The 54491-nt window shown below is 63.9% G+C and carries 56 protein-coding genes and 1 tRNA gene (2 of these 57 running past the window's edge); 11 read left to right on the top strand and 46 right to left on the bottom strand.

Going from position 1 to position 54491, the window contains the following annotated elements:
* Positions 1–902, top strand: partial view of an NAD(+) diphosphatase gene (gene nudC, locus ACZ48C_RS01975; RefSeq protein WP_119257616.1) — the 3' portion only. The gene continues 73 nt to the left of window position 1, outside the view; only the last 902 of its 975 coding nucleotides appear in the window; its start codon lies off the left edge, out of view; the stop codon is at positions 900–902.
* On the opposite strand, the gene ACZ48C_RS01970 is transcribed toward nudC, so the two are convergent.
* From ACZ48C_RS01970 to ACZ48C_RS01960, 3 genes are all read right to left on the bottom strand, one after another.
* The gene (locus ACZ48C_RS01970; RefSeq protein WP_318910874.1) at positions 903–1139 is read right to left on the bottom strand and encodes a hypothetical protein; all 237 of its coding nucleotides are present in this window, start codon (positions 1137–1139) and stop codon (positions 903–905) included.
* Between the two features lie 83 nt (positions 1140–1222).
* Positions 1223–2074, bottom strand: a complete 852-nt coding sequence (locus ACZ48C_RS01965; protein ID WP_119257615.1) for a prephenate dehydratase — start codon at positions 2072–2074, stop codon at positions 1223–1225.
* A gap of 14 nt (positions 2075–2088) precedes the next feature.
* The gene (locus tag ACZ48C_RS01960; RefSeq protein WP_464782043.1) at positions 2089–2844 is read right to left on the bottom strand and encodes a 3-deoxy-manno-octulosonate cytidylyltransferase; all 756 of its coding nucleotides are present in this window, start codon (positions 2842–2844) and stop codon (positions 2089–2091) included.
* Between the two features lie 152 nt (positions 2845–2996).
* Here ACZ48C_RS01960 and ACZ48C_RS01955 point away from each other — a divergent pair, with 152 nt between their 5' ends.
* Entirely contained in the window at positions 2997–3725 is a 729-nt protein-coding gene (locus ACZ48C_RS01955; protein ID WP_464782042.1) for a c-type cytochrome, read from the top strand.
* A gap of 72 nt (positions 3726–3797) precedes the next feature.
* On the opposite strand, the gene ACZ48C_RS01950 is transcribed toward ACZ48C_RS01955, so the two are convergent.
* Positions 3798–4742, bottom strand: a complete 945-nt coding sequence (locus tag ACZ48C_RS01950; protein WP_464782041.1) for an AEC family transporter — start codon at positions 4740–4742, stop codon at positions 3798–3800.
* Between the two features lie 552 nt (positions 4743–5294).
* Between ACZ48C_RS01950 and ACZ48C_RS01945 the strand changes: the two genes are divergently transcribed.
* Both ACZ48C_RS01945 and pbpC read left to right on the top strand, forming a co-directional pair.
* Positions 5295–10745, top strand: coding sequence for an alpha-2-macroglobulin family protein (locus ACZ48C_RS01945; protein WP_464782759.1), 5451 nt, complete (start codon positions 5295–5297; stop codon positions 10743–10745).
* Between the two features lie 11 nt (positions 10746–10756).
* Positions 10757–12841 (top strand): penicillin-binding protein 1C, encoded by a 2085-nt coding sequence (pbpC, locus tag ACZ48C_RS01940; protein ID WP_464782040.1) that lies wholly within the window; start codon positions 10757–10759, stop codon positions 12839–12841.
* A gap of 426 nt (positions 12842–13267) precedes the next feature.
* On the opposite strand, the gene ACZ48C_RS01935 is transcribed toward pbpC, so the two are convergent.
* The 9 genes from ACZ48C_RS01935 to ACZ48C_RS01895 form a co-directional block, all read right to left on the bottom strand.
* Complete coding sequence (locus ACZ48C_RS01935) at positions 13268–14068, bottom strand: crotonase/enoyl-CoA hydratase family protein (protein ID WP_464782039.1); 801 nt, start codon at positions 14066–14068, stop codon at positions 13268–13270.
* On the bottom strand, positions 14065–14940 hold the full coding sequence (locus ACZ48C_RS01930) for a hydroxymethylglutaryl-CoA lyase (RefSeq protein WP_464782038.1): 876 nt from the start codon (positions 14938–14940) through the stop codon (positions 14065–14067). The genes ACZ48C_RS01935 and ACZ48C_RS01930 overlap by 4 nt, the downstream gene beginning before the upstream one ends.
* Complete coding sequence (locus ACZ48C_RS01925; protein WP_464782037.1) at positions 14937–16922, bottom strand: acetyl/propionyl/methylcrotonyl-CoA carboxylase subunit alpha; 1986 nt, start codon at positions 16920–16922, stop codon at positions 14937–14939. Before ACZ48C_RS01925 ends, ACZ48C_RS01930 begins: the two co-directional genes overlap by 4 nt.
* A gap of 14 nt (positions 16923–16936) precedes the next feature.
* Positions 16937–17320, bottom strand: a complete 384-nt coding sequence (locus ACZ48C_RS01920; protein ID WP_318910858.1) for a RidA family protein — start codon at positions 17318–17320, stop codon at positions 16937–16939.
* A gap of 12 nt (positions 17321–17332) precedes the next feature.
* Complete coding sequence (locus ACZ48C_RS01915; protein ID WP_464782036.1) at positions 17333–18940, bottom strand: carboxyl transferase domain-containing protein; 1608 nt, start codon at positions 18938–18940, stop codon at positions 17333–17335.
* Positions 18940–20088 carry an isovaleryl-CoA dehydrogenase gene (locus ACZ48C_RS01910; RefSeq protein WP_464782758.1) on the bottom strand — a complete coding sequence of 383 codons (1149 nt, stop codon included), beginning with the start codon at positions 20086–20088 and terminating at the stop codon, positions 18940–18942. The genes ACZ48C_RS01915 and ACZ48C_RS01910 overlap by 1 nt, the downstream gene beginning before the upstream one ends.
* 151 nt (positions 20089–20239) lie before the next feature.
* Positions 20240–21394 (bottom strand): fumarylacetoacetate hydrolase family protein, encoded by a 1155-nt coding sequence (locus ACZ48C_RS01905; RefSeq protein ID WP_464782035.1) that lies wholly within the window; start codon positions 21392–21394, stop codon positions 20240–20242.
* A gap of 72 nt (positions 21395–21466) precedes the next feature.
* Positions 21467–22147 carry a hypothetical protein gene (locus ACZ48C_RS01900; RefSeq protein ID WP_119257602.1) on the bottom strand — a complete coding sequence of 227 codons (681 nt, stop codon included), beginning with the start codon at positions 22145–22147 and terminating at the stop codon, positions 21467–21469.
* A gap of 90 nt (positions 22148–22237) precedes the next feature.
* Complete coding sequence (locus ACZ48C_RS01895; RefSeq protein ID WP_424549216.1) at positions 22238–23428, bottom strand: MFS transporter; 1191 nt, start codon at positions 23426–23428, stop codon at positions 22238–22240.
* A 78-nt stretch (positions 23429–23506) separates the two neighbouring features.
* Between ACZ48C_RS01895 and ACZ48C_RS01890 the strand changes: the two genes are divergently transcribed.
* A complete protein-coding gene (locus tag ACZ48C_RS01890) occupies positions 23507–24529 on the top strand; it encodes an AraC family transcriptional regulator (protein ID WP_464782034.1) in 1023 nt (340 codons plus the stop codon).
* Here the strand turns inward: ACZ48C_RS01890 and ACZ48C_RS01885 are convergent.
* A tRNA-Leu gene (locus ACZ48C_RS01885) sits at positions 24508–24615 on the bottom strand. The genes ACZ48C_RS01890 and ACZ48C_RS01885 overlap by 22 nt on opposite strands.
* 258 nt (positions 24616–24873) lie before the next feature.
* Between ACZ48C_RS01885 and ACZ48C_RS01880 the strand changes: the two genes are divergently transcribed.
* From ACZ48C_RS01880 to ACZ48C_RS01870, 3 genes are all read left to right on the top strand, one after another.
* Positions 24874–25791, top strand: a complete 918-nt coding sequence (locus tag ACZ48C_RS01880; protein ID WP_464782033.1) for a hypothetical protein — start codon at positions 24874–24876, stop codon at positions 25789–25791.
* A gap of 501 nt (positions 25792–26292) precedes the next feature.
* Positions 26293–26568 carry a hypothetical protein gene (locus ACZ48C_RS01875; protein WP_464782032.1) on the top strand — a complete coding sequence of 92 codons (276 nt, stop codon included), beginning with the start codon at positions 26293–26295 and terminating at the stop codon, positions 26566–26568.
* Positions 26565–27041, top strand: coding sequence for a hypothetical protein (locus ACZ48C_RS01870; RefSeq protein ID WP_464782031.1), 477 nt, complete (start codon positions 26565–26567; stop codon positions 27039–27041). Before ACZ48C_RS01875 ends, ACZ48C_RS01870 begins: the two co-directional genes overlap by 4 nt.
* Here ACZ48C_RS01870 and ACZ48C_RS01865 read toward each other — a convergent pair.
* From ACZ48C_RS01865 to ACZ48C_RS01850, 4 genes are read right to left on the bottom strand one after another with little or no spacing between them, the layout of a single operon-like run.
* A complete protein-coding gene (locus ACZ48C_RS01865; RefSeq protein ID WP_464782030.1) occupies positions 27024–27389 on the bottom strand; it encodes a DUF1515 family protein in 366 nt (121 codons plus the stop codon). The two genes, ACZ48C_RS01870 and ACZ48C_RS01865, sit on opposite strands and share 18 nt — an antisense overlap.
* Positions 27386–27610 (bottom strand): hypothetical protein, encoded by a 225-nt coding sequence (locus tag ACZ48C_RS01860; RefSeq protein ID WP_464782757.1) that lies wholly within the window; start codon positions 27608–27610, stop codon positions 27386–27388. The genes ACZ48C_RS01865 and ACZ48C_RS01860 overlap by 4 nt, the downstream gene beginning before the upstream one ends.
* A complete protein-coding gene (locus ACZ48C_RS01855; RefSeq protein ID WP_464782029.1) occupies positions 27510–27752 on the bottom strand; it encodes a hypothetical protein in 243 nt (80 codons plus the stop codon). The genes ACZ48C_RS01860 and ACZ48C_RS01855 overlap by 101 nt, the downstream gene beginning before the upstream one ends.
* Positions 27749–28570: a hypothetical protein gene (locus ACZ48C_RS01850; RefSeq protein ID WP_464782028.1), complete on the bottom strand. Its 822-nt coding sequence runs from the start codon at positions 28568–28570 to the stop codon at positions 27749–27751. The genes ACZ48C_RS01855 and ACZ48C_RS01850 overlap by 4 nt, the downstream gene beginning before the upstream one ends.
* A 251-nt stretch (positions 28571–28821) precedes the next feature.
* Between ACZ48C_RS01850 and ACZ48C_RS01845 the strand changes: the two genes are divergently transcribed.
* From ACZ48C_RS01845 to ACZ48C_RS01835, 3 genes are all read left to right on the top strand, one after another.
* Positions 28822–29742, top strand: coding sequence for a glycosyltransferase family 2 protein (locus ACZ48C_RS01845; RefSeq protein WP_464782027.1), 921 nt, complete (start codon positions 28822–28824; stop codon positions 29740–29742).
* Complete coding sequence (locus ACZ48C_RS01840) at positions 29732–30445, top strand: hypothetical protein (protein ID WP_464782026.1); 714 nt, start codon at positions 29732–29734, stop codon at positions 30443–30445. The genes ACZ48C_RS01845 and ACZ48C_RS01840 overlap by 11 nt, the downstream gene beginning before the upstream one ends.
* Before the next feature lie 103 nt (positions 30446–30548).
* Positions 30549–31064 (top strand): GtrA family protein, encoded by a 516-nt coding sequence (locus ACZ48C_RS01835; protein WP_464782025.1) that lies wholly within the window; start codon positions 30549–30551, stop codon positions 31062–31064.
* A 155-nt stretch (positions 31065–31219) separates the two neighbouring features.
* Here the strand turns inward: ACZ48C_RS01835 and ACZ48C_RS01830 are convergent, their stop codons facing one another.
* From ACZ48C_RS01830 to ACZ48C_RS01695, 28 genes are all read right to left on the bottom strand, one after another.
* The gene (locus tag ACZ48C_RS01830; protein ID WP_464782024.1) at positions 31220–31687 is read right to left on the bottom strand and encodes a hypothetical protein; all 468 of its coding nucleotides are present in this window, start codon (positions 31685–31687) and stop codon (positions 31220–31222) included.
* Entirely contained in the window at positions 31687–32406 is a 720-nt protein-coding gene (locus ACZ48C_RS01825; RefSeq protein WP_464782023.1) for a hypothetical protein, read from the bottom strand. The genes ACZ48C_RS01830 and ACZ48C_RS01825 overlap by 1 nt, the downstream gene beginning before the upstream one ends.
* A 12-nt stretch (positions 32407–32418) precedes the next feature.
* Positions 32419–33348, bottom strand: a complete 930-nt coding sequence (locus tag ACZ48C_RS01820; protein ID WP_464782022.1) for a hypothetical protein — start codon at positions 33346–33348, stop codon at positions 32419–32421.
* A gap of 21 nt (positions 33349–33369) precedes the next feature.
* A complete protein-coding gene (locus ACZ48C_RS01815) occupies positions 33370–34155 on the bottom strand; it encodes a hypothetical protein (RefSeq protein WP_464782021.1) in 786 nt (261 codons plus the stop codon).
* 21 nt (positions 34156–34176) lie between these two features.
* The gene (locus tag ACZ48C_RS01810) at positions 34177–35256 is read right to left on the bottom strand and encodes a baseplate J/gp47 family protein (protein ID WP_464782020.1); all 1080 of its coding nucleotides are present in this window, start codon (positions 35254–35256) and stop codon (positions 34177–34179) included.
* Positions 35228–35764, bottom strand: a complete 537-nt coding sequence (locus ACZ48C_RS01805) for a phage GP46 family protein (RefSeq protein ID WP_464782019.1) — start codon at positions 35762–35764, stop codon at positions 35228–35230. Before ACZ48C_RS01805 ends, ACZ48C_RS01810 begins: the two co-directional genes overlap by 29 nt.
* A gap of 9 nt (positions 35765–35773) precedes the next feature.
* Positions 35774–36256 (bottom strand): phage baseplate assembly protein domain-containing protein, encoded by a 483-nt coding sequence (locus tag ACZ48C_RS01800; RefSeq protein WP_464782018.1) that lies wholly within the window; start codon positions 36254–36256, stop codon positions 35774–35776.
* Complete coding sequence (locus ACZ48C_RS01795; protein WP_464782017.1) at positions 36253–37323, bottom strand: phage baseplate assembly protein; 1071 nt, start codon at positions 37321–37323, stop codon at positions 36253–36255. Before ACZ48C_RS01795 ends, ACZ48C_RS01800 begins: the two co-directional genes overlap by 4 nt.
* A gap of 1 nt (position 37324) precedes the next feature.
* Positions 37325–37948, bottom strand: coding sequence for a hypothetical protein (locus ACZ48C_RS01790; protein WP_464782016.1), 624 nt, complete (start codon positions 37946–37948; stop codon positions 37325–37327).
* A complete protein-coding gene (locus ACZ48C_RS01785; protein ID WP_464782015.1) occupies positions 37948–38406 on the bottom strand; it encodes a DNA circularization N-terminal domain-containing protein in 459 nt (152 codons plus the stop codon). The genes ACZ48C_RS01790 and ACZ48C_RS01785 overlap by 1 nt, the downstream gene beginning before the upstream one ends.
* Positions 38407–38418: 12 nt before the next feature.
* Entirely contained in the window at positions 38419–40305 is a 1887-nt protein-coding gene (locus ACZ48C_RS01780) for a phage tail tape measure protein (RefSeq protein ID WP_464782014.1), read from the bottom strand.
* Between the two features lie 58 nt (positions 40306–40363).
* Positions 40364–40729: a hypothetical protein gene (locus ACZ48C_RS01775; RefSeq protein WP_464782013.1), complete on the bottom strand. Its 366-nt coding sequence runs from the start codon at positions 40727–40729 to the stop codon at positions 40364–40366.
* A gap of 3 nt (positions 40730–40732) precedes the next feature.
* Positions 40733–41107, bottom strand: a complete 375-nt coding sequence (locus tag ACZ48C_RS01770) for a phage tail tube protein (protein ID WP_464782012.1) — start codon at positions 41105–41107, stop codon at positions 40733–40735.
* Positions 41108–41133: 26 nt separating this feature from the next.
* Positions 41134–42639: a phage tail sheath subtilisin-like domain-containing protein gene (locus tag ACZ48C_RS01765; RefSeq protein ID WP_464782011.1), complete on the bottom strand. Its 1506-nt coding sequence runs from the start codon at positions 42637–42639 to the stop codon at positions 41134–41136.
* Complete coding sequence (locus tag ACZ48C_RS01760) at positions 42636–42830, bottom strand: DUF2635 domain-containing protein (protein WP_464782010.1); 195 nt, start codon at positions 42828–42830, stop codon at positions 42636–42638. The genes ACZ48C_RS01765 and ACZ48C_RS01760 overlap by 4 nt, the downstream gene beginning before the upstream one ends.
* A gap of 15 nt (positions 42831–42845) precedes the next feature.
* Entirely contained in the window at positions 42846–43472 is a 627-nt protein-coding gene (locus tag ACZ48C_RS01755; RefSeq protein WP_464782009.1) for a hypothetical protein, read from the bottom strand.
* An 86-nt stretch (positions 43473–43558) separates the two neighbouring features.
* On the bottom strand, positions 43559–43954 hold the full coding sequence (locus tag ACZ48C_RS01750; protein ID WP_464782008.1) for a hypothetical protein: 396 nt from the start codon (positions 43952–43954) through the stop codon (positions 43559–43561).
* Between the two features lie 2 nt (positions 43955–43956).
* On the bottom strand, positions 43957–44289 hold the full coding sequence (locus ACZ48C_RS01745) for a DUF2190 family protein (RefSeq protein WP_464782007.1): 333 nt from the start codon (positions 44287–44289) through the stop codon (positions 43957–43959).
* Positions 44290–44368: 79 nt separating this feature from the next.
* Entirely contained in the window at positions 44369–45856 is a 1488-nt protein-coding gene (locus ACZ48C_RS01740) for a phage major capsid protein (protein WP_464782006.1), read from the bottom strand.
* Between the two features lie 67 nt (positions 45857–45923).
* Positions 45924–46553, bottom strand: coding sequence for an HK97 family phage prohead protease (locus tag ACZ48C_RS01735; RefSeq protein WP_464782005.1), 630 nt, complete (start codon positions 46551–46553; stop codon positions 45924–45926).
* A 7-nt stretch (positions 46554–46560) separates the two neighbouring features.
* On the bottom strand, positions 46561–48033 hold the full coding sequence (locus ACZ48C_RS01730) for a phage portal protein (protein WP_464782004.1): 1473 nt from the start codon (positions 48031–48033) through the stop codon (positions 46561–46563).
* Positions 48033–48239 (bottom strand): phage head-tail joining protein, encoded by a 207-nt coding sequence (locus ACZ48C_RS01725; RefSeq protein WP_464782003.1) that lies wholly within the window; start codon positions 48237–48239, stop codon positions 48033–48035. The genes ACZ48C_RS01730 and ACZ48C_RS01725 overlap by 1 nt, the downstream gene beginning before the upstream one ends.
* Before the next feature lie 2 nt (positions 48240–48241).
* The gene (locus ACZ48C_RS01720) at positions 48242–50242 is read right to left on the bottom strand and encodes a phage terminase large subunit family protein (protein ID WP_464782002.1); all 2001 of its coding nucleotides are present in this window, start codon (positions 50240–50242) and stop codon (positions 48242–48244) included.
* Positions 50239–50853 (bottom strand): winged helix-turn-helix domain-containing protein, encoded by a 615-nt coding sequence (locus ACZ48C_RS01715; RefSeq protein ID WP_464782756.1) that lies wholly within the window; start codon positions 50851–50853, stop codon positions 50239–50241. The genes ACZ48C_RS01720 and ACZ48C_RS01715 overlap by 4 nt, the downstream gene beginning before the upstream one ends.
* A gap of 130 nt (positions 50854–50983) precedes the next feature.
* The gene (locus tag ACZ48C_RS01710; protein ID WP_464782001.1) at positions 50984–51514 is read right to left on the bottom strand and encodes a hypothetical protein; all 531 of its coding nucleotides are present in this window, start codon (positions 51512–51514) and stop codon (positions 50984–50986) included.
* Between the two features lie 212 nt (positions 51515–51726).
* Positions 51727–52359 carry a transcription termination/antitermination protein NusG gene (nusG, locus tag ACZ48C_RS01705; protein WP_464782000.1) on the bottom strand — a complete coding sequence of 211 codons (633 nt, stop codon included), beginning with the start codon at positions 52357–52359 and terminating at the stop codon, positions 51727–51729.
* Positions 52343–53638 carry a helix-turn-helix domain-containing protein gene (locus ACZ48C_RS01700; protein ID WP_464781999.1) on the bottom strand — a complete coding sequence of 432 codons (1296 nt, stop codon included), beginning with the start codon at positions 53636–53638 and terminating at the stop codon, positions 52343–52345. The genes nusG and ACZ48C_RS01700 overlap by 17 nt, the downstream gene beginning before the upstream one ends.
* Positions 53635–54491, bottom strand: the 3' portion of a protein-coding gene (locus tag ACZ48C_RS01695; RefSeq protein WP_464781998.1) for an MT-A70 family methyltransferase. The gene runs 544 nt beyond the window's last position; only the last 857 of its 1401 coding nucleotides appear in the window; its start codon lies beyond the right edge, outside the window; the stop codon is at positions 53635–53637. Before ACZ48C_RS01695 ends, ACZ48C_RS01700 begins: the two co-directional genes overlap by 4 nt.

Genomic DNA, 54491 nt, shown 5'->3' with positions numbered 1-54491 from the left:
GCCTCGACCGCCAGTCGGAGCACCGTGCGCCGGACTGCCTGGAGCAGGCTTTCAGGGCGCAGAACGTGCATGCCTTCGCGCTGGCCGGCGGCAAGCTGGTCGTCAAGCACGACGAGAAGATCATCGATCCGCTCTTCGCCCCCTACGAGCTCGCCGAGCTTGGCCCGATGCCGGAGGACGCCATCCTGCTCGGCTACCTGAAGAACGGCGAGCCGCGGCTGGCGATCCCCGTCAAGGCCGATCCCGATACGCTGCAGGAGCCGCTGAAGGCAGCCGACGGGCGCACGCTCTACCGCCAGCAGATGCTCGACGACGACCTGCTCGGCCAGTTCGCCCAGGCCTCCAGCCTGATGACCTGGAACGGCAACAACCGCTTCTGCGGCAAGTGCGGCTCACCGACCCGCTCGGAGATCGGCGGCTACCGCCGCGTCTGCGAGGCCTGCGGCCACACGATCTTTCCGCGCACCGACCCGGTCGCGATCATGCTGGTCATCGATCTCGAGCGGGACCTGTGCCTGCTCGGCCGCTCGCCGCATTTCCCGGAGGGCATGTATTCCTGCCTCGCCGGCTTCCTGGAGCCGGGCGAGACGATCGAGCATACCGTGCGCCGCGAAACCTTCGAGGAATCCGGCATCCGGGTCGGCCGCGTGCGCTACCACGCCTCGCAGCCCTGGCCGATGCCGCATTCGCTGATGATCGGCTGCTATGGCGAGGCGATCTCCTTCGACATCCGCCGCGACGAAACGGAACTGGAGGACTGCCGCTGGTTCACCCGCGAGGAGACCGCGGCGATGGTGGCGCGCGGCGCGCTGTCGGGCGTCGCGCCCGGCATGACGACGCCGCCGCCGAAGGGCGCCATCGCGCACCGGCTGATGCGCGACTGGCTCGACTGGGACGGCTGATCAGCGCAGGCCGAGATGCGGCTGGTCGCCGGGATGCTCGCGCAGCCTGAGGCTCGGCGCCATGAAGCGCGCGATGACCGGGCTGACGAGGAAGGTGACGACGATCCAGGCCGGCAGCAGGTATTTCGCGTGCTCGTTGAGGACCGGGACGGTGAGGATGGCGATGGCGCCGGCACCGAAGACGACGGCGTTCACCATCATCGATACGAGAATGGTAATATAGGTGATCGTGCGCATGGGCATCTCCTTTCCATGGAAAATGCCCGCGCGGCGGCGCGGTTCCGCGCCGCCTGACGATCGTCAAGTTCCCGGCGAATCGCTCAGAACGCGCTGCGCATCGGATGCGCGCGATAGGTGCCGAGGATGCGGACCTTTTCCGAGAAGAAGCGCAACTCCTCCAGCGCGCGCCGCACCGGCAGGTCGTCCGGATGGCCCTCGATATCGGCATAGAACTGCGTGGCGTAGAACTTGCCGCCGATCTGATAGCTTTCCAGCTTCGTCATGTTGATGCCGTTGGTGGCGAAGCCGCCCATCGCCTTGTAGAGCGCGGCTGGGATGTTGCGCACGTTGAAGACGAAGGTGGTGACGATGGTCTCGTCGCCGTCGCGCACGACCGGCACCGGATCGCGCGAGAGCACGACGAAGCGGGTGACGTTGCTTTCCGTGTCCTCGACATTCTCGGCAATGATCGACAGGCCGTAGAGGTCGGCGGCAAGGCGCGGGGCGAGCGCCGCCATGGTGCGGTCGCCGGTCTCCGAGACGAGCTTGGCTGCGCCCGCCGTGTCGCCGGCGATCACCGGCTTCCAGCCGTTGAGGCGGACGATCTTGCGGCACTGGCCGAGCGCGTGGATATGGCTGTGGACCGTGCGCACCTCGTCCTTCGTCACGCCCGGCAGGACCATGAGCTGGAAGCGGATCGGCATGAAATATTCGCCGACGATGTGCAGGCGCGATTCCGGCAGGAGATGATGGATGTCGGCGACGCGGCCGGCAATCGTGTTTTCGATCGGGATCATGCCGAGATCGGCATCGCCGTTCTCGACGGCAAGGAACGCATCCTCGAAGGTCTGGCAGGGCAGCGGCTCCATGTTCGGGAACATGTCGCGGCTCGCCATGTCGGAATTCGCGCCGAACTCGCCCTGGAAGGCGATCTTGTTGGTCTTCGTGATCATGGCAGGTATCCGTGTCAGATGGGATGGGCGGCGAGCATCGCGCGGGCCTTTTCGAGGTCGGCGGGAGTATCGACACCGAGCGGAACGGTGTCAACGATCTCCGCATCGATGCGCATGCCGGCCTCCAGCGCCCGAAGCTGCTCCAGCGATTCCCGCCTTTCCAGCGTCGAGGGCGGCAGCGTCACGAAGGTCTCCAGCGCCTTGCGGCGATAGGCATAAAGGCCGATGTGGTGGTAGAGCGGGCCATTGCCGTAGGGCGCGGTCGCGCGCGTGAAATAGAGCGCGCGCAGGCGGCTTTCGCCGATGGGCGAGCCGACGATCTTGACCACGTTGGGATTGGTCTTCTCGTGCTCGTCGCGGATCTCGGTCGTCAGCGTCGCGATATCGGTCGCGGCGTTCTCCAGCGGGCGCAGGGCGGCGCGGATGGTTTCCGGGTCGATGGTCGGCAGGTCGCCCTGGACGTTGATGACGAACTCGGCGCGGCCTTCCGGGTCGCTCTTGGTCAGCGCCTCGTGGATGCGGTCGGAGCCGGACTGGTGGTCGACCCGGGTCATCACCGCGGCAAAGCCCGCCGCGACGACGGCGTCGAAGATGTCCTGGTGATCGACGGCGACGACGACACGGCCGACATCGGCCGCGGCGGCCCGGCGCGCAACCTGCACGATCATCGGCAGGCCCGCAATGTCGGCGAGCGGCTTGCCGGGAAGCCGGGTCGAGGCCATGCGCGCAGGAATGAGGACGAGGCTCTTGTCAAAATTGGCGCGATTCATCTCAGGCCCTTCAAAACCCCCTGGAAAAGTGTCAATAAGTCTCAGTGCGGGGGCTACAATCACTGTTGCAACGAAGCAGCAAAAGACATAGGTTCCGCGCGATTTCAAGACTGGCCGGTGTCAGGTCCGCCGGTTGCTAGGGGAGCGTTTGGATGAACTCTTATGTGAACATGGGCGTGGGTGCCCTTCTGGGCACCGTCTTCGTACTGATGTCCGTGTCGATCGCTTCTGAAGGCATTTTCCATTCGGGCGCTCCCGAGAAGGAAGGCTTCGCGATCGTGGCCGAGGAAACGGGCGGCGAGGCAGCGGGCGGCGAAGAAGCCGCGAAGGCCGTTCCGATCGCGACCCTGCTCGCCAGCGCCGACGCGGGCGCAGGCGAAACCGTCTTCAAGAAGTGTGCGAGCTGTCACACCGGGGAGAAGGGCGGACCGAACAAGGTCGGCCCCAACCTCTGGGAGGTCGTCAACCGCCCGATCGCCTCGCATGAGGGCTTCAGCTATTCCGCAGGCATGACCACCTTCTCCGAAGGCCACAAGGTCGTCTGGGACTTCGACCACCTGAACTTCTTCCTCGAAGCGCCGAAGAAGCACGTTCCGGGCACCGCCATGGGCTTCGCCGGCCTCAAGAAGGACGACGAGCGCGCCAACCTGATCGCCTATCTGCGCACGCTCTCCGACAATCCGGCGCCGCTGCCGACCGCTTCGAGCGAAGGCGCGGCCGCGACGGAAGGTGCAGCCCCCGCTGAGGGCGGCGCTGCGGCAACGCAGGACGGCGCGGCGACCCCGGCCGAAGGCGGCGCGGCAACCGCGACCGAGGGCGCAGCTCCGGCCGAGGGCGGCGCGACGCAGGGCACCACGACGGAACAGCCGGCTGCTCAGTAAAAAGAGCGCCAGCCACGGATTTGGAAAACCCGGCCTTCGCGCCGGGTTTTTTGTTGCCGGCGAAGGGGGATCTCAGCCGAGCAGCCAGGCCCAGAAGGAAACGGTGAAGACGCCGAACGCCGTCGTCATGGTGATGGTCGAGGAGGCGAGCGCGTGGCCGACGCCGAAATGGTTGGCGAGCAGCCAGGCGTTGACGCCCGTCGGCACGGAAGAGGTCAGCACCATCGCCGCCGTCCATTCCGGCGAAAGGCCGAGCAGCCGGCAGGCGACATAGACGGAGCCCGGCAGGACGATGAGCTTGAGGCCGGTCATGGCGAGCGCGATGCCGGCATTTCCGCCGACCTTGTACTTGTTGAGCGCCATGCCGATGGAGACGAGCGCGGCCGGCGCGGCAAGGGCCGCGAGCTGGTCGATCACCACCTTCACCGGGCCGGAGAGCGGAACGCCGCCGGTATGGAACAGCGCGCCGGCGACGAGGCCGATCACCAGCGGATTGCCCACGAGGCTCCGGCCGATGCCGAGCAGCAGCGCCGCAAAACTCTGCGGTTCGCGCGTGTGCTCCTTGCGCTCGGCCCGCTCCATCAGCACCGTGCCGGCGATCATCATGACCGGCAGATGCACGGAGATGAGGACGGAGAGCGCCACGACACCGTCGTTGCCGACGATGCGCGAGACGAGCGGCAGGCCGATGAAGATGGTGTTGGCGAAGGCGGAGGAGACCCCGGCGAGCACGCCGATGCGCCGGTCGCGCCCGAAACCCAGCGTCGCCGCGAGATGGGCGACGGTCCAGGTGAAGGCGACGCCGGCGAAATAGGCGACCCAGATGCGCAGCGGCGATTCGCCGGAGAAATTCGCCTCCGCGATGGTGCGGAAGAGCAGCACCGGCACGGCGACGCGGAAGACGAACTCGCCGAGCCCCTCGCCCAGCTCCTCCCTGAGATAGCCGGTGCGGACCAGCAGCCAGCCGATCAGGATCAGCGCGAAGATGGGCAGGACATTGAAGGCGACGTCCGACATGAAACCGTCCGGGAGAGGCAGGAGCCGCAAGGCGGCCGCCCTGCGGCCTCATGGGTAGGGCAATCGGCGGGCCGGAGCAATTCCTGCCCGGCGCGGAAACACGCCTTCACCCGAACCTGCGCAACAAAGGGGAGCCGAACCCGGCCGCACAAATGAAAAAAGCGAGGGTTGAACCCCCGCTTCCTCATCCCGGCCTGACCGGGGAAGTGTTTCGCGCAGGTGCCAGTACATCCGTGGTCACCGCGTTTGCGAAACACGACTTTCGTGTCTGACGAGGTTCTAGCTGCCCGCTGTTACAGCGGTATGACAGAAGAGCGCCCGTCGATGTTTTGCAGTCTGCGTCCATATGGTTAACAAAAGGTTAACGCGGCAGGGATCGAAAAAATTCGCATTTCCGCCGATTGAACGGCGGATCTCAAACGTCTTCCCCCTGATTTCCTGCGTCACCTCTTCCATGCCCCGTCGAAACGCCCGGTCTTTCGATTGACAAGCCGGGACGGGGTCTGAAGAGTGGCGGCAACGAGACGGCAGCGGTAGGAGGACTTGATGTCTATGCGCGCATTCTTCGGTTTCACGGCTCTTGTTCTTTCGGCCGTCGCCTCGCCACCGCTGGCCGCCCATGCGGAAGAAACCCGCACCATCGTCACCACCGAGAACAGCGACTATTTCGGCTTCGACCTGCGCACCGTGCAGGACGTGACGCTCGACCAGTGCAAGACCGACTGCATCGACGACATGTCATGCCGCGCCTTCACCTATAATCCCAAGGTGAAGTGGTGCTTCCTGAAGAGCGACTTCAACCAGATCAACCATTTCCAGGGCGCCATCGCCGGCAAGATCGTCAAGGCCGACAATGCCGCCGATATCGGCGCCGCGCCCGCGCTCTCCTTCATCAGCGAATACATGCTGAACGATGCCCGCGCCTTCCGCGACAATCTCGCCCTGCCGGCGGACCAGGTCGGCCAGGGGGCGGAAAGCCTCGCCTCGCTGGGCCGCATCGAGACGGCCTCCGACCGCTTCGACCAGGCGCTCGCCGCCTTCCGCGGCGCGCTGTCGCTGGCGCCGGACGACTATTATCTCTGGATCGAGACGGCCGAATCCATGGGCCGGGCGACCAACAACAGCTATCTCGCCGGCCAGGGGGCGCTTGCGGCGATCAACGCCTACCAGCTTTCGCGCACGACCGAGACGCGCGCCCGGGCGCTTGCCGTGCTCGGCGACACGCTCGACGTTTCCGGCAGCTACCGCGCCGGCATCAATGCCTACAAGGCGAGCCTCGAGCAGCAGGAAGACGTCGCCGTCCGCTCGGCCTATCTGAACCTGCGGACCCGGCAGGGCTTCCGCATGGTGAGCCACACGATCGATTCCGACAGCGCCAGCCCGCGGGCCTGCGTGGAATTCTCCGAGCCGCTGGTGAAGTCCGGCGCCGACTACGCCTCCTTCGTCACGCTCGACGGCGCTGCGCCCAAGGCCGTGGAAGCCAAGGACCGGCAGATCTGCGTGGAGGGCCTGAAGCACGGCCAGCGCTACAAGATCGCCTTCCGTCCCGGCCTGCCCTCCTCCGTCGACGAGCCGCTCGCGGCCGCGGTCGACCTCGACATCTACGTGCAGGACCGCACCGCCATGGTGCGCTTCACCGGCGACGGCTTCGTACTGCCCGGCAGCGTCCGCCGCGGCATTCCCATCGTCTCGGTCAACACCGACAGCGCCGACCTGAAGCTCTACCGCGTCGGCGACCGCGCCATCGCCGGGCTACTGGCCGACAGCCGCTTCCTCACCCAGCTCGACGGCTATTCGGCGAGCCGCATCGAGAACGACAACGGCGAACTCGTCTGGCAGGGCAAGATCGACATCTCGCCGGAACTCAACAAGGACGTCGTCACCAGCTTCCCGGTCGACGAGGCGCTGCCCGAGCGCAAGCCCGGCGTCTACGTGCTGACCGCCGCGGCGACGAACGGCCGCAGCAACGAATGGGACTCGAAGGCGACGCAATGGTTCGTCGTCTCGGATGTCGGCCTCACCACCTATGCCGGCACGGACGGCCTCAACGTCTTCGCCCGCTCGCTCGACAGCGCCGGCCCGCTGGAAGGCGTCGAGCTTCAGCTGATCGCCAAGAACAACGAGGTGCTCGGCACCGCGACGACCGATGCCGACGGCCGCGCCAGCTTCACCGCCGGCCTCATCCGCGGCACCGCCGCCAACACGCCCGCCGTGATCCTCGCCAAGAAGGGCGAAGGCGACTTCGTCTTCCTCGACATGACGCGCGCCGGCTTCGACCTTTCCGACCGCGGCGTCACCGGCCGCCCGGCGCCGGGCGCCATCGACGTGCTCACCTGGACGGAACGCGGCATCTACCGCGCCGGCGAGACGGTGCATGTCGCAGCGCTCGCCCGCGACATCGAATCGAACGCCGTCGAGAAGCTGCCGCTCACCTTCGTCTTCAGCCGCCCGGACGGCGTCGAGGACCGCCGCATGGTGGCCGACGGCGCGACGCTCGGCGGCTATGCCGTCGACCTGCCGCTCATGGAAAACAGCATGCGCGGCACCTGGACCATGCAGGTCTATACCGACCCGAAGGGCATGGCGATCGCCGAGAAGCAGTTCCTCGTCGACGACTTCGTGCCGGACCGCATCGAATTCGACATGAAGACCGACGCCAAGTTCGTCGATGCCGAGACGCCGGCCCCCATCACGGTCGAGGGCCGCTATCTCTACGGCGCGCCGGGCGCCGGGCTCGAGATCGAGGGCGACGTCGCCCTGAAGCCGACGCGCCAGGATGCCGCCTATCCGAACTATGTCTTCGGCCTTGCCGACGAGGAGGCGCTTGAGGAAAACCGCGTCCCGCTCGACGGCCTCGACGTGCTCGACGACGAGGGCAAAACGACCTTCGACCTCACCGTTTCCGACCTTCCCTCCACCACGCAGCGTCTCGAAGCGCGCGTGACGCTGCGCATGAAGGAAGCGGGCGGCCGCGCCGTCGAACGCAACCTGACGCTGCCCGTCAAGGCATCCGGCCCGATGATCGGCGTGAAGCCGGAATTTGCCGGCGAGCTTTCGGAGAACAGCGTCGCCAACTTCCACGTCGTCGCCGTCGATCCGGACGGCGCGAAGGCGGCGATGCAGGGCCTGCCCTGGAAGCTGCTTTCCGTCGAGCGGAACTATCAATGGTATCGCGACGGCAGCTCCTGGCGCTACGAGCCGGTGCTCTCGACGACGCAGATCGCCAACGGCACGCTGGACGTGACCGCCGACGGCGGCCGCATCTCGGTTCCCGTCACCTGGGGCCGCTACCGCCTCGAAGTGGAGAGCCCCGAGCCGGAAGGCCCCGCGACCAGCATCGAGTTCGATGCCGGCTGGTATGTCGCGGCAAGCTCGACGGAAACGCCCGACGCGCTGGAAATCTCGCTCGACAAGGAAAGCTACGCCGTCGGCGAGACGGCGAAGCTCAAGGTCTCGCCGCGCCATGCCGGCCAGCTCCTCGTCACCATCGGCGCGGAAAGCCTGATCGCCACCCAGACCGCCACCATCGGCGCCGAAGGCGGCGAGGTGGAAATCCCGATCACCGAGGAATGGGGCTCGGGCTCCTACGTCACCGCGACGCTCTTCCGCCCCGGCTCCGACCAGGAAAGCCGCATGCCGATGCGCGCCATCGGCATCACCTGGCTGAAGGTCGATCCCGCCGAGCGCAAGCTCGACATCGCGCTCGACATGCCGGAAAAGACCCTGCCGCGCCAGCCGCTCGACATTTCGCTGAAGGTCGCGGGCGCCGGCGCCAATGAGGAGGCCTATATCACGGTCGCCGCCGTCGATGTCGGCATCCTCAACCTCACCCGCTACGAGGCGCCCGATCCGGCCGGCTGGTATTTCGGCCAGCGCCGCCTCGGCATGGAGATCCGCGACATCTACGGCCGCCTGATCGATGGCTCGCTCGGCACGACGGGGCGCCTGCGCACCGGCGGCGACGGCGGCGAAGGGGCGCTCCAGGGCAACCCGCCGAAGGAAAAGCTCGTCGCCTTCTTCGCCGGCCCGGTGAAGCTGGATGCGGAGGGCAACGCCAAGGTCAGCTTCGACATTCCGCAGTTCAACGGCACCGCCCGCGTCATGGCCGTCGCCTGGACGAAGACGGGCGTCGGCAGCGCGTCGAAGGACGTCATCATCCGCGATCCGGTCGTGGTGACGGCAAGCCTGCCGAAGTTCCTCGCCCCCGGGGACCGCGCGGACCTGAGGCTCGACATCGCCAATACCGATGCGCCGGCCGGCGACTATACGGTCGAGGTCACGCACAATGCCTCGGTCATGGTCGACCAGACAGGCGCCGGCCAGATACTGAAGCTCGAACCCGGCGGCAAGACCGCGCTCACCCTGCCGCTGATCGGCGGGGAAGCCGGCGACGGCCTTGTCACCGTCAAGCTGACGAACGGGGCCGACATGTCGCTGGAGCAGGTGCTCAACGTGCCGGTGCGTCCGGCCGCCATGCCCATCACCACGCGCCGGCCCATCGAGATCGCCGCGAACGGGAGCCTGACCATCGACGACCAGTTGCTCGCCGACAGCCAGCTTGCCGGCGCCTCGGTGAGCCTCAACGTCTCGCGCGCCGCCGCCTTCGACATTCCGGCCCTGCTGATGGCGCTCGACCGCTATCCCTATGGCTGCACGGAGCAGACGACGAGCCGCGCCCTGCCGCTCCTCTATCTGAGCGAGCTTTCCAGGCAGTCCGGCCTGCCGGAGGACACGGAAACGCAGAAGCGGGTGCAGGACGCCATCTACCGCGTCCTCGCCAACCAGTCCTCCTCCGGCAGCTTCGGCCTCTGGTCTCCCGGCTACGGCGACCTCTGGCTCGACGCCTTCGTCACCGACTTTCTGACCCGCGCCCGCGAGCAAAAGTTCGAGGTGCCGGAAAAGGCGATGGTGCAGGCGCTCTCCAACCTGCAGAACGCCCTTTCCTACGACGTCAACGTCTCGACCCAGGGCAACGAGATCGCCTATGCGCTCTATGTGCTCGCCCGCAACCGCAAGGCCGCGATCAGCGACCTGCGCTACTATGCGGATACGAAGCTCCCCGAGTTCTCCTCGCCGCTCGCCCGCGCCCAGATCGCCGGCGCGCTCGGCCTCTACGGCGATGCCCAGCGCTCGATGACGATCTTCTCCAACGCGCTCGGCCTGTCGCGCGAGACCGCCATGAATGCCAGCCTCTCGCGCACCGACTACGGCTCGTCGCTGCGCGACGGCGCGGCGATCCTGGCGCTCGCCGCGGAAAGCCGGCCGGTTCCCGACGTCATCCCGGACCTGACCAAGCTCGTCGCCAGGGAGTGGGATAACAAGCGCTGGACCAGCACGCAGGAACAGACCTGGATGCTGCTCGCCGCGCGCTCCGTGCGCGATGCCGACAAGGGCCTGAAGCTGGAGATCAACGGCGCGGCGCGCGACGGCGGCTATGCCGCGCAGATGACCGGCAAGTCCCTGCTGGAACATCCGCTGACCATCGCCAACCGCACCGGCGAGCCGGTCGCGGCCATGCTGACCACCGTCGCGGCTCCGGCCGATCCGCTGCCGGCCGGCGGCGACGGCTTCGCCATCGAGCGCACCTACTACACGCTCGACGGCGAGGAGGCGAACATCACGGAGGCGACGCAGAACGAGCGCTACGTCGTGGTGCTGAAGGTGACGGAGCACAACAGCTGGCCGTCGCGCATCATCATCACCGACCTCCTGCCCGCCGGCTTCGAGATCGACAATCCGAGCCTCGTCGATAGCGCGAAGCTTTCCAACTTCGACTGGCTCGGCCAGACCGAGGCGGCGCATACGGAGTTCCGCTACGACCGCTTCGTCGCCGCCTTCAACCGCAGCGAGGGCGACAACCGCGAGGTGACGCTCGCCTATGTCGTGCGCGCCGTGACCCCCGGCACCTACGACCTGCCGGCCGCGCAGGTGGAGGACATGTACCGTCCGCAATACTCCGCCCGCACGGCGACCGGCCGCATGCAGGTCGTCAAGGCCGAGTAGGAGGGGACGCCATGGCGCTCTGGCGCAAGCTCCTCGTCGGTTCCCTGAGCGGGGCGGCGGCTATTGCCGCCCTCGCCTTCGGGCTCGACCGTGCGGACCGCGCCTATCCGCCGCCCGTCGGGGTGGCGGATACCGTCTCGAAGGAAGTGCTCGACCGTGACGGCCGGCTGCTGCGTGCGTTCGCGACGCCGCAGGGGCACTGGCGGCTGAAGACCACAGCCGCCGATGTCGATCCGCAGTTCATCCGCATGCTGCTTGCCTACGAGGACCGGCGCTTCAACGCGCATTCCGGCATCGATCCGCTGGCGCTGCTGCGCGCCGCCGGCCAGTTCGTCACCAGCGGCCATATCGTTTCGGGCGGCTCGACGCTCTCCATGCAGGTCGCCCGCCTGATCGAGCCGCGCGAGAGCCGGTCGATGCTCGCCAAGCTGCGCCAGATGGCGCGCGCCGTCCAACTCGAACGGCGGCTCTCCAAGGCCGAGATCCTCGACCTCTACCTGACGCTCGCCCCCTATGGCGGCAATCTGGAAGGCGTGCGGGCGGCAAGCCTCGCCTGGTTCGGCAAGGAGCCGAAGCGGCTTTCCGTCGCCGAAGCCGCCCTCCTCGTCGCCCTGCCGCAGCTTCCCGAAAAGCGCCGGCCCGACCGGCACCGGGACGTCGCGGAAAAGGCGCGCGAGCGCGTGCTGAACCGCATGGCCGTCTCGGAGATCATCGGCGAGGGCGAGGCCGAACGCGCGAGCGCCGAGGCCATCCCTACCCGCCGCAAGCAGCTTCCGTCCTACGCCGCCCATCTCTCGGAACTTGCGCTGCGCAAGGACCCGAAGGCGGTCACGCGCAGCACCACGCTCGACCGCACGGTGCAGGACGGGCTGGAGACCGTCGCCCGCGAGGCCGCCGAGCGGCTCGGGCCGAAGGTCTCCATCGCCATGGTGATGGCCGATGCCCGCACCGGCGAGATTCTCGGCGAGGTCGGCTCGGCGGATTATTTCGACGGCAGCCGCGCCGGCTGGATCGACATGACGCGCATCCGCCGCTCGCCCGGCTCGGCGCTGAAACCGTTCATCTACGGCCTCGCATTCGAGGAAGGCCTCGTCGCGCAGGAGACCATCGTCGAGGACCGTCCCGCCGATTTCTCCGGCTATCGGCCGCGCAATTTCGACATGACCTACCAGGGCGACATCAGCGTGCGCAAGGCCCTGCAGCTGTCCCTCAACGTACCGGCCGTGCGCCTGCTCGACGCCGTCGGCCCGACGCGGATGATGGTGCGCTTCCGCCGCGCCGAGGTGCGGCCGGAACTGCCGCCGGGCGAGACGCCCGGCCTTGCCATCGGCCTCGGCGGCCTCGGCATCACGCTGCGCGACCTCACCCAGCTCTATGCCGCGCTCGCTAATCGCGGCATGCCGGTCCGGCTCGGCGATGGCATCACGGGCGATGCCGCCGTCATCGACGGCGATCCGCTGCTCGATCCCGTCGCCGTCTGGCAGGTCTCGGACGTGCTGTCCGCCGTCATCCCGCCGACCGGCAGCCGCCGGCTCGGCATCGCCTACAAGACCGGCACGAGCTACGGCTACCGCGACGCCTGGTCGGTCGGCTATGACGGCCGGCATGTGCTCGGCGTCTGGGTCGGCCGCGCCGACAACGGCGCCGTGCCGGGCCTGACGGGCTATGGCGCCGCCGCGCCCATTCTCTTCGAAGCCTTCTCGCGCTCCGGCGTCGCCATCACCGCGATGCCGCGCGCACCGGCCGGGGCGGTACGCATCGCGCAATCGGAACTGCCGGCGAGCATGCGCCGCTTCTCCACCACCGCGAACGGCCTCGTCGCCACCGCCGGGCGCGAGCCCGCGCCGCAAATCGTCTATCCGCCGGAGGGCGCCCATGTGGAACTCGGCGCGACGGCGGCGGGCGCGATCTCGCCGCTCGTCCTGAAGCTCCAGGGCGGCCGCGCGCCCTTCCGCTGGCTCGCCAACGGCAAGGTCCTGCCCGACGCCGCACGCCGGCGCACGACGCAGTGGACGCCCGAGGGCGCAGGCTTCTCGACGCTGACGGTGATCGACGCCGCCGGGCGGGCGGCAAGCGTGCGGGTGTTTATCGAGTAGAGGCGACGCCCTTTTTTAGCCGGGGTCTGCCCATCATCCAGCCTGCCGGCCACCTTCTCCTTGGCTGCGGGGCGAAGGAGATATGCTGCCCCGGTTTCCTCAACCAATGGCCGCAGGTGGAGTACGCCCCTGCTCCCCGTAGGCGGCAGGGGCATCGCATATGGAACTCGACGTCGCCGTCCTTCCCTTCTCCCCTCAGGGAGAAGGTGGCCCGAAGGGTCGGATGAGGGGGCGCGGCACAAGAAGGCATTTCCTTCCTGTCTTCGGCATGCCCCTCATCCGCCTGTCGGCACCTTCTCCCCGCAAGCGGGGCGAAGGGGATATGACGCACCGGTTTCCCCAAACAATAACGGTTCGTGGGGCACGTCCCCTCTCCCCGCTTGCGGGGAGAGGGCCAGGGTGAGGGGCAAAGCCAAACCCGCAACGTCACGCTTTCGTATCGGCCAATACCCAACCCGGCTTGCGCTTCTCCAGAAAGGCCGAAATCCCCTCCCCCGCCTCGGGCGTCTCCCACGTATCGGCAAGCCGGGTCAGCGTCATCTCGATGACCTTGTCGTCGATGGGCGGGGCGAGCGCATGGGCGAGCGCCTTCGCCGCCGCCACTGCATTTGGCGAGGCTGCGAAATAGGGCACGACCTCTGCCTCCACGGCCTCGTCCAGCGCCTCCGGCGCCACGATGCGGCTCACGAGGCCGATATCGCGCGCGACCGCCGTATCGAACAGGCGGGCGGAGGTGGCGAAGCGCAGGAAGGCCGCGGGGCCGATGCGCGCGGCGACATAGGGGCTGATCGTCGCCGGGATGAGGCCGAGGCGGGTTTCGGTGAGGCCGAAGCGGGCGCCCTCCACGGCGATCGCCGCATCGCAGACGCTGATGAGCCCGACGCCGCCGCCATAGGCCTGCCCGTTGACGCGGGCGACGAGCGGCTTCGACAGGTCGCGCAGGGCCTTCAGCATCAGCGCGAGGCGGCGCGCCTCGGCTATGCGCTCCTCGCGCGTCGCGGCGATCTGCTCCTTCATCCAGTTGAGGTCGCCGCCGGCGCAGAAGCTCTCGCCCTCCCCGGTGAGGACGACGGCGCGCACCGCCCGGTCCTCGGAAAGCAGGCCCGCGACGGCCGTCAGTTCGCGGATCATCAGGCCGGACAGCGCATTGTGCTGGGCGTGGCGGCGCAGCGTCAGGGCGGCGACGCCGCGCCGGTCGACGGATACGGAAATCGTCTCGAAGTTCATGGCTGCACCTCCTCATGATGCATGCCGGTGATGCGGCGGGCGAAGGCCGCGGCAGCGGCGAGCTTTTCCGGGTCGAGCCCCGTCTCGTAATCCGTCTCGGCCAGCATGTCGGCGACGGCGAGCGTATCCACATTGCCGCGCGCACCCGGCGCGAAGGGGCAGCCGCCGAGCCCGCCGACCGAGGCGTCGAAGACGGACAGCCCATGATCGAGCGCGACGCGGATATTGTCGAGCGCCATTCCGCTCGTATCGTGAAAATGGCCGGCGAGGTTTTCCGGCGCGGCTATGTCCAGCACCGCCTCCAGCATGGCCGCAACCTCACTCGGCCAGGCGCGCCCGATCGTGTCGCCGAGGCTCACCTCATGGCAGCCGAGGTCGAGGAGCTGGCGGGCAACCTCGGCCACGGCCTGCGGCGCGACCGGCCCGTCATAGGGGCAGCGCACGACGCAGCTGACATAGCCGCGCAGCGGAATACCGTCCCGCCGCGCCGCCTCCGCCACCGGGCGGGCACGTTCGATGCTCTCGGCGATCGAGCAGTTGAGATTGGCGCGCGAAAAGCCCTCGGAGGCCGAGAGGAAGACAGCGATCTCGTCGGCGCGGGCCGCCCGCGCGGCCTCGTAGCCCTTCATGTTGGGCACCAGCGCCGAATAGGAAACGCCCGGTCGGCGGCGAATGCCGGCCATCACCTCGGCGCCGTCGGCAAGCTGCGGCACCCATTTCAAACTGACGAAACTAGTCGCCTCGATGCGTCGGAAACCGCAGCCGGACAGGAGGTCGATCAGCGCGATCTTGTCAGCGGCCGGAATGATCGCCTTTTCGTTCTGCAGGCCGTCGCGGGCCGCCATTTCAACGATTTCGATGCGCCGCTTCATGTCGCCTCCTCGGGCTCCAGCGCGAGAAGCAGCGCGCCTTCCGCCACCTGGTCGCCCACCGCCACCGGCACTGCCGCCACCACGCCGTCGCGCGGAGCGGCCAGCACCAGTTCCATCTTCATCGCCTCCATGGTGACCAGCGGTTCGCCTTTTGCGACGCGCGCGCCCGGCTCCACCGCAACGATCCGTACCAGCCCCGGCATCGGCGCCGAAAGCCGGTCGCCGCCCGCCGCCGCCTCGCCATGATGACCGGCCTCTTCGGCGGTCGCGAAGGCATGGCCGTGGCCGCCGAAGAAGACGGCGATGGCCGATCGGTCGCGGTGAACCGTCGCCGGGAGGATATGGCCGTCGACATCCACCTGGAGGGACGCTCCGTCGACGGAGTGCAGGCGCAGGTCCGTCGCAAGGCCGTTGTGCTCGACCCGGAAATTCTCCTTGCCGCGGACCGTCACGCGCAGCGCATGTTCCACGCCGCCATGATCGAGGAAGACCGTCCGCGCCGCCTCGCCCCAGAGCCGGAAGCCGCGAAGCCGCTCCCAGGGGTCGACTTCAGTGGCGGCTTCAAGGAAGCCGAGCGCCAAGAGGGCGGCGAGCGCGAAGGCCTCCTCGGAGGCATCGGGCTCCGCCAGCAGGCTTTCGCCCGCGCGGCCGATGAGGCCCGTATCGACGTCCCCCGCCGCAAAGGCCGGCAGGCGGCAGAGGCGGGCGAGGAAGCCGGCATTGGTGACCAGCCCGCCGACGCGGCATTGCCGGAGCGCGCCTTCGAGCCTTGCCAGTGCCTCGGCGCGGTCGCGGCCATGGGCGATCACCTTGGCGATCATCGGATCGTAATAGGGGGTGATGACATCGCCGGCGCGCACGCCGGAATCCACGCGCACGCCCTCCGGCACATCGAAGACGGAGAGACGGCCGGTCGCCGGCAGGAAGTCGCGGGCGGGATTTTCCGCATAGAGCCGCGCCTCGCAAGCCCAGCCGTCGATGGCCAGTTCCTCCTGCCGCTTCGGCAGGGGCTCGCCGGCAGCGACGCGGAGCTGCCATTCGACGAGATCGAGGCCGGTGATCGCCTCCGTCACCGGATGCTCCACCTGCAGGCGCGTGTTCATTTCCATGAAATAGAACCGGTCCTGCCGGAGCCCCTCGGAAACGTCGGCGATGAACTCCACCGTGCCCGCGCCGCTATAGCCGATCGCCGCCGCGGCGCGCACCGCCGCCGCGCCCATTGCCGCGCGCATCTCCACCGTCATGCCGGGTGCCGGCGCTTCCTCGATCACCTTCTGGTGCCGGCGCTGGAGCGAGCAGTCGCGCTCGAAGAGATGCACGACATCGCCATGCCCGTCGCCGAAGACCTGCACCTCGATATGGCGGGGCTTGGCCATGTATTTCTCGACCAGCACGCGGCCGTCTCCGAAGGCGCTTTCGGCCTCGCGGCGGGCGCTTTCCAGCGCGGCGGAGAAATCGGCCGGGTCATCCACCCGCCGCATGCCCTTGCCGCCGCCGCCGGCGCGCGCCTTGATCAGCACGGGGTAGCCGATGGTCGCCGCCTCGCCGGCGAGGAAGGCCGCTTCCTGCCTGTGACCGTGATAGCCGGGCACGACGGGCACTCCGGCCTTTTCCATCAGCGCCTTGGCGGCGTCCTTGAGGCCCATGGCGCGGATGGCATTGGCCGAGGGGCCGATGAAGACGAGGCGGGCGGCCTCCACCGCCTCGACGAAATCGGGATTTTCCGAGAGGAAGCCGTAGCCGGGATGCACCGCCTCGGCGCCGCTCGCCCGCGCCGCCTCGATGATCGCCGGGCCGTTCAGGTAGCTCTTCGCCGCCTCCGCCGGGCCGATGCGGATCGCCTTGTCGGCCATCCCGACATGCAGCGCCGCCCGGTCGGCATCCGAATAGACGGCGACCGTCGCGACACCCATGCGCCTTGCGGTGCGGATGATGCGGCAGGCTATTTCGCCGCGATTGGCGATGAGGATCTTCCTGAACATCCCGGCTCCGCTTCTCACTGGGCTGCAACGGCTTCGACTTCCAGCAGCCATTTTCCGTCGAAGATCGAGGTGATGACGACGCTCATCGCCGGCGCGACGGCGCCGAGATATTCGCTGCGAATCTCGCGGTTGGCGGTGGCGTGGTGCCGATCGGAAAGGAAGGTCGTGACCTTGACGAGGTCTGCCTTCGTCATGCCCGCCGCCTTCAGTTGCGCGTCGACATTGCGCCAGACGAGCCGGGCCTGGTCCTCGAAACTCTCCGGCACCTTGTCGTCGTCGGAAACGGGGATCTGGCCGCTGACGAAGACTAGCGTCTTGAAATCCTCGATCTTCACGGCCTGCGAATAGCCGCCGCGCGGGGCGGGTGCATTTTTGGCATTGATCGATTCGCGTTTCATGACTTGCCTCCTCTACATCCTGAAGACGCCGAAACGGGTGGGCTCGAAGGGCGCGTTGAGCGCCGCCGAGAGCGAGAGCGCCAGGACGTCGCGCGTCCTGCGCGGATCGACGATGCCGTCGTCCCAGAGCCTTGCCGAGGCATAGAGCGGGTGGCTCTGGCGGGCGAACATGTCGACGGTCGGCTGCCTGAAGGCGGCTTCCTCCTCCGTACTCCAGCTTCCACCTGCCCGCTCGATGCCCTCGCGCTTGACGGTCGCCAGCACGCCGGCCGCCTGCTCGCCGCCCATGACGGCGATGCGGCTGTTCGGCCAGGTCCAGAGGAAACGCGGCGAGTAGGCCCGGCCGCACATGCCGTAATTGCCCGCGCCATAGGAGCCGCCGATCAGCACCGTGATCTTCGGCACGCCTGCGGTGGCGACGGCGGTGACGAGCTTCGCCCCATGCTTGGCGATGCCCTCCGCCTCGTATTTGCGGCCGACCATGAAGCCGGTGATGTTCTGCAGGAAGAGGAGCGGAATGGCGCGCTGGGCGCAGAGCTCGATGAAATGCGCCCCCTTCAGCGCCGCCTCGGAGAAGAGCACGCCGTTGCTGGCGATAATACCGACGGGCAGGCCATGCAGGGCGGCGAAGCCGCAGACGAGCGTGGTGCCGAAGCGGGCCTTGAACTCGTCGAAACGCGAGCCGTCGACCACGCGGGCGATCACCTCGCGCACGTCATAGGGCGTGCGCGTGTCGGCCGGCACGATGCCGAGAAGTTCTCCCGGGTCGTAGAGCGGGGCATCGCCCGCGCCGGACCTCACGACCGGCGGCTTGTGCGTGTTGAGATTGGCGGCGATCCCCCGGGCGATGACCAGCGCATGGCGATCATCGCGCGCCAGATGATCGGCGACGCCGGAAAGGCGGGTGTGCACATCGCCGCCGCCGAGGTCCTCGGCCGTCACCACCTCACCCGTCGCGGCCTTTACCAGAGGCGGGCCGGCGAGGAAGATCGTGCCCTGGTTCTCGACGATGACGGTCTCGTCGCTCATCGCCGGCACATAGGCCCCACCCGCCGTGCAGCTTCCCATGACGACGGCGACCTGCGGGATGCCGGCGGCGGACATCTGCGCCTGGTTGTAGAAGATGCGGCCGAAGTGGTCGCGGTCGGGGAAGACCTCGTCCTGGTTGGGCAGGTTCGCCCCGCCGGAATCGACGAGGTAGATGCAGGGCAGCCGGTTCTCCGCGGCGATCTCCTGCGCGCGCAGATGCTTCTTCACGGTGATGGGGTAATAGGTGCCGCCCTTCACCGTTGCGTCGTTGCAGACGATCATGCATTCACGGCCGGAGACGCGGCCGATGCCGGCGATCATGCCGCCGGAGGGCGAGGCGCCGTCATAAAGGCCGTGGCCGGCGGTGAGGCCGATTTCGAGGAAGGGCGAGCCGGGGTCGAGGAGCTGCGCCACCCGCTCGCGCGGCAGCAGCTTGCCGCGGGAAAGGTGGCGCTCGCGCGCCTTCGCCCCGCCGCCGTCCATGGCAAGGCTCGCCGCCTCTTCCACCAAGGCCAGCGCATCGAGCATCGCCTTGCGGTTTGCCGCGAAGGTTTCGCTTCGCGTGTTCACGGCCGAAGGGAGAACCGGCATCACAGCGTCTCCTGGAAGATTTCGCGGCCGATCAGCATGCGGCGGATTTCCGAGGTGCCGGCACCAATTTCGTAGAGTTTCGCATCGCGCAGCAGGCGGCCGGTCGGATAATCGTTGATATAGCCGTTGCCGCCGAGCGACTGGATGGCCTCCAGCGCCAGCCTGGTCGCCATCTCGGCGGAATAAAGGATGCAGCCGGCGGCGTCCTTGCGCGTCGTCTCGCCACGATCGCAGGCGCTCGCCACGGCATAGACATAGGCGCGGCAGGCATTGAGCGCGACATACATGTCGGCCACCTTGCCCTGCATGAGCTGGAACTCGCCGATGGGCCGGTCGAACTGCTTGCGCTCGTGAAGATAGGGCACCACGACATCGAGGCAGGCGGCCATGATGCCGAGCGGGCCGCCGGACAGCACGACGCGCTCATAGTCGAGGCCGGACATCAGCACGTTGACGCCGCGCCCCACGGTGCCCATCACGTTCTCTTCCGGCACCTCGCAATCGGTAAAGACGAGTTCGCAGGTGTTGGAGCCGCGCATGCCGAGCTTGTCGAGCTTCTGCGCCGTCGAAAACCCCTTGAACCCCTTTTCGATGAAGAAGGCGGTGATGCCGCGCGAGCCGGCGTCGGGATCGGTCTTGGCATAGACCACCAGCACATCCGCATCCGGCCCGTTAGTGATCCACATCTTGTTGCCGTTCAGCACATAGCGGTCGCCACGCTTTTCCGCACGCAGCTTCATCGACACGACATCGGATCCCGCCCCCGGCTCGGACATGGCGAGCGCGCCGACATGTTCGCCGGAGATCAGCTTCGGCAGATACCGTTCCCGCTGCGCCGGCGAGGCATTGCGGACGATCTGGTTGACGCAGAGATTGGAATGGGCGCCGTAGCTGAGACCGACGGAGGCCGAGGCGCGGCTGATCTCCTCCATCGCCACGCAATGGGCGAGATAGCCCATGCCGGCGCCGCCGAAACTTTCCGGCGCGGTGATGCCGAGAAGGCCGAGATCGCCCAGCTCCCGCCAGAGCGGCATCGGAAAATCGTTGCTGCGGTCGATCGCGGCGGCCTGCGGGGCGATCCTGTCGGCCGCAAAGCGCCGCACGCTCTCGCGCAGCGCCTCGATATCCTCGCCAAGCCCGAAGCTCATGCCGGCGTCATACATGTCGATCCTCCCTCGCGGCCGCGCGGCCTGCGGCCCTCCTCCACGAAAGCCACTCTCCTAATGTAGTCGCTTTGGCGGGGATTGGGAGGAGCGGCCCCTTAATTTCGGGGCCGCCGATCGTGGATTTGCGATTGCCTCAGAGAAGGCCGCGCGAAGAGAGGTTGCGCATCAGCGCGGAGACACCGAAGGTCCATGGCGGGCATTCGGTGGAAAGGCGCACGGTGTTGACCAGCGCGCCGAGTTCCGCATTGGAGATCGTCACCCGGTCGCCCATCTTGTGGGTGAAGCCCTGCCCCGGCGCGTCGCGGTCCTCGACGGGCGCGAACAGCGTGCCCATGAACAGCATGAAGCCGTCCGGATACTGGTGATGCCGGCCGATGGTCTGGGAAACGAGGTCGAGCGGGTCGCGGCTGATCTCGCGCATGGTGCTGCGGCCCTTCAGCACGAAGCCGTCCTCGCCTTTGATCAGGAGATCGAGATCGGCCTTGCGCACGTCCTCGATGGAATAGGTCTCGTCGAAGAGGCGAATGAAGGGGCCGATGGCGGCGGAGGCATTGTTGTCCTTCGCCTTGCCGAGCAGCAGCGCCGAACGGCCCTCGACGTCGCGCAGATTGACGTCGTTGCCGAGCGTCGCGCCCTTGACGCGGCCGGCGCTGTCGACGGCGAGCACGACCTCCGGCTCCGGATTGTTCCATCTGGAGACCGGATGCAGGCCGACGGACGCGCCCCAGCCGACGGCGGCAAGCACCGGGGCCTTGGTGAAGACCTCCGCATCCGGCCCGATGCCGACTTCGAGATATTGCGACCAGACGCCTTCCTCGATCAGCGCGGCCTTGACCTTCGCGGCGGCTTCCGAGCCCGCCTTCAGGTCGCGCAGGCTGTCGCCGATGATGGCCGTGACGCGCGTGCGCATCTTTTCCGCCAGTGCCGGATCGCCCGCCGCCTTCTCCTCGATCACGCGCTCGATCATCGAACGGGCGAAGGTGACGCCGCAGGCCTTCACCGCCTGGAGATCGCAGGGCGCGAGCAGATGGAGCCGGGAGACATCGCCGGCGCCTTCGACCGAGGCTTCCAGCACCGCGTCGAGCGCGCCGAGGTCTTCACCTCCGGCCGCGCGGACAATCGCTGCCGGATCGTCGGCCTCCAGCAGGTCCCGCATGGTGGGCGCGGCCCCGGAGGTGATGTCATAGAGCTTGCCGTCCCGCAGCGCCACGACCGCCGGCCCCTGCACATCCGGCCGCCAGACGCGCCCGACAAACGTTCCCCGCGAAAAATCTCCAGCCTTCGTCATCGTGCAGCAACGCTCCTTCCAATTTCGTCGACCGGTGTTCTAGACCGAAACGGATGGAAGATGACAGCCCAATCAGTGCGGGCCGCTTCCCAGTCCATAGGAGAGAGCCAAACTGGCCAGAACGACCAGCGCGAAAGCCGCCAGCACCGTCCGCACGACGAGCCAGAGCGCCAGGAAGCGCCCGATCCCGAGGTCGTGCCGGAACCAGCGGACCTCCACGACGAAATACCAGAGCAGCGAAAGCAGCGCGATCGCGCCGCCCGCGACGATCATCTCGTGACGGCCGGCCCGCATGATGTTCATGCCGGCGCTGAAGCCGAAGGCGAAGGGTGCCGCGACGTAGCACTGGCTGTAGAACGGGGCCTTCAGCGTCTCGCGATCGAGCGCAAGGCCGGCCCGCCTCAGAAGCTGCACCGCCATCAGCAGCGGGAAGATGCTGAAGAGGAAGGCGCGGAAGATCAGCAGGTTCGCATCATCCCGCAGCAGGGCGGGCAGCATGCCGTCATCCCGATGGGCGATCAGCGCCAGTTCCAGTCCGTGGGCGAAGAGGAGGGTCAGGAGCAGGAAGAGCGGCGGGCTTAGCGTATCCGTATAGCGTTTTTCGAGCGTATCACCCAGCTCGCTGTCGGCATAGCGCATCATGTCGCGCGGACGGGTGAGCGTGCGCCAGAGCGTCACCGGATAGAAGACGAGCCAGGATGCCAGCTCGTAGAGCAGTTCCTCCAGCGACTGCAGCAGGCGCATGAAATCCATGAAATGTCCCCGGTGAAGCGATCCCTCCGCAATATCGGGTTTTCACGCCACCGAATAGTGGCGGCGGCTCGCCGGAGCCGCCGCCTGTGGTCATGCCGGGCGAGTGCGGACGGCCGAGACGATGGTCAGCGCGGCAAGGATCAGCACGACGCCGCTTGCGACGAAGACGCTCGCAACGCCGCTCGCGTCGAACAGCGCCCCGCCGGCCGCCGCCCCCGTCGCGATGGCGAAGTTGATCGCCGCGACGAAGAGGCCGCCGGCGCTTTCCGCTTCGTCCGGTACAGCCCGGGTGATCCAGGTCGACCAGGCGACCGGCACCGCGCCGAAGGCAAGGCCCCAGAGCGCGACCATGGCCGCATCGCCCGCAAGATTGCCGCCGAAGGCCGAGAGCGACAGCGCCAGCACGGCCATCACGACCGGCATGATCGCAAGCGTGAAGCGCATGGAGCGTTCGAGCAGCACCGCGCCGAGATAATTGCCGAAGAAGGTGGCGACGCCGAAGCCGAGCAGCACGGCCGCGACACCCTCGACGCCGACGCCCGTCACCGTTTCGAGGAAGGGCCTTATATAGGTGAAGAAGGCGAAATGGCCGGTGAAGACGAGCAGGATCGCGAACATCGCGAAACCCACGCCCGGCCGCGCCAGCACCTCCACGAGCGTGCCGAAGCGCGAGTGTCCGCGCGGCGGCAGCGAGGGCAGCGTTGCAAGCTGCACAACGAGCGCGATCGCGCCGAGCACAGCGGCGCCGAGGAAGACGTTCCGCCAGCCGACGATGTCGCCGACATAGCTGCCGACGGGCGCGGCGAAGACCGTCGCCGCCGAAACGCCGAGGAACATCACCGACAGGGCTTTGGCCACATAGGGTTCCGGCACCAGCCGCATCATGGTCGCCGCCGATAGCGTCCAGAAGCCGCCGAGCGCCATGCCGAGCAGCACACGGCCGACGAGCAGCATGGGAAGGTTCGACGCCATCGCAACCAGAAGGTTCGAGAAGATCAGCAGGACCGAAAGCCCGACGAGCACGAGCCGCCGGTCGAGCCTGCGCGTCACCACGGTGATGAGAAGGCTCGTCACCAGCGCGACGGCGGCCGTCGCCGTCACCGCCTGCCCGGCCATGCCCTCGGAGATGCGCAGGTCCGCCGCCATCGGCGTCAGCAGGCTCGCCGGCAGGAACTCCGCCCCGACCAGCCCGAACACGCCGAGCGTCATCGCGAGGACCGCGCCCCAGGCGGGGGGCGCATCCGCCTCGCTCTGCGCCGCCACGATTGTTGCATCCGTCATCTGCCATCCCTTTCCTGTTGCAGTGCGTGCTCCAGAAGTGGGTTGAAACACAAGACGCACAATGCCATTTTATCCGCAATGTTTGATCGATCGTCCGACCCATCGAAAAATGCGCATGACCCCGTCAGCGAACTCCTGATGGGCATGCGCCTGCGCGGCGCCAGCTACGGCCGGCTCCAACTCAGCCCGCCCTTCGGCATCCGCTTTCCCGTGCGGGCGGAAGCCCGTTTCCACTTCATCGCTCGCGGCAACGTTTTCCTGCGCGCGCCCGGGCAGGTGCAGCGAGAGCTCTGCTGCGGCGATGCCGTGCTCCTGCCGCGCGGCGAGATGCACGAGATCGTCACCGCCGCGAACGTCACGATCCGCGATTACGAGAGCTATACGCGAAAGCCGCTGTGCTCGGACGTCGCGGCTGTGGAGGCCTGCGTCAAGGAGACCAACCGGGAAAACGACGTCCTCATCTTCACCGGCCGCATGGAATTCGAACTCGACACACTGCATCCGCTGGTCGGCCTGATGCCGCAGGTCATGTCCGTCGGCGCGCTGATCGGCCGCCAGCCGGAGCTGATGCCGCTGCTCGCCGCCATGGAGCGGGAAATGGCCGAGGAACGCGTCGGCTCCGCCGGCATCCTCGCGCGCCTTGCCGACGTCATCGCCGCCTCCATCGTGCGCGGCTGGGTGGAATGCGGCTGCGGCGACGCCACGGGCTGGATCGAGGCCCTGCGCGATCCGCGGCTCGGCCGCGTCATCGCCGCCCTCCACCGCGAACCCGGCCGCAACTGGACACTCGCCGACATGGCCCGGGAAATGGGCAGCTCCCGCTCCGTCTTCGCCAAGCGCTTCGTCGAGGTGACCGGCGTCACCCCGCAACGCTACGTCCTGGCGCTGCGCATGCGTCTGGCCGAACAATGGTTCCGCCGCGACAAGCTCGCCATAGACACCGCCGCCCGCCGCCTCGGCTTCAGCTCCCAAGCCGCCTTCGCTAGAGCCTTCAAACGCATCGTCGGAGAACCGCCGGGCATGACGCGCAAGAAGGTGGCTACGGGGAGCGCGGAGACTGGAAACATGGGGAGAAAGAATGGTGCTGCTAGAGAGATTTGAACTCTCGGCCTCTCCCTTACCAAGGGAGAGATAGAACTCGGAATGCCTGATAATCAGGCATTGCATTCACCAACGATGACAGAAACTTCACGATCTGTTCTCACGTATCTGTCAGGTTTCTGTCAGCACCTCGGGCCGCTCGCCCGCAGTGAGCCGCGACGGAATTCCACTAACGGCGATGACCTTTAGAGAAATTTGACGCCATATTGGGGTGAGGCCCACCCCACTGGTCCAACTATCTCCAACGAAACGCTCCGGCCGTGATGCATGTCCAAGTAGGGAAGTGTCGGCGCCAGCTAAAATAGTATAAACACTCAATCCAACGGTGAATATCGAAGGATCACATGATGGCAGAGTTCTGGAGAGGGTTGGCGCTGGAAGGATGGGAGTGGGTCAAAGCTGCCGTTGGATCTGCCGTCATTCTTGCAGCCGCTGGCCTATTCTTAAAGGATAGCATCGCGAAGTTTCTTGCGAAATCAGTAGATCACCGTTTTGAGAAGCAGATCGAGGCGTTCCGCGCGGAGATACGCGAAGGCGAAAAGGAGCTCGATCAGATAAGGTCATTCATCTCGTCGGCCCGCGGAGAGCGGCATTCAATCTTGCTGGCCAAGAAGATAGAGGCGGCAGAGACCTTATTGCGCACTCGAAATTTTCTCAGCCGGTTCTCCGTTCTTGTCGAGTACACGAAAATTCTCGACAAAGATTTCCTATTAAAGAACGGAGATGACCCAAAGGTCATTGAATTTATTACCACTATTACAACCCCTTTTGAAGTAGACAAAAATCTCAAGATATACGGTGAAATAGATAGGACACTTCCCAGATTATACATAAGCGAGAAAACCATCAAAATTTTCGATGCGTATGAAGCAATAATATTCCGCGCTATAGTGTCGATGAAATTATACGCGATAGCAATTAAAGATAAATCTTCCGTTTTCAATTCTGGTCAAATTAGCAAAGTTGTCACGGATTTAGTTCCGGCTGCAAAGGATGGTTTTGAGAAGTACGGTGATGATTTCGCATATTATTGGTCGTCATACTTTTACGAGGAGACGCTTCGCTCACTTCGTCATGAGATTTCAGGGATGGACGATGCGCTGCAAGAAGCAGCCTCAGCTGAGCGCATCGCTCTGGATGTCCGTCAGGCACAGCTCAAAGTTAAGAGGCAAGTCGCTGCTGCCGGCCTCTCTCAGGATATCATTAAGATAAATGACGATGCGGGCGCTACGGCATTGGTGCAGAGGATGACTGAGCGCTAACCGTGATCATGAGCAACTCGCAGCTTGGGAAGCTAATGGTTTTATCGGCTGATCAGATGCTTGCCTGTAAAACTCGCGAAAACGAGCGTAAGCGGCATCAATAGCTTAGCGCGCGATTGTAAAACCCGAATATCCACCAGTCGTTGCAAATCCGCGCCCGAGATGAGGCGCTCTATCTCAGATTTCTCTTTGGCCCGTTGACTCTTTCGCCAATGAGAACATATTGAGAACGAATTGGCGGCAAGACCGCTTCTCACCGTTATCTGAAATCGATGCCTGCTGTGGCAAATCACAGGAGAACGACGACGTGCGCCCACTCGTAAGACCACCTGAAACCCCAAGCGAGATCGATGAGGCGTTGGCCTGGCACGGCGGGGATGCCCGCGCCGCTATTGCTACCCTTCTTGCGGATTGCGCCTACCTGCGCTGGCAGCTCGAGCTTGCCGGTCGGGCTATGGGTGCCGGCTTCACCCGCGGCTGGCGACCGGATCCCGAACGGGAGTGAAGAAGGTGGAGACGCTGGGCGATGCCTGGGAAGGAGGATGGCAGGTCTCTGCAGTCTGCCACGGCGGCATGATCGATCTCGGGCCGAAAAGCCACAAGAGATGCGAATGGAGATACGAGTTCGACATGGCGACGCTGCTGGCCGCCAAGGGCAGGAAGTTTCCGATCTGCGATCTCGCCTACAAGCTTCGCTGTCCGCGGTGCGGCATCCTGGGGCTTCGGCTGATGTTCTACGTCCCCAGCGGGCACGACAAAAAGGTGGGAACTCGATGAGCCGAAGGGATGAACTCGCGAGAGAAGAAGTTTTGGTCTCACTAAGCATTGCGCTGAAGGTGACGCCAAAATTCGAGCGCCAATTTTATGCCCGGATTTCCTCACGGCGCGCAGCCGCGAATACGAACAGGCGCGAGGCGTCGGCTATCAATTCCATGGTGCCCCAACTGGCCCAACGTTTCGCGCCTTTCGCCGTCTTCTCAGGCGTGAACGTCCATCACTGGCAGATAGTCGAACCGACAGTGCGTGAGGTCCTCATTTCTGTGCCTGTTTCCCAGCGCGCCCTACTCGTCAAGGGAAATATGGATCGAGAAATCGCCAAGATGATCTTCGAGGCGGTCGACCGGAAATATCGCCTAGTCGCTCTCCCAATGATCCCCTCCAGCAATCGGGGAGGATGGTGGGACCTGGCCTTCGAGCAGGAGTATGGAAAGCCCAAGCCGGATTGCTGCGGTTCACCGGCCGATCAGTAGGGCGCCGATCCGCTTGAGCGCATCGGCAAAAGAGACCCCGAGGGCGATGCCGCCGACACCCATCATGCCGAGCGCGCCCATACCGAGAAGCTTCCAGCGCCGGACCTCGTCCGTGACGGGCTTCATGTCCTTCACGTCTTTCTCCAGCCCAGCGACCGTCGCCTGAACCTCCCCGACCGTGCCGACAACCTCGTCAATGCGGCCATGCATCTTAGCCCGGCTGGCGTCGGACTTGTCATCTGATCGCTGGATCTTATCCTCGATGCGGCGCAGATCTTCCTGAATTGCACGCTGGCTGGCGATCAGTTCGCCCATCTGCTGGCGCAGCGCACCATCATCCGCCGTCATATCCCCTCCCCGTGCCGCCGGCATTCTTCCTTGCTCCATATGCCCCCGGCGCAAAGCCCGACTGCCGTCCGATCAATCTTGCGCTGATCGGACGCGGTCGCGCCTCGAGCGCCAATGAGGTCAGTCCCCACGACGCGGCGCAGGCCCGTCGCATCGGCCGGCGCGGAAGTTCCACAGCCCGCCGCCATCGAGGCACCGATCATAAGCGCTGCGAGCGTCATCAGCCGCGTTGCCTGCTTCATTGTTCTGCCTTTCCATGGAGGTGCGGACGCTCTCGGCGCCGTGGTCGCGGATATCGGCGTAGAGCCAGATGAGGGCCGCGGCGACCGCGACCCCGAGAATGATCTTCGGCCAGTCGATCACACCTCGAACTCCGCCTTGAGCTCCTTCACCGCCTTCGCCAAGTCGAAGCGGCGCTTGATCGCATAGGCGGCGAACAGCGCGACGATGACGACGATAGCGAGCTGCACGCGGTAGTCCTGGAAGACGGCGAGCAGCGGCACGAGAACGGTCGTGATGATCCACTGCCAAACCGTCTTCGACTTCATGGGCGACTGCTCCAGCTCGCCCGGATCGGCCACCACCGGCTTTTCGACGATGACCGGCTTCGGCTTGGCGGCCGCCGCCTCGGCGCGTGCGGTGGCGAGCACCTGATCGAGAACGGCCTCGACCTTCTCCGGCTTCACCAGCGCCTTGTTCAGGCCGTCGCCGGCATAGAAGGACATGCCGCGCTCCACGTCGCGATGCTTGCCCCGCGTGGCGACCAGAACCGGGAACGACGCCCACTCCTGGCTGAGCCGCTTGCCGAACTCGGTGCGGGTGATCCTGCCGGCGACGAACAGCTCGTAGCCGCGGCGCAGCAGCAGCGCGAAGCCGCACTGGTCTTGCAGGTCGGGCGTGTACACGTCGTCCCCGCTGATCGACGGGTTTTCCTTGGCGAGATCGATCAGGGTTTGCCGCATGCACTGGTAGCCGCCGGCCGCGCTGGAGCCGAAGTTCTTCGACCAGCCGCGCTGGGCGTCGATGATCTCGCCATAGGTCATGGACGTGAGCGGCTTCGGCAAGCGGTTCTGCTTGTTGTTGTAGATGACGTCATAGGATGCGCGGTCGTCCCGGCCGACTTCCGTGCGGCGCACGAAAGCAAGCAGGATCCGCGCACCATTCGGGATGGTGCGTTTCATTGCTGTTTTCCTTTTTGGTGGGGGTCAGAGAGAGGCGCTGAGGCCAAGAAAGTCAGCTCCGGGAGAACCGGATCAGGCTCACTTGACTGTTTAATTTCGTGGCGAAGCCGAAACCTTCACGGTTAACCAAAATTTAAACGACAGAGTGAATTCAGTTGCAATTAAAACAACCTAAAATATATAAGCGATTTATGCTCTAACCACTCGGCGCAAACCAATCAGTTTTGCGAGAAAACGGCGTAACTACCTTTATGGAACTGTCTTTTGTCATTCCCCTCTACAAGATGCCGGAGTATCCCGCCATCATCAAGAAACGCCTCACGCCCATCGCAGAACAGATCAGCGCGGATTATGAAATTATCCTTGTCGATGACGGCAGCGCGGATGGCACATGGCATGAAATCAAGAAGATATCCGAGCAATCCGACAAGATCAGAGGCATTAAGCTCTGTCGCAATTTCGGCCAACAGCTAGCCGTCAGCTCCGGCATCAGCCAAGCGAAGGGGCGCTATGTGATCGTCATGGACGGCGATATGCAGAACCCGCCTGAGGCGAGCATCGACATCGTCGCAAGACTGCGCGAAGGCATAGATATCGTCTACACGGTCTCTCGCGTGCGCAATAACTGGCTTGACCAGATGACCTCGCGCTTCTTCTGGTTCACGCTGACCAAGCTGTTCGGCGTACACATGATTGAAGATCAGTTGATGATGCGCGGCATGTCGCGGCGCTTCGTCGATATCTTTAATAGCTACCCTGAAGCTACTCGCTCCATTGCAGGCATCTGCAAGGATATCGGCATGACTCATGCCATTATAGAGGTAGAGAACAAACGGCGAGAAATCGGTAAAAGCGCTTACAGCCTCTTCAAGCGCCTTGATCTTATGATGAACATCGTCATCAGCATCACCACAGCGCCATTACATTATTTGATATACGTAAGTCTCTTCACTTTTATTGGGACAATTTTCGCCATTATTTACTATACTGCCAACCTATTCCTCAATAACGTCCCTCCAGGATTTACGTCTGTCATCCTTTCCATCTTTTTCTTCGGAAGCCTGACGACGTTAATTCTAGGCGTCATCGGTCTTTACTTGGCAAATATATATATCGAAGTGCGACGTAGGCCACTCTTCCTGATTGAGGAGCAGACTCAGAATGACACCTGAACAAGAAGCTGCCATCAATGTTGTTCGCAACGCCTACGAAATGAACTTCCATGAACACAAAAGCGGCCCCAAATCCCTTTTCTGGAACGACCGCGCTACACAATACCTGCGCTTTGAGCAAATCCTGCAAAGGTTACGCCCTTTTATCGGCGCTGGGGCATCAATCCACGATCTCGGCTCTGGGCTTTGCGACTTCTATGATTTCCTGCACACGCAAGGTTTGGCCTCAGTCATCGATTATTCCGGCACGGAACTTGTAGAAGACATGAATGTAGCGGCCCGAAAACGCTTTCCACACCTTAAACTCGAAAGCCGCAACTTTCTCGACAACGTCACGGCTGGTGAATATGACTTCTGCATCGCTAGTGGAACGTTCAACCTGCATGGCGGGATTGCCGAGCCGGCATGGCGTGCCCTCTGTATGCAACTGATCGAGACCATGTTCGAGCGCAGCCGCCGCGGCATAGCGTTCAATATGCTGAGTTCCTACCGTACGCGCAGCGATGCCTCGCTCTGCTATTTCGATCCACGCGAAATGTTCGACTTCCTGACGACGCGTCTTTCGCGCTTCGTCACGGTAGACACCAGCTCTCCCCTTTTTGAGGTTACGTATACCGTAATGAAGCAAGATTTCATGTCCAATCACTATGAGCAGCCGGAATTCCGGAAGTACTTTGGAAACCCCTCGCCTTCGACCAGATAGGATCGCACTCCAAAAGCAACAACACCAACGGACGGGTGCACCGTCATTGTGACCAGCTCAGGGTAACTTAGTTCGCCATGGACTGGCCTTATCGTTCGAGCCGATGGCTCGCGTCGGGCTGAAATGGCCGCAGAGTAATGGTCACGGCATTGATGGAACGAAATTGACCTGTGACAGGATTTCTCGCTATGCCTCGTCCTATTTTGACACGAACAAGCTGGGGCTTGCCAAATTTATGAACCTTAAAAACATCGCGAATAGCCAAATCGCGAAATACTATCTCTTTGGCTTAATCAATAATGGAATCGGGTATGCACTATTCGTCGGACTTCTTTGGATCGGAGTCGGCGCGAAAACAAGCTATACTGCACTATACGTCGTTGGAATGACCGCTAGCTTTCTGTTCAACAGGAAATATGTCTTCAAGTCGGAACGCGATCCAAGCGTCGGTTATATGCTGGTTTGGGCGACCGCTGGAGCCGTCTATCTCACCAACATCACCATCCTTATTATATTTGTGGATACTCTGAAATTTCGTCCCGACGTTGTGCAAATCATCGCAATGGCATTCATATCGGTTCTTCTATTCCTATGTAATAAGTTTGTTGTGCATCGTTAACCAGCGCCTAGACTCTGCATGCCCCCGTTACGGCATGCAGGGATGATGGATGGCAATATTCTGATACTCGCATTCTTTTCTTATTGACTGCAGTTCATGCGCAGAGTCTCTATTGCTTCATAGAAATACCTTACGCCGTCGCCACCGCGAAGCACTCATAGAGACGCGCAGAGAAGCCAGAACTCATCTACTTCCGTTTTGGTCATTGACCGCGCGTCAGCAAATTTCTGGACAAGGGGGTGAGACCGGAAAAACGAACCGGCGCCGATCAGCAGCATCGTCGCCTCGAAGGCTGCGTTTTCATCTTCCATTTCATCCACGATGACCTGAATGGCGGCAGGAAGAGCGCTACCCTGGATGAAGGCAATAGCCTCCGCCTTGGTGATCATGCCGGCGACGGCGAGGCCCTGGCAGAATTGCCGGCGGGAAATTTCCTCCGGCACAGGCTGGGGCGAGGCGGGAGGCTCGACAAAGACCCACTCGCCGTCTTCCCAGGTATGATCAACGGAGGGGCGCAACGGCACGGCAACCGTTCCTCCCGGATAGCCAGCAAGGATCTCTTCGGTAGGCTCCTCCGTCGTCTGCCAGTATCCCCGTTCGGGATGGAAAAATCCGTGCTCCATTACCGCAGCTCCCACCAGGACGTTATTGCGCTCGGCCCCGTAGAGCCCGAGAGATTACTCAATCGGTAGTATGATCCCGGCGGCACGATTGCCTGCGGAATTTCAAGGCCACCAGTGCTGGTGACCGTGCCGCCGGTGTTGCTCCAGCTCACGTTGTCAGTAGAAGTCTGGATAACGAGCGGATTGCTCACGGCAGCCACAGCGCGGATAGAGACGTTGATCTGCTCCGCCCCAGTGTTCTGGTACGAGGTGTTCCAGGCGCGGCTCGCCGTCATGTTCTGCCACGTCCGGGTCCAGCCGAGGTTCACGTCGCGATCCGGCATGATGATCTTGCGATCGGCAGACAAGGCGACGACGTCGATGCGGAATCCCTTTCCACCGGCATTGAACAGTTTAAAGGAGGCGCCCTCAAACTGCGCGTTGCCAATCGTGCGACCGGTCTTGAAAATGCTGGAAACGAGGCCCGCCAGCGAGCCTTGCATGGGAGCCCCATCGACTAGGTAGAAGAACTTGTCTGTATCGGCAAAGGCGTCATCTTCGGGCGCCTCGGCAATGATGTCGGATACGATCGGCCCCACGACACCGGCGTCGATGAGATCGATGATCTGATCGACTGCGATCGCAACGGTGTGGCCGTCCTTCATCACGGGAATGACATGATAAAGGTCGGCCACCGCAGCGAGTGGAAGATCGTCAATGCGGAGTTCAGTGTCGCTCATGGTAACCCCTCATCAGGAAACGGCGAAGGCCCGCAGGCCGCCGATGGGGCTATGTGTGACGACAGCGGCGTAATCCGTCTGCACGGCAGCGGTTACGCCGTAACGCGTGACGGTTTGCGACATGATTCGGTTGGCCCAGCCGGATATGTATGGAGTGGCGCCCCCTATGCCGGACTGACCGGCGAACCCGGAGACGAAAACCACCGGCGTGCGAGCCCAGTTGAGATCGAATGACTTGCTATACTGCACACAGTCGTTTCCGGACGTTCCCGGCCCGGTCACGATGTCGGCGACGCCGGAGCTTTCCTGCATGCTCTGCATCCTTGCCTTGTTCGCAAGGGGAATGACACTCGCCACATTCGATGCGTTGGTCACGACGCGGTGGGTGATCATGCTGTCGAAAGAGGAATCGAAAGCCTGCGCCGTCTCGGGGAGAGCAGAAGGATTGTAGAGCGCATCCGCAAGGTCCTTGAGCTGCCATCCGCCCGAAGGGTTCCAGCGCAGATGGTAGGTCTTGTTGGCGGCCGTCGCGAAATCCTGCTGCGCCGTCGTCAGGCTGAAGATGCCGCGGTGAACGATCTCGACACCTGCCGGAATGCGCACGGTTCCCGTCGCCGGAGCCGAGAGATTGAAGGTGCCGTCGGCACTGGCGATCTCCGGGAAGATGGGCAGGCGCGACCGGGCGGCATCCATGAGGACGAACAGGGAGCCGTCGCCCTCCCCGGTGATCGCCGCGATCTTCAGGTCGATCGCCTGGAGGAGCTGGGTGAGGTCGGCGGCGCTCGGCGTCAGGCCCGCATTGGTGATGACGGCTATGATTTCCCGCTGGACATGCTCGACGGCCGCGGCAGGAATGCGGGAGCCGGCGGTTGCTCCCGGCGTGTTGCGGTCCACATAGGACGCGTTCGGATCCGCCACGCCGAAAGGCTGGTTATATTTCATCAGATTGTCCTCGCTGAAAGGTCAGAGCCGGAAGATGATCCGGTTGCCGTATTCGTCTACGATGTGATCGCCGGCCTCGGTCACCCACTGCGCCGTGTTGGGCCAGTCTTCCGGAACGGCAAGCACCCAGCCGGGCATCTCCTGCCGCAGGAAACAGAGGATCCCCTCGAAACCGGCCATGGAAAACAACGGATCATGCCCGCATTCCGAGGCGCCGCATTCGAAGTATCCGATGGCGGCGTCCTTGACGCGCACGGCGATATAGGCCTCCTCCGACACGGGGCCCGTCTCATGACGGCCGCCGCATTCCGAGTATCCACACTCGAATATGCACGGCTCCTCGATCTCGATCTCGAAACCGAAATCATGGGCGGCCCGAACAAAGTCCTCCGGGTGAGCAAGCGGGGCGGCGTTCACCTTGCGCTGAAGCGCCACCAGCCGCTGGACGGTGGACATGTCGGCCGGGAAGCATCCTTCCGGCAAGCCGTATTCAATCTCCCAGTCCGGCAGGGTTTCGGCCACGGTCTGCACGCTCGATTCCAGCGCGAGCCCCCAGGCCCGTGCATACAGCCACTCGAACGGCGAGATCAGCACCCGCATGAAGCGAGCCATGATGAAGCCGAGCGGCAGAGCCTCCCCGTCAGGCGTTCCCCAGGCCGCCCCTGTGGGCAGGAATGCCAATCCTGCCGAAATGAGGTCGTCGTTCGTCGGCGCGGACAAGGGGTCGGCCGGAATATCCACGCCGGCCACCTGCGGTGCGGTGAAGCCGTTTGTCAGCGTGTGACGATAGGAAGTGCGCTTGCTCATGAGATCACCGAGGCGGCCGGATCATACGAAACTGACCGTGCCCGCAACGGGGTAGCGTCCGTTCGTGTAAGGCAGGTCGTTCAAAGGCCAGTCGAGTTCATGGCTATCTTCGCCGACGACGCTGGAGATCGCTTCGCCGATCCAGCTGCGCGACAGCCAGAAGATGTCGCCGGGCACGCCGGGGCGCGCCTTCTCATAAAGCACGCGCGCGATGGCCGCCTCGATGCGTTCGCGCACTTCCGCGCTGTCTGTCCTGAGATTCGAGATGATCGGGTTCAATGGCTCCGGCAACGGCGCCTCGACGATGCTGTCGTTGACCCGGATGATGCGCGCCGCGTCGACAGCCGCCTGGACGACGAGTTTGTCGCCTTCTGTCGGGATAAAGTCCGGACGACCGTCGAACAGGAAGTAAACCACCAGGAAGGACGGCGTCAGACCGTCGCGGAAGGCCCAGGCCCTGAGAACACCCGGCACGTCGAGCACGATGCGCTCGTAATCCGTCAACTTGCCCGCGCCGGGAGGGTTAGCCTTGCGAAACAGCACGCGCGCGCGAAACGCCTCGACATCCTCCATGTCCGCGCCGCCGCCAAGGCCCGCCGCCGTGACCGTGAAGTTCGCGCCAAGCGTCGGATACAAACCCGGCTCCGACAGCGCGATAAGCCCTCCGGCGTCACGGTTCGTCACGCTACCCTTGTCATCGGCCGTCAACAAGAACGTCACGACACCCGTCGGCCCCGCCTGCGCCGGCGATGTCGTGATGTAGGTATTGTTACCCGAAACGAAGCGGATGCCGGAAGGATACACCATGTTCGGGGCACCGATCCCCTCGATGGAGCCGGTCGCGGCAGATGCCTGCTTTCGGAATATCCCGACATCCGCGCCATGCAGCATTAGGAAGGGGAGAGACGCGGTCCGCGCGAAGATCTGCCGCGCCACGAAACCCATGCGCAGCTCGAATTCCTGCGAAAGCCCCGCCAGCACCTTGGTGACGACAGTCACGAAATTGTTCTTGAGCGCGGTATCCGTTCCGGGAAGATGCTGCCGGAAGGCGCCACGAATAGCCTGTGATGCCTCAGCCAGCGAGCGGATGGACCACGCCATTGATCTGCCTCCAGAGAAGTTCGAATTTTCGTTCATAGACCCGGGCGCCGTCCCGCCCGGTCAAGGTGACCGTGTAATCGATCCGGTTCTGCGCGCGATCGACGAGGACGGCGACATCGATGGAGGCGACCGCTCCTTGCACAAGAAGAGGTTCGAGCGCTTCCCGTACATAGTCTTCGACATCGGTCTCGATGCCGTCATGGATGGCGCGGCGGCGCAGGAGCCACAGTCGGGATCCGAGCGGTCCCTCCCCGTCCATCTGGTCGAAACTGTCGCCGATCCACCCCCGATTGGCTTCACCGGCGGGCAACTCGCTGTCCTCGACGCGCCGATCCGTCATCAGGTGGATAAGAACCTGAGTCGCGAGACCCTGCTCCGCGCGCAGGTCCCCGGGCGCCGTCGGATGGTCGAGCTCGTTCAGCAGGAGATCGCCGGCAACACCATCCCATCCGATATCCGGCGCGCGATAGGGCTCTTCGCTCTCATCGAGCGGAATGATGCGCAGCATGCTGGCCTCTCAAGAAATCGGCGCGCCCGACGTGCCGGCACCCGGCTCGACGCCGTTATGGATGTGCGTGTCGTCCACGCGGACACCGTTGACCTTCAAATAGCCGCCGACGATGTCGACACCCTCGGCCGAAACGGTGAAGGAAACCCCGTCCTTGCGGATGGAATAGGAAGCACCGGCAAGATCGACGACGACGCCGTCGGCCATGACCATGCGGATGATATTGCCCGCCGCATCATAAAGGGCGGCCGCGCCGGCAGGCAGGTCGGCCGGGCGGTTCGCCGGGTTCTCGCCACCAAGAACGAACGCCGTGTCCGGATTGCCCGGCATCGGCAGAAGCAGCCCCTTCCCGCCCTTGATGGGCATGGAGGCAAAACCATGCGGCTCGATGCGGTGAATCTCGGTCCAGCCGTCCGCCTTGGTCCCACGCCCGGAAACGAACTGCTGTCCGCCGCGCTCAACGACACGGCCATCAAGCTCGATGCGCCTCATTCGTCCTCATACTCCGCTTCGATCGCTCCCGGCGCCGCATAGCCTTCCGATGTCTTTCCGCGGGGGTTCTCGCCGCCGAGCGACCGTGGATCAGCCAGCGAGAGCGTCGCGAAGGTCTTGTCCTCGCCTCTCTGCGAGAAGACGACGCTCTTGATGATCATGAGCCCCCGGATACCGAGCCAGTCGTCGTCGACCTCCACCAGCCAGTTCGCCTGCCAAAGCCGTCCATTCCCGTCCCGCCAGCCCGTAACAGGGATGCTGGCTGTGACGCTGTTGCCGGCCGACCGCTTCGCCTGCCAGATCGCGCGGGTCCGCATCCGATCGACCGTCGCCTCTCCCTCATGCGGCAGAATGAGCACCCGGTTCCGCTTGACGCCGCTGTCCGTGACCTTCGTCTCCGGCCGGAGCTGCTGCTTCTCCGTTCCCTCGCTCTGCTGACCCCGAACCTTGACCTCGGAATACCTTCCGGCCTCCGTGAAGCTGGCGCTGGCGCCCGGAAGGATATTGCGGCCGCGCCGCAACGTTCCGGCATGGACGCCACCGGGCCGGGTCGACAGCTTCATGCGGCCTCTTTCGGTGTCGTGGATCAGGACCCCGCGGCCGCGGGACCGGCGGGCAATGGAGGAAAAGACGCTCTCCCCCTCGATGATCTTGTGCCGCCGCTCGACGGGAAAGCTCGATCCATCCGTCTCGATGCCGACGCCGGCACTGTCGAGCTCGCGCGCGATCGCGGAAATATCCTTGTTGAGAATCTCGCCCGAAGGGTGATCGATCGAGGTCTCGATGAGGTCCACCGTGCGCGAAACGAAGGAACAGGCGAGCGTGCGATCCCTGTCGCTGTAGCCGGTCTCGACATCCCGCACGTAGCCTGTCAGCAGCAGCTCGCCGGTCGCCTTGATCGTCGTCGCCCGTCCTGGGAACACCGGCAGTCCAGCGCCGACAATCACGAACTCGCCGCTCGCCGAGCGGGCCGCCTCCTCCGCCGACACGGTGATATCGATGGATTTCATCCCGGGCAGGCCGTCGATCGCGACGGTCTCGATCGGGCCTTTGCTGATCGGATGCATGTCAGCTCTCAAGCGCGTCGAAGGCGACCGGCATCAGCATCGGCGTGGTGCTGCGTGCAATGTCGACAAGACCCTGCGCGCGCGAAGCGTCGCCATAGAGATGATAGGCCAGCACAGTCGAAGGCAAGGAAATCCCGGTCTCCACCCGGACGATCGGCACAGCATTCGCCGCCTGTTCGGAGACGATGAGAACGGCGACCTCGACGATCCGCGACAGGTAGCGGAAGAGATCGACCGCAGCGGCGCCGCGGCCGGAAACGATGGCGAACGCCGCCTCTGCCTGGCTGACGATCCTGCCCCGAGCGGCCCGCGCCTGCGGACGCGAGATCCATGCGACGCGGGGTGCGGCGACCGCAAGCCCGAAGGCCGTCAGAACATTGACCGCATCCATCGTCGCGCTGTCGAGGCCTGCCGGCAGCAGGATCGCATCGAAGCCGGCGGGCGCGTCCACGCTCTCCGCGATCACCCGCATGACGGAAAGCGCCTCCAGCGCGAAGGCGTCACCTTCAAGCTTGGGCGCCTTCGCCAGCCGGTCTGCGAGATCCTGCGCGTCCAGCGTGTCGATCACAAGCGTCGCCGCAAGGCTCGACAGCCAGGCTGCGACCGCCCCCCTTTCAGCTACCATCAGAAGAGGCCTCCGAACGCATGCGCGGCCGCTGTCATTTTCCCAAGCACAGCTTCGGTCATGTCCGAAATTCCAAGCACCGTTCCGGCCTCGTTGCCGACGGGGATAGCCATGAAGGTGAAGGCGATATAGCCGAGCTGGTCGCGCGAACGGCGGCGCTGGAAATCGTTGACATAGGCGAGACGTCCGCCGTCGATCGGCAGCACGAGGCGCCCGGGTCCGGCGGCAAGGGCGGCCTGCGAGAGGCGGGCAGCCTGCGCGTCGCTGCGGTCGCCGATCAGGTAGGCGGTCACCTCGTAGCCGGCCGTGGCAAGGCCCATTTCTTCCAGGTAAGTATAGCGCCCGCCTGCATATTCGTGCAGCGCGACGCGCTTGCCACCGGTGAATGCGTCGTCCTCAACCCAGAATTCGACGCCGCGGAAACTCGCCCGACGCAAGGTTTTCGTCCAATCGCGCATGATGCCTTCCCGTCAGCCGCCGGTGCTCGCCGGCATGCCGATACCGGCGGGCATGGTGCGCCCGGTATCGGCGTTGATTTTTCCCGAGGGGCCGCCACCCATATTGACGCCGACCTTCACCGTGCTGGCGATGCCGGCGAAGGCCTGCGCCATCGCGGCGCCGATCTGCGGGGCGGCGGCATTGAGAGCGTTCCGCATGACTTCGGCCATCTCGGAGCCGACCGCGCTGGCATCCGAGCTCATGCGCTCGATGGCGGCCGCACCAACCTCCGTACCGACCTTCTCTCCGCCCTCCATCCACGGGCGCCCGCTTCCGCCCTTCTCAAGGCGATCCAGATTGCCGATGATGTTCTGGAGGTCCTCGTTCCGCTGCTCTGGCCGCAGGCTGATTTCGGAAGCGTGGCTGTTGAAATAGTCGATCTCGGCCCGACGCGCGAGCATGGCGCGCGTCATGGAATCGCCGCCAGCTACGCCAGCAAGAGCTGCCGGTCGGCGACCCGGAACGGGGCCGATCCGAGGCATTTTCCCGCCTGACGTCCCGCCTCCAGGGAATTCCTTGTCCGGCTTCCAGCCATTCGGAAGAGTGGGTCCGAATTCGTATTTCGCGCGCAACTCCGGATCCTTGAAGCCGCCCTCGATGGCGAGGCGATCCTGTTCGCTCTGGCTAAGGCCAACTTGATGGAACTGGCTCTCTAAATATCCCATGCCTCGCGCCTTCAGAGCCCGGTCAATGGCATCTTGCTTGTCGGTCGCGGACACAACGGAATCGATTACCGGCGTTGCGACGCCGGCCACCTTCTGGCCGAAGCGCTTCATCAAAGCATCCCAACTTCCCGACAGCCTGTCGAGACTAGCCTGTACATCTTCCGTCACTCGCTTCAGATCGCGGAAAACCGTACCGTCAACATCTGCGGAATTGACCGACTCCAGAAAGCTCTTCCAGCTATCCGTGCTCGTAATGAGGGATTGCATGCCGAGCCGGAATTCCTGGTCGGTGAACAACTGGGGAAGCTTCGAGAGATCGCCCTTGATTGCCTCTTGAGACAGCCGGACGAACGCCTGCACAGCGCCCTCGCCCTGTTCGCGCGCAGCTTTTAGCTCCTTACGCAGATCAATGCCGAACTTGGCGAATTTCTTCGCCGTATCGTCGTTGTACATCTTGCCGAAGATGTTCTGCGCCTGCGTAGCAGCAGCAGAAGCCGAACCGGTATCCTCGCGGATCGTTTGCAGCATGGCGATCAGCTGTTTCAAGCCTTCCTCGCCCGTATATCCCAGCGACGCGAAGGAGTTCGCGAGTTCGGGAATGTAGGTCGCCATGTCCTTCAATTCGAACTGGCCGGCCTTGCCGCCCATGACCATGATGTCGAATGCGCGCTGCATCTGGGACGCCTCGATCTTCAGCGCCGACGACGCCTTGATGGCGGTATTCGCGATATCTTCCGTCGCTGAGCCAGAGGCCTGCGCGGTCGCAAGGACGGAGGGCAGGAAATCCATCGCCTCCTTCAACGACAGACCGGAGGAAACGAGCGTATCGACAGCGGTAATGGCGGCATCCAGCGGTAGAGCCATTTCCTTCGACACGATCTGCATCCGCCGGAAGGCTTCTTCCGTTTCGGCCGCGCTCGCATCGGCCGTGATGCCGATGCGCGTCATCTGTCGCTCAACGGCTGCAAAGTCCTTCAACGCGCGGGCGGAGAATGCTGCGACTGCAGCTGGCGCCAGGTAACGCGACATCACCGCCATGGTGGAAGCCGTCGCGCGGCCCAGTTTCCCCTGTTGTGCATTGAGGGCGGCGGCCTGCCGATTGACCTGCTGCATGCGACCCGCAACCTGTTGCAGGACGCGTCCGGTCTTGTCGACGGCCAAAATTTTCAGGCGGGCTTCGACTTCCCGTGTCACGGCTGACGTTCCTTCATCGCAACTGCACGATCAAACCAGTAGTGGATTTGCCCAAGCGTCATTCGGCCGACGCGGCCTGCATCCCATCCGAGCCGGAAGACGAGGAGGTCGGCGACTTCGTCCGTTCCGGCTCGGCCAAGAAAAAACCCTTCACCCGGCCAGCCAACGCCTGACTGTCCTGTACGTTCAGCTGGCCGAGATTATCGGCGGTGGGCCTCACAGCCAGCTTCTCAACATAGGCATTGATCACATCCGGCAGGGTGATGAGGACAGGCTGTCCATTCGGGCCGGGCTGCCATTGCTGCGGTTCACCGAGACCATCGATATAGATTTCCTTGAAAGTCGGCTCGCGCAGCTCGACCGACGAGAACGCGCCGTCATGCCCGGTGTAGCTCTTCGAGAGGGGAACGGTGACGTTCGCCATCGATCAACCCTCCGTCTTCCGGTAGGCCTCGGCGGCGATGGAGATGCCGGTTACCTCGCCGGTGATGCGATTCTTGACCGGCTCGCCGACGAGGAATGCGCGCGTGAAAAAATGCGTCACGCCGGTGTTCTCCTCGATGAAGGTCACATTGAAGCGGTCCGACTTCATGAGCCGGTCATAGTCGAGCCCGCGGTCGGCGAAGGTGATCTCGGCACGGCGCGCCGTCGGCGTCATGGTGCGATCGACCGATCCATCCTGGTTGGTGACGGCCTCGGTCGATACGCCGGAGGTGCTCATATTGAGCGTGCCGCGCAGCGGGATGAGATCGCCCGTCGACAGGCGCGTGCGGATGACGCCGCCAAAGTCTTTCTTGCCCATATTTCAGGTCCTTCTTTCGGCGGCGATCAGGCCGCAAGGCTGGTGTTGATCTGGCTGTTAGCGACAGCCAGCCCGGCGAAGATGTCGAGCGGGTTCACGAAGTCGAGCGGCAGGTGGATGTTCACCCGGTTCGGGTTCTCGGGGTCGCGCACAACGGTCAGCGCATCGATGGCGGCATTCGCGTTCTCCAGCACGCCCGACATTTCGAGGTAGCTGTGCACCAGCGTCGCCTTGATGTCCTTTGCCGTGGTGAGCGCTTCGAGATTATCGGGATTGTCTTCCGACAGGGCCTTGTTGGAGTGCTCGGCTGCGAGGTCCGCGCGAAACTTCTTCAGCGCATACATCAGCTGGTAGGGACGCTGGATATCGCGGAACGTCGTGTCGGGCGCGCCGTTCGTCGTCTGCTGCTGGGTGATGAGCTTGTCGATCACCACCTCGCCGCTGCGCGAAACCTTCCACGTCGAGACGCCGTTCTTCAGGAAGGCATCGCGCGTCGCATATTCCGGCCAGTAGGCGCGGTCCCGCGGGGCGGAGATGCCGTCGACGACAAGGCCGGTCTGGTTGCGCGAGACGTCGCCGTTCGAGCCGCCGCCCAGCCAGGGCGCCACCCGTGCGACCGCGCTCGCGACGAACTCGTAATCCGGCTCGGCGTTGCCGCCCGCCGAAAAGCGCGGCACGAGCGTCAGATGCCAGTCGTCGCGCGCCAGCCCCGCCGTGGTGAGGTCCGAAGACGTGCCTGTTTTCGGATAGAAGTAGTGCCCGTAGAGCTGCTGGACGTAGGACCATCGGCCGGAGATGTTATTGAGGAAGCTCGACACCTTGGCGAGATTGTCCGCGTCCCCGAAGGCCGAGATCATAGTCTCGAAGGGATCGTCGCCCATCCCGGCGAGGACGTTGGAAATGTCCGGCAAACCAGCGCCGGCCGTCGCGGTGGCGAAGGCGATCTTGCCGGTGAAGGCATTGTTGCCGTCGGAAACAGGGATATGGAAATCATGTCCCGCGGCATAGGTGCCCTTGTGGCGCGCCGTCACTCGCACGATCGTCGCGTCTTCCCCGTCGATCGCGGCCGTATAGGGCATCGAGCGACGGGACAGGCGATCGTAATAGCCGTTGATCGCGGCGACGAGGGATGTGGCGACATCGGCGGCGGTGGCGCCCGCCGGGATCTCGATCGAGATCGTCCGGCCGGCGATGGCGAGGATGCCTTGTCCGCCAGAGGCCGTGGGAGCCGAACAGGTGATCGTGCGCACCTCCGCCGTGCCGGTATCGGCAACGTTGCCGATCCATATCTCCTGAGCGGGCGCGTTGCGCCGCGCGGCGAGGAACATGCCTTCCAGCATGGAGCCGGCGCCGGCGAGGATGCGGGCGTCCATCGAGGACGAGCAGATCGCGACGGCGCCGGCCATCAGAGCCGCGGAGCCGAGGCAGTGACCAAGCAGGATCACGCGGCTCTCGTTCTCGAACTGACCGCCGGACGTGACGTCGAAGGCGAGGATCGGGGCCGTCAGGTTGGCCGGAATATTGCTGGTCATGCGTCATCTCCTGCGGGTTTCCGGGCCTTCCGGGGGCCTGCCGTTGCGGGAATTTTTTCGAGATCGCCGTCGCGCACGAGCCGCGCGACGTAGGGGTTGGAAAGATCGGCCGGCAGGCCACTCGCCGGCCAAGGCTGATTGCTGCCGGGCAGCGGCACGCGCCGCCCCTCCGCAGGTCGGTAAATATCCATGACGATGTCCTCTGGTTATGGCTGCGGCAGGCCTTCGGCCATCACGCCGAGATCTGTCGTTAATGTCGCACTGGTCAGAGCGGGAAGCGGCTGCATCGCGAAGAAAGCCGCCAGTTCGTCGAGCTTCGCTTTTGCATATGACCCCGCCGGCAGTTCAGCATGAAGACTCCGGCAGGGCTCGGGTAGCGAGCCTGACGGGACGTCGAAGTCATCGTCTTGCACCTCGATGCGCAGGCGAATCGAATTTCGCAGAAACCGAACGCCGAGATCGGGAGATCCGTAAGTCTTCACTTCGACGGCAGATATCGTCTTTGCGTACCTGCGAAAGAGCCGACCGCTCGGGGCATGCTCCAGAAGGTATCTCACCTGAGCGGTGAGCGCTTCGAGAACAAGCCGCGCTTGTGGATCGTCCTCTGAACGGACATAGACCTCTGTGTCTGCCGCGTCGTCGCCGGCGACCGCGATCTCCGCCACGATATCCAGGAGCGTGGAGGCGTCCCGATCATCGGATCCTGAGGCCGCGCCGCGGAGAGCCGCACTGCTCTCGGTCGTGTGCAGCACGAGAACCGGAGTGAAGGCGGAAGCATGGTCCAGATCCTGAAATGCCACCTGCCGGCTATCAAAGACGCGGTGCTGCGCCATTGTCGGAAACCCGGCCCCGCTTTTTCGCGAGGCGGTCGGACACAGGACCTCGATCGCCGCAAGGCGGACAGCAGTCGCCGACAACATCAGGCCCGCACCTTCCTGGCGTTCAGGACAGCGAGAACAGTTCCGAGACCATCGGGCTTGAAGCTCGATATCTCAAAATCCCGCCCGTCGGAAATGCGTCGCAGCAAGAACCCGGCCTCCAGCATCCTTTCGTCAACAAGGCGAATGGAAGCCGTAATTGCTGGAGCAGCATTCTGCAGTCGTCCCTGTCCTGTCAGGGGCCGCGCATACGCATCGTTTTCCACGAGAGTGTTTTCGAAGAAGCAGGCCATGGTTCCGTACGCCTGCTCATCGACCGCGAGGGCCGGCGCGTTCACATCCGTTCCTCTGGCGACCGGGATAACCGTCACCGCATCACCGTGCACTTTTTCCACGGTGATGCGGGAGAGACGGGCAAGACGCTGGAAGTCGGCCATCGTCAAACGGTCGTCGGACCCAGCAGGACGTCGCCGAAGTCGCTCGGGTTGGCGGCGGCGGCGGCGGCAATGCCGATCAGGGTGTTGCCGCTGTCCGCCGTCGTCGCCTTCCCTCCGGATGTCCAGTAGATTTTTGCGCCCTGTGTCCACGCCTGCGCCGACGTTTTCGGCAGGCGATAGACGCCGGTGCGCTGGAGCGTGAAGGATGCACCTTCGGCCGCCGTGACCGATGCGATGCCGACAAGCGAACCGATGATGACCGGAGTACCCGACACCACGCCGCCGGAGGGCGCGACGCAATCCAGGGCGTCGCCGGGCTGCAGGAAGTTTTTCATGGGAGTGTCCTCTTGAGGTGGGTTTCTCAGACCGGAGCCGCGCGCGAGTTGCCTGCGCGGCTCCCAAGCTTACGAAATGCTACGCGCCCGCGTTCTTGTAGCCGCCGCGGAAGTCCGTCGGACCGCAGCCGAAGTCGTGCTCCACGGACATCGCAAATCCCTGCTGGCCGAAAGGCTCGTCAAACCGCACGCGCGGTGCTTCGTAACCGTCGAGGTAGCCCCAACGGTAGTTCGAGATGCCGCTCGCCGGATCGGCGAACATGTACCAGGCATTGCCGGAAATCTGCGCAGTCTCGACGGGGTCGAGCCGGCCGGAGAAGATATTGACGTTGGACATCGTTGCCGGCGTGATGGAAGCGACCAACTTTTCCGCCTCCGTGATCTTGTCCGGCCCGACGAGGAGGATGCGCGCGCGGTTCTGGAGAAGCGGATTGCCTTCGAGGGATTTCTGCTTCGAGAGCGCCGCGCGGCCCTTGCCAACGTCATCAACGGTGATGGCGGATGCTGCCGCTGCGAGGTTGGCGTGGTCGGCGTGGAAGACATCCTTGCCATCCGCCAGCTTTCCGTTGAAGGCGCCGGCATAGAACGTCACCTCCTCGAAGAGCGCGACGGAATCACCGTAGCTGCTGAGCAACTCCGAGATGGCGCCGAGGTCGTCGTTGATCAGCATCTGCCGGGTGATGCGCAAAGCGATCGCATAGCTGAAGACCGAGATCTGCTCCTTGCCTTCGGAGAAGGTGCCGTACTTGATCTCGCCGTCCTCCAGGACCTTCTTGAGCATCGGGAAATCGCCGAGCTTGACGGTCGTATGCGGCCGGAAGTCGCGGAAATTGCGCTGGCGGGAGATGCGACGGTAGGTCGGCTGCGCCAGCGCGTACCTGGCTTCCAACGTCCGGTTGATTGCCCCTTCGAAGATTGCCGGGAAATCGGACGTCGTGTGCGAGGCGCGAATGTAGATATCGTCGATCTGGCGCGCATTGAGCACGAGGCCGCCCCGATATCCGATTGTTTCAGCGGCCATGTCGATCAGGCCCCGCGCCATGAACGGGCGTGCCGCTTCGCTGGGCCCTGCCTCGGGGATGGGCACGCCCATGCGATACGCCAGCGCCTCCGTCATCGCCCCGCGACGGGTTTCCTGCTCGTCGCGGATGATGCGCGCCGGCTCCGTCGGGTGGGCAGAAGAGCGGGCGGCAAGATGGTCGAATGCGCGGACGCGAAAATCCGTCAGGCTGGTACCCGAGCGGAGGGCTTCGGTGATGGCGGCATCATCCATGCCGGCCTGACGGCCGATGGTCATGATTTCCGCGGAACGCTGCGCCTCGTCACCAGTCGGCGTCGGCTGAGTTGCCGTTGCCCTCGCGGCGCGCCGCTCGACCTCTTCGAGGTCGGCCTCGCGCTTGGCGATCTCCGTCTCGGTTTCTCCTATCTCCTTGAGGATACTCTTGTGTTCGTCCTCGATCGCGCGGGCCGCATCCGGCTCCATGCCATCCTTGACCTCGGCGAGCTTGGCGGCGGCACGTGCCTTGAGTTTGGCAAGGTGCTCCCGCAACTCCTTGAGAGTTTTCATCGTATACTCCTTAGGGTGATACCGCGCCCCGGACGGCGAAAGTCGGGCAATGGCGGTGCGGGGTCCGCTAACTCGCCAATCCGTATTGCGCGGCAGCCATACGCATGCGAATGCGCACGAGCTCGCTGGTGTTTGCATCGTCAGCGACGACCCGGCAGGCAAACGTTTCGGTTTCATCTGCCGCAGCCCGGATCTGCGCGCCGGCATCGAAGGGGATAGGCACGGCCGAGATTTCCCAGGGTTCCCAGTCGATTACGCGATGAAGCGGCGTCTGGCCGACCCTCTCTTTCTTTTCGACGGCGTGAATGCGGTAGCCGACCGAGATGTTGGAAACGACGCCTTCCTTGATCTTCGCCACGCGGTCGGCGACGTCGGCCGCCTTCGAAAGCAGAACCTTGGCGACACCATTGCTTCCCTCGATGCGCGCGCTCCCTCGGACGACGGATCCCAGAACATCAGAGAGAGACCATTTGGAATGGGTATCGAGGAAGGGGGCACCGTTGTTCAAACGGTCGAGGCGGACGCTCTTCTTCGTGACGACGAGCTCCTCGTCGAACTCCCCCTCCAGCCACGAGACGCGCCGACCGGTTGCCCCGGTAGTGAAGACCACGTCGATGGTGTTGGCGGATTCGTCAAAGGATTGCGCGCGAACTTCCGCCTCCCGAATAAGCTTCGGGAGTCTGATAACGTTGCTCATTGGGTTCTCACTCCTGCGGAGGCTGCTCCGGCGGTCGCTGACTGCCGTTGGCGGGGCGCCGTGGATCGATGTCAAGCACGACGTTGTTTTGATCGGCGAAGGCGAAGAACGATTGGAAATCCGACACCACCGTGCGCCAGTCGTTGCCCCAAGCGGAAATAAAGTCCTGCGGCGGCATGCGGCCGGAGCGAACGGCAAGAATATCGGCTTCCAAGTCTTTCTTCGGATCGATCGGCTCGTTCGCCGGCATCACGAGACGAAAACGATAACCGTCGCGGCGACGCGCCAGCCTTCCGGCCAGAATGGCACGGTCGGTGAAACGCTTGGCCACCGGCATGCAGAGACGCGGACCAACGATGTGCCACTGAATCTGCTCAACGAGCCGCCGGAATTCGATCTTTCCAGCCCGCAGACTGGAGTAGTTTGCCTGCCTGAGGTCGCCGGTCATCTGGTCATATGTAAGACCCGCCCCAGCGGCCATGGCCTGCATGCCGGCGATGTACGTTTCGGCAAATGCCGACTGGGAGGAAGGGTTTGCAAACGTGATCTCGGCGTCGCCGATGTCCGCGATCATGCCCGGCTCGATCCGAGTAACGAGCTTTCCCTTGTCGTCCTTCTCTCCTGCAAGCACGCCCATGCCTCCGGGCTGCCGGTGAATGAACCCTGCAAAGCTGGCCTGCGTGCGGGCCTGCACGATCGCCGCCTCCATCAAGTCCTGTATCTCGTTCGCGGATATCAGAATGGGAGCAAACCACGATATCCCGCGGATTTGCCCCCAACGAAGCGGGCGATAGAGATGGCAAAGATCATCCCAGTCAATGAGCGATGACCCACCAATCGGTGAGGCGTATGCATCACCCGGATGTTCCCGATGCAGCCACAAACCTCGGCGGGCTCCCCACTCGCCAAGCTCGACGCCGAGACGCGTGCTACCGCCGCCGCTACGATCCCGCGCGGTATCTATATGATCGCCTTCGAGACCAAGGAGCCGGAAAGGCACGGAACCTTCAGCGGCACTCATGGGCAGGTCGATGAAACGCGTTACAGTATCGCCGCCCTCGACCATCGAGCGTACGGAAAGCGCCTGGTGAGCGCCAAAGTTCATCACCCCCTCGGCGTCGCAGCCCTCCTGCCATTCTTCGAAAACAAGCCTGAATGCCTTGTCAGCGCGATCGCTGCCCGTATCGGCGACGACGAGAATGCCTGTGCCGACAACATGAGATGTCAGCACATCCAGAATGCGCTGTCCTGCCCAACGGTCGCGCACGAAAGCGCGAGATCTATCCCGAAGCGCACGTAGGGCGCCGCCGACCTCGACACCGGCCGATGTGCTGCGGGCACGCCAGGCCTTGTTGCGGCGGCCGTGTTGGGCCGCGGCATATTCGCGTTCGCGATACTGATCCAGCATCGATCGCGCAGCGGCGCGTCGGACGCCCGCCTCCGGCGCAAACACGGAAACAAATTTGTCGAGCAGGTTCATCAGTAACCGTTGCCGTATTCAGCGAAGAGAACATTGCTGCCCGCTTCCGGTTTGCAGAGGGCATCACGAATGGCATCGCGTGCCTTGAAGAGATCGGCCATCGATTGATACTCGACCTCGTGTGTCTGAAACCGCACACGTCGGGCGCCTGAGGCGATCGCTGCCTCGATGGCGGCCAGATCGGCTTGCGTCCAGCTAGTGTGCATCTTCATCGATCCCAGAAAGACGGTCCGCCATCGAACCAATCGACCGCATGATCATCATTGTCGCGTCCGCCGCTGCTCGTCTCCACGCTCGCCACTTCCGCGACTGGCGCGCTGACGACAAGCGGCTCGGGCGCAAAGAGATCCGGAGACCGGATCGATTCAGGAACACCGCGCATGGCCGCCAATCGTCCCCATTCCTGGGGCGTCATGCGGGAAACACCGAGATAGTCAGCAAGCGCATTGTTGTAGACTTCACAGTCGAGGAGGTGGTTTTCCTCGCCAGCCCGCGGCACCCACTGCCGTTTTACGCGACCCTTGACCTTGACGGTTCCGAGATATTCCGAGGTGATCTGACGGAAATAGACCTCATCCATCCATGTACCGAAATGGATAAATCCCGGCGGGTCGACAGGCTGACCGGCAGCCATGCCCTCCTTGCGGAGATCAGCGTAAAACGCACCTTTCAATGACCATGTGCCGACCCCCCAGACCATGGCGCCGCCACGCACACGCTCACCACGAAAGTCGATATCGACCTTGGATGGCTGACCGAGAGCGGGGCGCGACCAGCCATCGAGACCCTTCACGGCGAAGGTGCGCATCTTTCCACGCACCCATGTGTAAACAACGTGGGAGCGGAAGCCGGAGTCGACGGCAAAAAGATCGATCTCTCGCGTCTTCCCAAAAGCGTCCGGCCATTTCTTCGTGCGGATTTCTTCCAGCTTGAGAAAAGCGCCAGCATGCGGATCATCAGTGTCACCGGCGATGTAGCCGGCATCGACGACATACGACTGGCGGTCGGATGCATATGCGCGGATCGAATACCAGATCCCGGCACCCTGAATATCGGCCGCGCCCGTGAGGATGAGCCCCTGTGCCGGGATATGCCCGCGCTTGAGGACTTCGCTACGGCGCTCCATCAGGCGGACATGATCCGGTGCGTCGCCCTTCATTTCGTAAGCGAGCCCGAGCGTGAGATTATGAAATGCCTTCAGCTTGAGTGGATCGCCATTGGCAGAGATGAAACGCGAGGCGATCTTGTCCCATGGCACGAACGGCGAGCTGAGCGCGTCGAAATGATACGACGGATATGCGCCGGGCCGAGATGCCAAAGGAACCCAGCGCCCCTTGCGCATCAAGGAAACCTTCTCATGTGCCTCGACGATCGTGCCGCAGCATGGCGTCACATAATGAGCTTCATAAGGGTAGGTGTCATTGAACCGGAAATGCTTCCGATCAAAGACGAACCGGAACTCGTCGCCGCAGCCCGGGCAAGGCATGCACCAGTACCTCTGGTCCCCGGCCTCGAATAGGTCATCGATTTTCGAGGCACCCTTGACGGTCGGGGTCGAAACATAGGCGCGCAGCCACTCGCCGGACATCAGGAAGGATTCCTGACGCGCCTCGATCATCGCGAGAGGGTCACCCTGGCCGTCGAGGTCATCCGGATACTCATCAACCTCGTCGAGGTAGGCCTTCTTGATCGTCTTCGATCGAAGGTCCGCCGCGGAATTGGCAATGGCAAGCGTCAGCGATCCGCCAGCATAGCGCTTTGATGTCGTCGTCGACGCGTCACCATCGCGGGATGTCTGCGGCTTAACCTTGCGCTTGAGAACGGGTGATGTCTCGATCGAGACCGAGAGCTTGTCCTTGTTGAAGTCGGACAGCGCGCCCGTTGTCGGCTGCACGATCATGGCGCGGCATGGCTCGGTATCGATCATATGCCCGGCCGCCGCGATGATCATAATCGTGAAACCGGTTTGCGCCGACTTGCGCACAGCCACCTCATTGACGCCGCTGTCCGTCGCCATCATGTCGAGTGGCTCGCGGATGTACGGCGTCAGGCTCGCGTCCCACAGGCTTCCCGCCTTCGGTCCATCCGGCACGTGAAGATAGGTCTCAGCCCAGGCAGACGGCATGAGTTGGTCTTCCGGCATGACGCCGGCCGCAACGACGGCGGCGAGAACGGCGAGCGCCGAACGTTTAAGCGTGACCTTCATCATTCGTCTCCGGAAGCCAGGTCGACCTCGACGCCGGCTGCTTCTGCGTCCAGCGCCTCACCGAGAAGCGCCGTCATTTTTGCGGAAATGGCCTGCCTCTGCTTGTGGATCTTCTTGCGAAGAACGCGCCGCATGGCCGGCTCGCCTTGCGATGAGGCTTCGATCAGGTCAGGGATCCAGTCGAAGGGCTGCTGCAGTTCGCGGACGATCTGCTCGACGATGCGGATCATGGCCGTTTCGACGCCATGAGGACCACGGACTGCGACGACCTGACCAGTGCGCTCCGCAAAGTCGAGCGCCTTGAGCTTTGCCTCATACTGTGCGCGCTCAGCCTGGGCGTCGCGCAGCGGACCGCTCGCTTGTGGTTCGCGCGTGGCGGCCTGCTTCGTTTCGGCGGCCTGCTCTCGGAACACGTCACCGACCTGGCCGACGACGCGATCGTAAGTCGCCAGCTCGACGAGCTTGCTGCGCCCCTCACGGCGCGTGACGATCAGACCGTCGCGCTCCAGCTTAGCAATCCGCTCGCTGGCGCTTTGTCGCGTCACGCCTTTGCGTTTGGCGAGGTCGGCCACGGAGACCCAAACGCCGCCGTCGTCTGTCGCGCTCATCGTCAGGCTCTTTGTCAGGGTTTCCGCAATGTCAGTCAGGGATGTCAGGTCAGTTTATCAACCGATCTGACTAGCGAAATTTCGGGCTCGTCCCGGCCCGCAAGGGAGGGGTGCCGGGGAAGGACCCGTGAGGAGGTCAGCCGGGGAGAAGGCGACCCAGCTCGTGGAGGACGCGAGGCGCGAGATGCTCCTCGATCAATTGGGCCAGCACCTTGACGTACTCGTCCGGATTGTTGGTGATGTCGTGCGAGGGGTTCGGACCAAAGAGTTCGCGAATCGGCAGGCGCTCGGAACCCGATCTGATCATGACGCCGACGTGTCCGCTCTTCATCTTGGCTCGGAAAGCTGATTTCAGTAGACCTCGACCTTTAACGCGAACGCCTTCGGCAGTTTGCTGGTGCGGCAGCTTGGCTAGTCCGATCCAATCGGACTTCATCACGACTTCGACAGAGTGCCCTCCAGCGTTGAATGCCGCTGTGGTCAGCGCGCGAACCATGCCTACCGGCAGATCGGTGCGCCTAGATGTTTCTCGAACTATGCGCGTCCGTGCCATGTCGCGCATTCGGCGCATTGCTCGTGCAAACGCCTTGGCCTTTATCTCACCAGGTAGGCGAGCGACGGAGCGACCAAGAACGTCGATCTCGGATGCATCGAAGACTAGCTGCATGCTCATACCCTTTGATGCACGAAAGGCGACCCTTCGGCCGCCTTCTGTCATCCGGTCATAGCTGTAGCACTGGCCCTGAATCGGTGCCTCGTCATCGAGGCTGACAGGGCTGGGGCTGACCGGTGTACCGACCTCGGGATTGCTCCCCGCTGGCTAGGCGTTCTCAGAGGCTCACTGCAGGATCATCAGCTCATCCAGTACCGAAATGACTCTCACGACTCTTCGAGAATTGCAAGAGGCACCGTCATGGGCACGGTCTTACCGAGCAGGCTGACCAATACGACGGCGTCGCCTAAGCCATCATCACGGCAGGAGATGATTTCACAACTCGCTCCGTAGAAGAGGCCACCAACGATGCTCGCCTTGTCGCCAACCTTGAAGCGTCGCTCCACTTCACGGTCCCAATCATACAGCCCTTCATCGGCCAATGCCTTGAAGCGTTTTACATCTTCATTGGGTATCGGCATCGGATTCTCATAACCGCCGACGATCTCGATGAAGTGCTCAATTGCCGTCAGGGCGGCCAGAACGGCACCATCCGGCGGCATGCGGACGATGACATAACCATGAATTGCAGGCATGGGTTGGGAGGGTATTACGCGCCCACGACGACGTAGTTCCGGACCCATCCGCATCGGTATCGATGTCTCGATATCCAATTCGGCAAGCGCCTTTTGCACAGATAATTCTCGGCCGGTCCATACGCGGGCGGCGTACCAGACCCTTCCGCTCACGGTGCGATTCGCCTCTGCGGCGAGCCGGTCGAGCTTAATGGTTCGGCCTTGATCCGAATCGCGACCCTTCCCGATCGGCGTTCCGCACCATGTGTTATGCTGCATGTTCATCGCCCCGCACCTCTCGAACCCTTGCCGCGAATGCCTCGATCGCCGCCGCGACGAGGCTGTCGAAATCACCCTCCATGCCGTCAGGCACGGCAGGGAAGTAGACGAACTGCTGCTTTCCGGTATCCGGCAGCCACGGCCACCCGCGCGCCTCATGCAGCCGCTTCCACGCGAGCCACAGGTCACTACCGACCCTCACGCCGACGAAATCGTCACCAAGCGCCTTGACGGACTGAGGTACGAGCATGCCGCGATAGGCTGTGGCACGCTCATGCATCTCGGTGACGACCGGCCATCCATGCTTGGCCATCCGCTCGCGTTCATCGACACGATGATCGATTTTGCCGGCAACAATCATCTGCTGGACGAAGGGCGGCGGAGGAGGCAGAGGTCTGTTCGGCTGCAGCAGTTCGACCGCGCGCAGAGCGCCCCACCCCTTGCCAAAGGGACGCTCTGCGGCCGGAGCCTTGTCGGTTTCGGCCTTTGCCGGAAGTTTCAACCAGCGTTTCTCGCGCAGATACACCGCCGCGGAACATGTCGTCGTGCGCTTCGCCGCCCTCACGGCGGCAGCGTATTGCTCCGTCAACTCGGCTGCCTGCTGGCGCTCGTGAGCAGCGAGGCGACCCCACTCCCGGCGAGCCTCATCCTCGCTGTCTGCGACATAGGTCGGCCATGTCGGGAACCAGCGCCGGAATGCGCGCTCTATCGCCTTGGGATTTTCTTCCCCATTCCAATCGTCGCGCTCGCGCTCTTTCTCTCTCGGTTCAGCAGAAGCCGTTAAGGTAGAGTCGTTAATAGGTGCCGGCCCAGAGTCGGCAGGGGGTGCCGGCCCAGAGTCGGCAGGGGGTGCCGGCCCAGAGTCGGCAGGGGGTGCCGGTATGTCGGCAGGGGTGCCGGTATACCGGCAGGGGGTAATGGCCTCTTCCGCATCGCCAATAGGACCGAATTCCTTCTCGTCTTCGACGTCCCATGCAGCAATTGCATTGCTGGAAATCTCGCGATCGTAGATCACCCGATACCAGTGTGCGCTGTCGCGGCCGCTCTGGCTTACGACGACACGGCGCTCGACACCGCCGATCTCGACGAGCCTGTCGATACTCGCCTGCACGGTCGAGCGGGCAAGAGAAAGCTCTTCGGCCATCTTCACCTGAGAGCGCCGGCACCAGCCGTGTTTGCTGCTTGTATGCCGGCCCAGAAGGCAGAGAACCTGTAGGTCGCGCCCCTTGAGACGCGGGTCGGTGACGATCCATCCGGGAATGATGGAAAAGCGTGCATCGCTCATGCCACCTCGCTTTCCGGTGAGGCCGCCTCATAGCCCCACGCGTGCCAGCCGGGCCGCGGGGACCGGCAGAACATCTCCAGCCGCAGCATATCGGGATAGAGCCGCTCGATCTGCTCGGCGAACCAGTCCGGCTTGGCGCTGTGCGGACCCTTCCGCTCGCGGAAGACCGTCTCCGGCTGCGTGCCGGGCAAAGGCGCGACAGGATCGCCGCGCTTGCCGATCAGCAGCAACTCGTGCCGGTCGCGGCCCCAATAGCCTGTACCGGCGACCTCCTTGTCCCATATCCAGTGATGGACATAGGCAAAGCCCCAGGCCGCCATCACGCGGAAGGCGTCGGGCAGCATCGGGTTCGTCGCCCAGAGGAACAGCACCGCATCGCGCTTCGCCGGATCGCCGATCTCCTCGAACAGCGAGCAGATGGCGTCCGTCGGCATGGTCGGATAATGGTTCTCGGCGCTCTTCTCCCGCCCCGTCACCTCGCTGCGCACGCCGAATTGCCAGGGAGGATCGGCATAGATGACGGGATATTTCGTCTCGATGCGCCCGGCCGCCGCCTGTCCGCGATCGACGACATGCGCCATATGCGCAAGGCGAACCGTGTGCCGTAGCTTCGATCGCTCTGCCCGGATTTCCTTGGCGCGCTGGATGACGGCCTTCTCCTCCTGACGCAGCACCTTCTCCTGCTCTTCGCGCTCAAGAAAGCTGATCGCCTCGCCGGCATTGACCGAAATACGTCCGTCCCGGATCGCGTCGGAAAGCTGCTCGATACCCTGGTCACGAACGCGCTTGGCCGCCGCGACGGCGCGCTCGGAAATCGATAGTCGGCGCGCCGCCTCGCGGGTCTGCAAATTTG

This window comes from Shinella sp. 1A1 (genome assembly GCF_055379515.1).
Note: the sequence above shows the minus strand (reverse complement) of the source record. Positions and strands in the feature narration are given on the sequence as shown.

Excerpts from the sequence above, each read along its gene's own strand:
- ACZ48C_RS01970 (WP_318910874.1), bottom strand. The coding sequence starts at position 1,139 with ATGCGCACGATCACCTATATTACCATTCTCGTATCGATGATGGTGAAC.
- ACZ48C_RS01965 (WP_119257615.1), bottom strand. The coding sequence starts at position 2,074 with ATGATCACGAAGACCAACAAGATCGCCTTCCAGGGCGAGTTCGGCGCG.
- ACZ48C_RS01960 (WP_464782043.1), bottom strand. The coding sequence starts at position 2,844 with ATGAATCGCGCCAATTTTGACAAGAGCCTCGTCCTCATTCCTGCGCGC.
- ACZ48C_RS01955 (WP_464782042.1), top strand. The coding sequence starts at position 2,997 with ATGAACTCTTATGTGAACATGGGCGTGGGTGCCCTTCTGGGCACCGTC.
- ACZ48C_RS01950 (WP_464782041.1), bottom strand. The coding sequence starts at position 4,742 with ATGTCGGACGTCGCCTTCAATGTCCTGCCCATCTTCGCGCTGATCCTG.
- ACZ48C_RS01945 (WP_464782759.1), top strand. The coding sequence starts at position 5,295 with ATGCGCGCATTCTTCGGTTTCACGGCTCTTGTTCTTTCGGCCGTCGCC.
- pbpC (WP_464782040.1), top strand. The coding sequence starts at position 10,757 with ATGGCGCTCTGGCGCAAGCTCCTCGTCGGTTCCCTGAGCGGGGCGGCG.
- ACZ48C_RS01935 (WP_464782039.1), bottom strand. The coding sequence starts at position 14,068 with ATGAACTTCGAGACGATTTCCGTATCCGTCGACCGGCGCGGCGTCGCC.
- ACZ48C_RS01930 (WP_464782038.1), bottom strand. The coding sequence starts at position 14,940 with ATGAAGCGGCGCATCGAAATCGTTGAAATGGCGGCCCGCGACGGCCTG.
- ACZ48C_RS01925 (WP_464782037.1), bottom strand. The coding sequence starts at position 16,922 with ATGTTCAGGAAGATCCTCATCGCCAATCGCGGCGAAATAGCCTGCCGC.
- ACZ48C_RS01920 (WP_318910858.1), bottom strand. The coding sequence starts at position 17,320 with ATGAAACGCGAATCGATCAATGCCAAAAATGCACCCGCCCCGCGCGGC.
- ACZ48C_RS01915 (WP_464782036.1), bottom strand. The coding sequence starts at position 18,940 with ATGCCGGTTCTCCCTTCGGCCGTGAACACGCGAAGCGAAACCTTCGCG.
- ACZ48C_RS01910 (WP_464782758.1), bottom strand. The coding sequence starts at position 20,088 with ATGAGCTTCGGGCTTGGCGAGGATATCGAGGCGCTGCGCGAGAGCGTG.
- ACZ48C_RS01905 (WP_464782035.1), bottom strand. The coding sequence starts at position 21,394 with ATGACGAAGGCTGGAGATTTTTCGCGGGGAACGTTTGTCGGGCGCGTC.
- ACZ48C_RS01900 (WP_119257602.1), bottom strand. The coding sequence starts at position 22,147 with ATGGATTTCATGCGCCTGCTGCAGTCGCTGGAGGAACTGCTCTACGAG.
- ACZ48C_RS01895 (WP_424549216.1), bottom strand. The coding sequence starts at position 23,428 with ATGACGGATGCAACAATCGTGGCGGCGCAGAGCGAGGCGGATGCGCCC.
- ACZ48C_RS01890 (WP_464782034.1), top strand. The coding sequence starts at position 23,507 with ATGTTTGATCGATCGTCCGACCCATCGAAAAATGCGCATGACCCCGTC.
- ACZ48C_RS01880 (WP_464782033.1), top strand. The coding sequence starts at position 24,874 with ATGATGGCAGAGTTCTGGAGAGGGTTGGCGCTGGAAGGATGGGAGTGG.
- ACZ48C_RS01870 (WP_464782031.1), top strand. The coding sequence starts at position 26,565 with ATGAGCCGAAGGGATGAACTCGCGAGAGAAGAAGTTTTGGTCTCACTA.
- ACZ48C_RS01865 (WP_464782030.1), bottom strand. The coding sequence starts at position 27,389 with ATGACGGCGGATGATGGTGCGCTGCGCCAGCAGATGGGCGAACTGATC.
- ACZ48C_RS01860 (WP_464782757.1), bottom strand. The coding sequence starts at position 27,610 with ATGACGCTCGCAGCGCTTATGATCGGTGCCTCGATGGCGGCGGGCTGT.
- ACZ48C_RS01850 (WP_464782028.1), bottom strand. The coding sequence starts at position 28,570 with ATGAAACGCACCATCCCGAATGGTGCGCGGATCCTGCTTGCTTTCGTG.
- ACZ48C_RS01845 (WP_464782027.1), top strand. The coding sequence starts at position 28,822 with ATGGAACTGTCTTTTGTCATTCCCCTCTACAAGATGCCGGAGTATCCC.
- ACZ48C_RS01840 (WP_464782026.1), top strand. The coding sequence starts at position 29,732 with ATGACACCTGAACAAGAAGCTGCCATCAATGTTGTTCGCAACGCCTAC.
- ACZ48C_RS01835 (WP_464782025.1), top strand. The coding sequence starts at position 30,549 with ATGGCTCGCGTCGGGCTGAAATGGCCGCAGAGTAATGGTCACGGCATT.
- ACZ48C_RS01830 (WP_464782024.1), bottom strand. The coding sequence starts at position 31,687 with ATGGAGCACGGATTTTTCCATCCCGAACGGGGATACTGGCAGACGACG.
- ACZ48C_RS01825 (WP_464782023.1), bottom strand. The coding sequence starts at position 32,406 with ATGAGCGACACTGAACTCCGCATTGACGATCTTCCACTCGCTGCGGTG.
- ACZ48C_RS01820 (WP_464782022.1), bottom strand. The coding sequence starts at position 33,348 with ATGAAATATAACCAGCCTTTCGGCGTGGCGGATCCGAACGCGTCCTAT.
- ACZ48C_RS01815 (WP_464782021.1), bottom strand. The coding sequence starts at position 34,155 with ATGAGCAAGCGCACTTCCTATCGTCACACGCTGACAAACGGCTTCACC.
- ACZ48C_RS01810 (WP_464782020.1), bottom strand. The coding sequence starts at position 35,256 with ATGGCGTGGTCCATCCGCTCGCTGGCTGAGGCATCACAGGCTATTCGT.
- ACZ48C_RS01805 (WP_464782019.1), bottom strand. The coding sequence starts at position 35,764 with ATGCTGCGCATCATTCCGCTCGATGAGAGCGAAGAGCCCTATCGCGCG.
- ACZ48C_RS01800 (WP_464782018.1), bottom strand. The coding sequence starts at position 36,256 with ATGAGGCGCATCGAGCTTGATGGCCGTGTCGTTGAGCGCGGCGGACAG.
- ACZ48C_RS01795 (WP_464782017.1), bottom strand. The coding sequence starts at position 37,323 with ATGCATCCGATCAGCAAAGGCCCGATCGAGACCGTCGCGATCGACGGC.
- ACZ48C_RS01790 (WP_464782016.1), bottom strand. The coding sequence starts at position 37,948 with ATGGTAGCTGAAAGGGGGGCGGTCGCAGCCTGGCTGTCGAGCCTTGCG.
- ACZ48C_RS01785 (WP_464782015.1), bottom strand. The coding sequence starts at position 38,406 with ATGCGCGATTGGACGAAAACCTTGCGTCGGGCGAGTTTCCGCGGCGTC.
- ACZ48C_RS01775 (WP_464782013.1), bottom strand. The coding sequence starts at position 40,729 with ATGGCGAACGTCACCGTTCCCCTCTCGAAGAGCTACACCGGGCATGAC.
- ACZ48C_RS01770 (WP_464782012.1), bottom strand. The coding sequence starts at position 41,107 with ATGGGCAAGAAAGACTTTGGCGGCGTCATCCGCACGCGCCTGTCGACG.
- ACZ48C_RS01765 (WP_464782011.1), bottom strand. The coding sequence starts at position 42,639 with ATGACCAGCAATATTCCGGCCAACCTGACGGCCCCGATCCTCGCCTTC.
- ACZ48C_RS01760 (WP_464782010.1), bottom strand. The coding sequence starts at position 42,830 with ATGGATATTTACCGACCTGCGGAGGGGCGGCGCGTGCCGCTGCCCGGC.
- ACZ48C_RS01755 (WP_464782009.1), bottom strand. The coding sequence starts at position 43,472 with ATGGCGCAGCACCGCGTCTTTGATAGCCGGCAGGTGGCATTTCAGGAT.
- ACZ48C_RS01750 (WP_464782008.1), bottom strand. The coding sequence starts at position 43,954 with ATGGCCGACTTCCAGCGTCTTGCCCGTCTCTCCCGCATCACCGTGGAA.
- ACZ48C_RS01745 (WP_464782007.1), bottom strand. The coding sequence starts at position 44,289 with ATGAAAAACTTCCTGCAGCCCGGCGACGCCCTGGATTGCGTCGCGCCC.
- ACZ48C_RS01740 (WP_464782006.1), bottom strand. The coding sequence starts at position 45,856 with ATGAAAACTCTCAAGGAGTTGCGGGAGCACCTTGCCAAACTCAAGGCA.
- ACZ48C_RS01735 (WP_464782005.1), bottom strand. The coding sequence starts at position 46,553 with ATGAGCAACGTTATCAGACTCCCGAAGCTTATTCGGGAGGCGGAAGTT.
- ACZ48C_RS01730 (WP_464782004.1), bottom strand. The coding sequence starts at position 48,033 with ATGAACCTGCTCGACAAATTTGTTTCCGTGTTTGCGCCGGAGGCGGGC.
- ACZ48C_RS01725 (WP_464782003.1), bottom strand. The coding sequence starts at position 48,239 with ATGCACACTAGCTGGACGCAAGCCGATCTGGCCGCCATCGAGGCAGCG.
- ACZ48C_RS01720 (WP_464782002.1), bottom strand. The coding sequence starts at position 50,242 with ATGATGAAGGTCACGCTTAAACGTTCGGCGCTCGCCGTTCTCGCCGCC.
- ACZ48C_RS01710 (WP_464782001.1), bottom strand. The coding sequence starts at position 51,514 with ATGCAGCTAGTCTTCGATGCATCCGAGATCGACGTTCTTGGTCGCTCC.
- nusG (WP_464782000.1), bottom strand. The coding sequence starts at position 52,359 with ATGAACATGCAGCATAACACATGGTGCGGAACGCCGATCGGGAAGGGT.
- ACZ48C_RS01700 (WP_464781999.1), bottom strand. The coding sequence starts at position 53,638 with ATGAGCGATGCACGCTTTTCCATCATTCCCGGATGGATCGTCACCGAC.